This is a genomic window from Oceanicaulis sp., from assembly GCF_965249665.1.
Taxonomy (GTDB): Bacteria; Pseudomonadota; Alphaproteobacteria; order Caulobacterales; family Maricaulaceae; genus Oceanicaulis.
Genome location: NZ_OZ252247.1, coordinates 862,784 through 920,454, shown reverse-complemented (window position 1 = coordinate 920,454; position 57,671 = coordinate 862,784). Strand labels below are relative to the sequence as shown.

Annotated in this window: 47 protein-coding genes (2 of these 47 running past the window's edge); 27 read left to right on the top strand and 20 right to left on the bottom strand. The window is 61.4% G+C overall.

What is annotated here, in order from left to right; translation table 11 throughout:
* The 7 genes from ACP154_RS04290 to ACP154_RS04260 form a co-directional block, all read right to left on the bottom strand.
* On the bottom strand, positions 1-823 hold the 5' portion of the coding sequence (locus ACP154_RS04290; protein ID WP_107713604.1) for a 3-keto-5-aminohexanoate cleavage protein. 98 nt of this gene lie to the left of the window's left edge; 823 of the gene's 921 nt are visible here — the first part of the coding sequence; it begins with the start codon at positions 821-823; its stop codon lies beyond the left edge, outside the window.
* 25 nt (positions 824-848) lie between these two features.
* Entirely contained in the window at positions 849-2,402 is a 1,554-nt protein-coding gene (locus ACP154_RS04285; protein ID WP_421856341.1) for a BCCT family transporter, read from the bottom strand.
* A complete protein-coding gene (locus tag ACP154_RS04280) occupies positions 2,399-3,874 on the bottom strand; it encodes a carboxylesterase/lipase family protein (RefSeq protein WP_421856344.1) in 1,476 nt (491 codons plus the stop codon). The genes ACP154_RS04285 and ACP154_RS04280 overlap by 4 nt, the downstream gene beginning before the upstream one ends.
* Before the next feature lie 64 nt (positions 3,875-3,938).
* Positions 3,939-4,937 (bottom strand): NADPH:quinone reductase, encoded by a 999-nt coding sequence (locus ACP154_RS04275; RefSeq protein ID WP_421856347.1) that lies wholly within the window; start codon positions 4,935-4,937, stop codon positions 3,939-3,941.
* A 7-nt stretch (positions 4,938-4,944) separates the two neighbouring features.
* The gene (locus ACP154_RS04270; protein WP_421856350.1) at positions 4,945-5,754 is read right to left on the bottom strand and encodes an SDR family oxidoreductase; all 810 of its coding nucleotides are present in this window, start codon (positions 5,752-5,754) and stop codon (positions 4,945-4,947) included.
* Positions 5,755-5,789: 35 nt separating this feature from the next.
* Entirely contained in the window at positions 5,790-8,102 is a 2,313-nt protein-coding gene (locus ACP154_RS04265; protein ID WP_421856353.1) for a TonB-dependent receptor, read from the bottom strand.
* A gap of 115 nt (positions 8,103-8,217) precedes the next feature.
* A complete protein-coding gene (locus ACP154_RS04260; protein WP_421856356.1) occupies positions 8,218-10,236 on the bottom strand; it encodes a tetratricopeptide repeat-containing sulfotransferase family protein in 2,019 nt (672 codons plus the stop codon).
* An 85-nt stretch (positions 10,237-10,321) separates the two neighbouring features.
* Between ACP154_RS04260 and ACP154_RS04255 the strand changes: the two genes are divergently transcribed.
* Entirely contained in the window at positions 10,322-11,245 is a 924-nt protein-coding gene (locus tag ACP154_RS04255; protein ID WP_421856359.1) for a LysR substrate-binding domain-containing protein, read from the top strand.
* A gap of 116 nt (positions 11,246-11,361) precedes the next feature.
* Here the strand turns inward: ACP154_RS04255 and ACP154_RS04250 are convergent, their stop codons facing one another.
* Positions 11,362-11,586: a hypothetical protein gene (locus ACP154_RS04250; protein ID WP_421856362.1), complete on the bottom strand. Its 225-nt coding sequence runs from the start codon at positions 11,584-11,586 to the stop codon at positions 11,362-11,364.
* Positions 11,587-11,968: 382 nt separating this feature from the next.
* On the opposite strand from ACP154_RS04250, the gene ACP154_RS04245 reads away from it, so the two are divergent.
* The 3 genes from ACP154_RS04245 (at position 11,969) to ACP154_RS04235 (ending at position 18,670) form a co-directional block, all read left to right on the top strand.
* Positions 11,969-14,587, top strand: a complete 2,619-nt coding sequence (locus ACP154_RS04245; protein ID WP_424993767.1) for a TonB-dependent receptor — start codon at positions 11,969-11,971, stop codon at positions 14,585-14,587.
* A 94-nt stretch (positions 14,588-14,681) separates the two neighbouring features.
* On the top strand, positions 14,682-16,706 hold the full coding sequence (locus tag ACP154_RS04240) for a tetratricopeptide repeat-containing sulfotransferase family protein (protein ID WP_421856368.1): 2,025 nt from the start codon (positions 14,682-14,684) through the stop codon (positions 16,704-16,706).
* A gap of 17 nt (positions 16,707-16,723) precedes the next feature.
* Positions 16,724-18,670, top strand: coding sequence for a BCCT family transporter (locus ACP154_RS04235; RefSeq protein WP_421856371.1), 1,947 nt, complete (start codon positions 16,724-16,726; stop codon positions 18,668-18,670).
* A gap of 10 nt (positions 18,671-18,680) precedes the next feature.
* Here the strand turns inward: ACP154_RS04235 and ACP154_RS04230 are convergent, their stop codons facing one another.
* Positions 18,681-19,373, bottom strand: coding sequence for a GntR family transcriptional regulator (locus tag ACP154_RS04230; protein WP_421856374.1), 693 nt, complete (start codon positions 19,371-19,373; stop codon positions 18,681-18,683).
* Between the two features lie 95 nt (positions 19,374-19,468).
* On the opposite strand from ACP154_RS04230, the gene hutI reads away from it, so the two are divergent.
* Genes hutI through hutG form a run of 4 tightly spaced genes read left to right on the top strand, consistent with a single transcriptional unit; the run spans position 19,469 to position 24,785 of the window.
* Positions 19,469-20,662: an imidazolonepropionase gene (hutI, locus tag ACP154_RS04225; protein WP_421856378.1), complete on the top strand. Its 1,194-nt coding sequence runs from the start codon at positions 19,469-19,471 to the stop codon at positions 20,660-20,662.
* Positions 20,656-22,185, top strand: a complete 1,530-nt coding sequence (hutH, locus tag ACP154_RS04220; protein WP_421856381.1) for a histidine ammonia-lyase — start codon at positions 20,656-20,658, stop codon at positions 22,183-22,185. The genes hutI and hutH overlap by 7 nt, the downstream gene beginning before the upstream one ends.
* Positions 22,185-23,852, top strand: a complete 1,668-nt coding sequence (hutU, locus tag ACP154_RS04215) for a urocanate hydratase (RefSeq protein WP_421856384.1) — start codon at positions 22,185-22,187, stop codon at positions 23,850-23,852. The genes hutH and hutU overlap by 1 nt, the downstream gene beginning before the upstream one ends.
* A 9-nt stretch (positions 23,853-23,861) precedes the next feature.
* Positions 23,862-24,785, top strand: coding sequence for a formimidoylglutamase (hutG, locus tag ACP154_RS04210; RefSeq protein ID WP_421856387.1), 924 nt, complete (start codon positions 23,862-23,864; stop codon positions 24,783-24,785).
* Here hutG and ACP154_RS04205 read toward each other — a convergent pair.
* Positions 24,771-26,813, bottom strand: coding sequence for an ATP-binding protein (locus ACP154_RS04205; protein ID WP_421856390.1), 2,043 nt, complete (start codon positions 26,811-26,813; stop codon positions 24,771-24,773). The genes hutG and ACP154_RS04205 overlap by 15 nt on opposite strands.
* 90 nt (positions 26,814-26,903) lie before the next feature.
* On the opposite strand from ACP154_RS04205, the gene ACP154_RS04200 reads away from it, so the two are divergent.
* Positions 26,904-28,268, top strand: a complete 1,365-nt coding sequence (locus ACP154_RS04200; RefSeq protein ID WP_421856393.1) for a dicarboxylate/amino acid:cation symporter — start codon at positions 26,904-26,906, stop codon at positions 28,266-28,268.
* On the opposite strand, the gene ACP154_RS04195 is transcribed toward ACP154_RS04200, so the two are convergent.
* Both ACP154_RS04195 and ACP154_RS04190 read right to left on the bottom strand, forming a co-directional pair.
* The gene (locus tag ACP154_RS04195; protein ID WP_424993766.1) at positions 28,263-28,748 is read right to left on the bottom strand and encodes an N-acetyltransferase family protein; all 486 of its coding nucleotides are present in this window, start codon (positions 28,746-28,748) and stop codon (positions 28,263-28,265) included. The two genes, ACP154_RS04200 and ACP154_RS04195, sit on opposite strands and share 6 nt — an antisense overlap.
* Positions 28,724-29,320: a TetR/AcrR family transcriptional regulator gene (locus ACP154_RS04190; protein WP_421856399.1), complete on the bottom strand. Its 597-nt coding sequence runs from the start codon at positions 29,318-29,320 to the stop codon at positions 28,724-28,726. The genes ACP154_RS04195 and ACP154_RS04190 overlap by 25 nt, the downstream gene beginning before the upstream one ends.
* A gap of 122 nt (positions 29,321-29,442) precedes the next feature.
* Here ACP154_RS04190 and ACP154_RS04185 point away from each other — a divergent pair, with 122 nt between their 5' ends.
* The 7 genes from ACP154_RS04185 (at position 29,443) to ACP154_RS04155 (ending at position 36,126) form a co-directional block, all read left to right on the top strand.
* Complete coding sequence (locus tag ACP154_RS04185; RefSeq protein ID WP_421856402.1) at positions 29,443-30,312, top strand: NmrA family NAD(P)-binding protein; 870 nt, start codon at positions 29,443-29,445, stop codon at positions 30,310-30,312.
* A 19-nt stretch (positions 30,313-30,331) separates the two neighbouring features.
* A complete protein-coding gene (locus tag ACP154_RS04180) occupies positions 30,332-30,802 on the top strand; it encodes a DUF1772 domain-containing protein (protein ID WP_421856405.1) in 471 nt (156 codons plus the stop codon).
* Between the two features lie 66 nt (positions 30,803-30,868).
* Entirely contained in the window at positions 30,869-31,768 is a 900-nt protein-coding gene (locus ACP154_RS04175) for a LysR family transcriptional regulator (RefSeq protein ID WP_421856408.1), read from the top strand.
* A 97-nt stretch (positions 31,769-31,865) separates the two neighbouring features.
* Complete coding sequence (locus ACP154_RS04170; protein ID WP_421856411.1) at positions 31,866-32,465, top strand: flavodoxin family protein; 600 nt, start codon at positions 31,866-31,868, stop codon at positions 32,463-32,465.
* 150 nt (positions 32,466-32,615) lie between these two features.
* Positions 32,616-33,482, top strand: coding sequence for an EamA family transporter (locus tag ACP154_RS04165; protein WP_421856414.1), 867 nt, complete (start codon positions 32,616-32,618; stop codon positions 33,480-33,482).
* Between the two features lie 103 nt (positions 33,483-33,585).
* Positions 33,586-35,028 (top strand): amidohydrolase family protein, encoded by a 1,443-nt coding sequence (locus ACP154_RS04160; protein WP_421856417.1) that lies wholly within the window; start codon positions 33,586-33,588, stop codon positions 35,026-35,028.
* A 69-nt stretch (positions 35,029-35,097) separates the two neighbouring features.
* Positions 35,098-36,126 (top strand): GlxA family transcriptional regulator, encoded by a 1,029-nt coding sequence (locus ACP154_RS04155; protein WP_421856420.1) that lies wholly within the window; start codon positions 35,098-35,100, stop codon positions 36,124-36,126.
* Between the two features lie 7 nt (positions 36,127-36,133).
* Here the strand turns inward: ACP154_RS04155 and ACP154_RS04150 are convergent, their stop codons facing one another.
* A complete protein-coding gene (locus ACP154_RS04150; protein WP_421856423.1) occupies positions 36,134-36,454 on the bottom strand; it encodes a winged helix-turn-helix transcriptional regulator in 321 nt (106 codons plus the stop codon).
* Positions 36,455-36,642: 188 nt separating this feature from the next.
* On the opposite strand from ACP154_RS04150, the gene ACP154_RS04145 reads away from it, so the two are divergent.
* The 8 genes from ACP154_RS04145 to ACP154_RS04110 all read left to right on the top strand — a co-directional run bounded on the left by ACP154_RS04145 (position 36,643) and on the right by ACP154_RS04110 (position 46,527).
* Positions 36,643-37,086 carry a hypothetical protein gene (locus tag ACP154_RS04145; RefSeq protein WP_133724198.1) on the top strand — a complete coding sequence of 148 codons (444 nt, stop codon included), beginning with the start codon at positions 36,643-36,645 and terminating at the stop codon, positions 37,084-37,086.
* A gap of 40 nt (positions 37,087-37,126) precedes the next feature.
* Positions 37,127-37,549, top strand: coding sequence for a glycine zipper family protein (locus tag ACP154_RS04140; RefSeq protein ID WP_421856426.1), 423 nt, complete (start codon positions 37,127-37,129; stop codon positions 37,547-37,549).
* Between the two features lie 137 nt (positions 37,550-37,686).
* Positions 37,687-38,349, top strand: coding sequence for a ribulose-phosphate 3-epimerase (gene rpe / locus ACP154_RS04135; protein WP_421856429.1), 663 nt, complete (start codon positions 37,687-37,689; stop codon positions 38,347-38,349).
* Positions 38,350-38,356: 7 nt separating this feature from the next.
* A complete protein-coding gene (locus ACP154_RS04130; RefSeq protein WP_421856432.1) occupies positions 38,357-40,105 on the top strand; it encodes a heparinase II/III family protein in 1,749 nt (582 codons plus the stop codon).
* Between the two features lie 54 nt (positions 40,106-40,159).
* Complete coding sequence (locus ACP154_RS04125; RefSeq protein WP_421856435.1) at positions 40,160-42,109, top strand: SDR family NAD(P)-dependent oxidoreductase; 1,950 nt, start codon at positions 40,160-40,162, stop codon at positions 42,107-42,109.
* 60 nt (positions 42,110-42,169) lie between these two features.
* On the top strand, positions 42,170-43,765 hold the full coding sequence (purH, locus tag ACP154_RS04120) for a bifunctional phosphoribosylaminoimidazolecarboxamide formyltransferase/IMP cyclohydrolase (protein ID WP_421856438.1): 1,596 nt from the start codon (positions 42,170-42,172) through the stop codon (positions 43,763-43,765).
* A gap of 79 nt (positions 43,766-43,844) precedes the next feature.
* Entirely contained in the window at positions 43,845-44,738 is an 894-nt protein-coding gene (locus ACP154_RS04115) for a dienelactone hydrolase family protein (RefSeq protein ID WP_421856441.1), read from the top strand.
* Between the two features lie 118 nt (positions 44,739-44,856).
* Positions 44,857-46,527: an alanine/glycine:cation symporter family protein gene (locus ACP154_RS04110; RefSeq protein WP_421856443.1), complete on the top strand. Its 1,671-nt coding sequence runs from the start codon at positions 44,857-44,859 to the stop codon at positions 46,525-46,527.
* Positions 46,528-46,612: 85 nt separating this feature from the next.
* Here ACP154_RS04110 and ACP154_RS04105 read toward each other — a convergent pair whose 3' ends face one another.
* Entirely contained in the window at positions 46,613-47,041 is a 429-nt protein-coding gene (locus tag ACP154_RS04105; protein ID WP_421856446.1) for a VanZ family protein, read from the bottom strand.
* Between ACP154_RS04105 and bioB the strand changes: the two genes are divergently transcribed.
* On the top strand, positions 47,040-48,047 hold the full coding sequence (gene bioB, locus ACP154_RS04100) for a biotin synthase BioB (RefSeq protein WP_421856449.1): 1,008 nt from the start codon (positions 47,040-47,042) through the stop codon (positions 48,045-48,047). The two genes, ACP154_RS04105 and bioB, sit on opposite strands and share 2 nt — an antisense overlap.
* Positions 48,048-48,060: 13 nt before the next feature.
* Here bioB and ACP154_RS04095 read toward each other — a convergent pair whose 3' ends face one another.
* Entirely contained in the window at positions 48,061-50,523 is a 2,463-nt protein-coding gene (locus ACP154_RS04095) for an ATP-binding protein (RefSeq protein ID WP_421856452.1), read from the bottom strand.
* A gap of 361 nt (positions 50,524-50,884) precedes the next feature.
* Here ACP154_RS04095 and ACP154_RS04090 point away from each other — a divergent pair, with 361 nt between their 5' ends.
* A complete protein-coding gene (locus ACP154_RS04090) occupies positions 50,885-51,343 on the top strand; it encodes a hypothetical protein (protein ID WP_421856455.1) in 459 nt (152 codons plus the stop codon).
* 11 nt (positions 51,344-51,354) lie between these two features.
* On the opposite strand, the gene ACP154_RS04085 is transcribed toward ACP154_RS04090, so the two are convergent.
* Both ACP154_RS04085 and ahcY read right to left on the bottom strand, forming a co-directional pair.
* Entirely contained in the window at positions 51,355-51,807 is a 453-nt protein-coding gene (locus tag ACP154_RS04085) for an energy transducer TonB (RefSeq protein WP_421856458.1), read from the bottom strand.
* Between the two features lie 102 nt (positions 51,808-51,909).
* Positions 51,910-53,328, bottom strand: coding sequence for an adenosylhomocysteinase (gene ahcY, locus ACP154_RS04080; protein WP_107711756.1), 1,419 nt, complete (start codon positions 53,326-53,328; stop codon positions 51,910-51,912).
* 278 nt (positions 53,329-53,606) lie between these two features.
* On the opposite strand from ahcY, the gene ACP154_RS04075 reads away from it, so the two are divergent.
* Positions 53,607-55,511, top strand: a complete 1,905-nt coding sequence (locus ACP154_RS04075; protein ID WP_421856461.1) for a hypothetical protein — start codon at positions 53,607-53,609, stop codon at positions 55,509-55,511.
* A 76-nt stretch (positions 55,512-55,587) separates the two neighbouring features.
* Here ACP154_RS04075 and ACP154_RS04070 read toward each other — a convergent pair whose 3' ends face one another.
* The 3 genes from ACP154_RS04070 to ACP154_RS04060 form a co-directional block, all read right to left on the bottom strand.
* The gene (locus tag ACP154_RS04070; RefSeq protein WP_107711754.1) at positions 55,588-55,860 is read right to left on the bottom strand and encodes an HPr family phosphocarrier protein; all 273 of its coding nucleotides are present in this window, start codon (positions 55,858-55,860) and stop codon (positions 55,588-55,590) included.
* Positions 55,857-56,261 carry a PTS sugar transporter subunit IIA gene (locus ACP154_RS04065; protein ID WP_107711753.1) on the bottom strand — a complete coding sequence of 135 codons (405 nt, stop codon included), beginning with the start codon at positions 56,259-56,261 and terminating at the stop codon, positions 55,857-55,859. Before ACP154_RS04065 ends, ACP154_RS04070 begins: the two co-directional genes overlap by 4 nt.
* A 138-nt stretch (positions 56,262-56,399) precedes the next feature.
* A protein-coding gene (locus ACP154_RS04060; protein WP_421856464.1) for a stimulus-sensing domain-containing protein crosses the window boundary here: on the bottom strand, positions 56,400-57,671 show its 3' portion. 381 nt of this gene lie beyond the right edge of the window; only the last 1,272 of its 1,653 coding nucleotides appear in the window; its start codon lies beyond the right edge, outside the window; the stop codon is at positions 56,400-56,402.

Here is a 57,671-nt window from a genome sequence, read left to right as displayed (position 1 = left end):
CCACGATGGAGCGGGCGCGGTCGACCAGCTGCGCGTTAGTCGCGGGCTTGCCTTTGGCCAGATAGAGATTGTCTTCGAGGCCCACGCGCACATGACCGCCCATCAAGGCCGCCTGCGCCGCCATCGGCATTTCATTGGCGCCCAGACCAAAGGCCGCCCAGTTGGCGCCTTCCGGCAGGTTATCGACCATGGTCTGCATGTTTCGGGTGAGGCCCTCTGCGCCCCATTTCACGCCCATGCAAAGCTGGAAGAGCGGAGGTTGCTCGAGGAGGCCTTCCGCCATCATCTGCTTGGCGAACCAGATATGGCCCAGATCGAAGACTTCCAGCTCGGGTTTGACGCCGATCTTCTGGAGCCGCTCGGCTCCAATGCGCAACATGCCGGTGGAGGAGACATAGACATAGTTGGGGATGTCGTAATTGAACGAGCCGCAATCAAGCGAGCAGATCTCCGGCAGGAGCATCTCCACATGCTCCATGCGCTCGACCTGGCCGACGCAATCGGTGTCCTTGAGGTCAAAATTGGTAGGGTCCTCATCAGGCCCCAGGAACAAATCCCCGCCCATGCCAGTGGTCAGATTGATGATGACATCGGTGTCGTGTTCGCGGATGCGGTCGACGACTTCCTTGAACAGTTCCGGATCACGGCTGGGCGCGCCGGTTTGCGGATCACGTACATGAATATGGGCGATGGCGGCGCCGGCTTTTGCGGCCTCGATGGAAGCCTTGGCGATCTCTTCGGGCGTCACGGGCACATGCGGGGTTTTGCCGGCCGTCTCGCCTGAGCCGGTCACAGCGCACGTCAGGATCACATTGCGGTTCAGCTTCTGATCTTGAACGGTCAATACATCACTCCAGTGGTTGCGGGTGGGGATCACCAGACGGGTCTTTCCCCTGGGGAGGCTGGTCTTCAATCAGTTGGGTCATCAGCGATCGCGCCATCACCAGACCGATCAGGACGACCGGGGCGGAGGCGATCAGTGCGGCGGTCTGAACGACGCGCAGCCCACCTACGAACAACAGCGTGATCGGCAAGGCGCCCAGCATGGCGGCCCAGAACAGGCGTTGCCAGAGCGCGGGGTCCTGGCCTGATTTTAAGGACCGGGTCGCGCTCGAGGCGAGAATGTAGGAGGCGCTGTCATAGGTGGTTGCGGAAAACACCACGGCGGCGATGGCGAACAAACCCATTGCCCACACATCCAGCGGCAAGGTGTCCATGATGGCCACGATCGCCTGGGCGCCGCCATCCGCATTCAGACGCTCGACCACGTCCACCGTACCGGTCAGCTGCAGGTTCAGCCCGTAATTGCCAAGGGTCACGAAAAACAAGCCGGCGCCCAGACTGCCATAGCCGATCATACCGAAAATGACCTGACGGATAGTCCGGCCGCGCGAAATGCGCGCCACAAACAGGCCGACTACTGGTCCGTAAGCGATCCACCAGGCCCAATAGAAGATGGTCCAGTCGATCACAAAACCGGTGTCGCCAAAGGGTTCGGCCCAGCTGTTCAGGCGCAGGAAATTCTGTGCGACCAGCCCATAGCCGGTCACGCCGGCCTCGATGAACAGGCCTGTTGGTCCGGCGATGAAAACAAGCGCCAGAAAGACGAAGATCAGTCCCACATTCAGATCGCTTAGACGCTGGATGCCTTTGCGCAGGCCTGCGGCGGCGCTGAGCGCGAACAGCACCATGGTGACTACAAGCGTGGCGACCTCAAGCCCGAAACTCGCCTCAACGCCCATGATCCGGGCGGCGAGGGCGGCGATCATCGGAGTTGAAAAACCCAGCGAAGTGCCGGCGCCGCCAAGCAGGCTGACCATGAAAATGGTGTCCACCAATCGTCCCAGCGGTTGGTGCGCGCCAAAGCCGGGCGTTCCCGCGCACCCCGTACTCAGCCTTAGAAAAGGAATGCCGCGATTATGATAGGCGTATCCGATGGCGAGGGTGGGCAGACAATAGAACGCCCAGGCGGACGGCCCCCAGTGAAACAGCCCGTACGCGGACGCCCATTCAATCGCTTCAGGCGTACCGGGCGGCAGCCCAAAGGGCGGCGTCTGGAAATAATACGCCCATTCAATGCCGGCCCAGTACATCAATCCCGCGCCGATCCCGGCGCAAAACAACATGGACGCCCAGCCCAGCGTATTGAATTCCTCGGTCGCGTCAGGGCCTCCCAGACGCACCACGCCGAACCGGCTCAGCGCCAGCCAGACCAGAAACGCGATCAGGATGATGCCCAGGATCAGATAGAGCGGTCCGATCGTCTCTGCGACGAAGCCGTAAATCTGCGGCAGCAATACGGCGCCGGCGTCCGGATCCAGAACCAGACCCAGACAGACCAGTCCGACAATGCCGGCGCTGACGCTGAAAGCGACCCAGTCCGTGCGTATGCGTTGTGTCATTGTGCATTCTCCCAGCCGAGACGTGCGCATAAAGCCCCGTCCAGCGGTGCACCTTCGGTTCGTGTTTCATCCCAGATCAGGAGTGCGCCTGTTGCTGAATACTCAGGCCAGGTCGTCGTTTCAGAAACGGGGTTCGGATCGCCTGTGCGCGCAAAGCGCGCCCAGCTTTCATTCATTAACGCGCTGAGCGCGCGGTCAGTTGTGTTGGTGGGCAGCCAATCGTCATGCGTATTGAACACATAAGGGAGTTCGGCGCCGTGATAGGCGCGCAAGGCTTCCTCCGCCCCGTCTCGCACGCGCTCGAACCGGTAAAGATAGACCGGCGCGTCCTGAGCGGAGACCCCACGGGCGAGCGCCTGACCCGGACACCGCATCCATTGCGCGGTCTCCAGCCGGTCAATGGCCCCCAGGGGTGAGCCTTCTTCGGTGAGCAGCGCCTGAACAGCGGCGTCGCCCACCTGTTCTCGCCAGCCGTCGAGCGCCTCATCGAGCCGGTCCGTATCCACATACATGCGCCATTCGTCCCGGTTCGTCCCGATGATCAGAGGAACCGCGTTTAGCGCGCCTTGTCTAAGCGCGTCTCCGGGCGAGTGGGGCAGCTCAGAAGGGCCGTAGACTGGCCCGTAATCATAGTCAGGCAACACCTCGCCTGCGGTTTTCAGGATGCTTTCGGCGGAGGCATCCAGCGGATTACCGTCAAGCGCCTCGGCTAGACGCGCATAAGCTGAGTGGGCGGTCCCCGTAGGGCGGTCGGCGGCATACTCAAATCCGCCGCTCTGGCTGATGGCGCGATGGAACAGGCCGTCTGCAGCGGGTGAGGCGATCAATGCGCCGACCGCAGCCGCTCCCGCGCTTTCGCCGAAAATCGTCACCGTGTCGGGGTCGCCGCCAAACGCGCTGATATTGGCCTTCACCCATTCAAGCGCCACGATCTGGTCAAGCAATCCGGCGTTCGGCGTAGCGCCCGGGGTATCGGGCGCAAGATAACCGAAGGCGCCAAGACGATAGGCGATGGACACGAGAACGACGCCTTGATCAGCGAAGGCGTCACCGTGGTAATTGGGCTCGTAGGACCAGCCGCCGGTATAACTGCCGCCATGGATGTACACCATGACCGGCGCGAGCGTGTCCGGGGCGAGGTCCGGCGTCCAGATGTTGAGGTAGAGGCAGTCCTCGCTGACACTGTGCGGCTCGGGTGCGCGGTCTCTCGATTGGCCGAAGCTTTCGGCGATATCGGCGTACCACTCGACATTGGACCGGGTCTGCATGCAGGCCGGCGCGAAGGATTGGGCCGGGCGCTCCTCGCTCCACGCCTCGACGGGGTGTGGCGCTTTCCAGCGCAGAGCGCCTACGGGCGGGGCGGCGAACGGCACGCCTTTGAACACCCCGCCATCGTGGTGTCGATCCAAGGCCAGGCCAATCAGCGGGCCTGCTTCAGTCTCTGCACGGGGGAGCCCAGACGTTTGCGTCATGCAGGCGCTCAGGGCCAGCAGGGCGCACGCCGCTCCGGTGATGAGACTTCGAACCTTCAACCGATCAGACCTCCTGCACGTTGATGATGACGGCGCCGCGACGGTCGCCAGCCTCCACCGCTGCATGGGCGGCGGCGCATTCGGCCAGCGGATAGGTTTCTGCGATCCGATGGATCAGTCCGCCCTCAGGGCCGGTTTCCATTCGCGCGATATCTTGAATGGCCTGAGCCTTCGCGTCTTCCGGCATGGCGTAGACAATCACCATGCGTACGGTGAGGTCCATGAACATCATACGGTAAAACGGCAGAGTGGGGTTCATATCCTGGGCGGAGGAATAGGTGCAGATCGCACCGCCGATGCGGATGCAATCAAGCACTTCCTCCAGATTAGCCCCGAATTCGACCTCGACGACCTGATCCACCTTACGTCCGCCGGTCGCTTTCAGGAGTTCAGCGCTCCAGCCCTTTTGACGATGGTTGACCACATGGGCGGCGCCCGCTTCCCGGCAGGCTTCCTCGTCTTCGCGATTGCTGGCGGTGGCGACCACGGTCGCCCCTGCGCGGCTGGCCCATTGAATAGCGTAATGGCCGACCCGGCCAGCGCCGCCCGTCACTAAAATGAGTTTGCCGTTTGGATCGCCTTCGGCGAACACGCAGCGATGGGCCGTCATCACCGGAATGCCGTAAATGGCTCCGACCTCGAAACTGATGCCGTTCGGCAGAGCCGGCGCTCGCGTTTCCTCGATCACCACATACTCAGCGGCAGTGCCAAAGCGACGCCCGTACTGGGCTTGATAAAGCCATACTTTTTCGCCGAGGCGCGACGGGTCGACGCCGTCGCCCACAGCATCGATGACGCCCGCGCCGTCGCTGTGCGGGATGATATAGCCGTCATCCAGCAGGTTCGGAAATGACCCGCGCCGTTTCTTCACGTCGGACGGGTTCACGCCGCTGGTGGCGACCTTGACGCGAACTTCGCCAGCTCCAGGTTCGGCAATCGGCTTGTCGCCCAGCATGAGCGTGTCTTCAGGCTCTCCGAACGCTTCGAAATAGATGGCTTTCATGGCCGCCTCATTTGACCGGGAAGGACAGGGATTCGGTGTGCCCATCGACTGCGATGGATTGACCCGAAATGCGTTCGCCGCCTTTGGAGCTCAGGAATGTGCACATATTGGCGACGTCTTCGGCGCGAATGAATGTCTGCATCGAGGATTGGCCTTCATAGGTGCGACGCACCTCGTCGGGGCTGACCCCGAGGCTGGCGGCTTCACGCACGATGACGCCTTCGATGCGAGGCCCCTCGACAGAGCCCGGACAGATGGCGTTCACGCGTATGCCATACGGTCCCAGCTCCATGGCCAAGGTTTTCGTCAACCCGATCAGCGCCCATTTGGACGCGGCATAAGGCGTACGATAGGGAAAGCCGAACAAGGCGGCGTTGGAGGCGATGTTGATGATGGAGCCTGAGCCCGCTTCTTTCATCGCACGCGCGGCATGTTTGATGAAGTTGAAAGCGCCCACGAGATTGACGTCCAGACACTGACGAAAGCTGTCTGCATCGAGGTCTTCGACAGGGCCTGTAGGACCTGCGATCCCCGCATTGTTCACCAGAGTGTCCAGGCGACCATAGGAAGCCAGGATTTCCTTGACGACGCGCTCGGCTGCTGCAGGGTCTGAGACATCCGCGCACCGGGCGCCGCTGCCGGGATAGGCTTCCAGAAAGTCTGTAAGCGCTCGCTCGTCCACATCGCACACATGAACCGCCCAGCCGGCATCATAATAGGCCTTGGCGATGGCGCGGCCGACGCCAGAGGCGCCTGCGGTGACAAGTGCGACCGGTGCAGCGGCGCCCTGGGGCGCCGCTGATGCGTCTTGGGTCATGGTCGATCCTTCTTTTGGCTCGTGAGAGCCAAGCACTAGAACCGCTGGGACAGGCTGAGCCCGAAGGTGCGCGGCTGGTTGGTCGTGATGCGGCTGTCAAAGTCTGTCGCGTTGCGATAGAGCTCGGCGCGTTCATCAGTGGCGTTGCGCACATAGGCGGTGACGGTCCAGTTCGACCGACTCAGGCCCGCCGACAGGTTCAGCAAGGCGTAAGCGTCCTGCTCTGACCGCGAGGCGATGAACAGGTCATTGTAGGATTTTCCGACATAGGATCCGCGCACGTTCCAGAACGCGTCAAAGTCGCGCCAGGCGAATTCGTAGCGCGCGTTCAGATAGCCCTTCACGGATGGAATATATGGAAGCTCCGTACCGTCCGGCGCATCGGGCGTCGTTGCGTTGATGTTCTGGCTGAAGTCCTCACTCAGCTCCGCCTGAAGCACCGTCACCGCACCTGTCAGGGTCAGAGCGTCTGTGGCGAGCCAGCTGATATCCGCTTCAAGGCCGAGCACCTGCGCCTGACCCGCATTCTGGGTCAGCCCGAGAGGGGATTCAGACGGATCAAAGCGGGTGAATTGGACATCTTCCCAATCCATCAAGAAAGCCGAGCCGTTAAAACGCAGGATTCCATCCGCCAGCGTCGTCTTCCACCCGAACTCGTAATTGGTGATCAGATCGGAGTCATACGTGCCGGGGATGTTGGACGTCGAGGCGCGGTTGACCCCGCCTGGCCGGAAGCCTTCAGAGACAGTTGCGTAGAACAGGCGGTCGGAGCTGGGCTGCCAGGTCAGATTGAATTTGTACAGACTGCCCGATTCAGACTGCTCAACATCCACTTCAGGATTGGCGGTGAAAACGGTGCCGACAAAGCCCTGGATAGAGCTTTCGGTGTCAAACACACGTGCGCCCAATATGGCGGTGAGCGTGTCGGTCAGATCATAAGAAAGCTCGCCAAAAAGAGCGGCTTCAGTGTCTTCACGTACCTGATTGGTGGTGAAATAGGCCGTGTCGCCGTCCACCGCCATGCCCGGCTTGATGGTCGGGATGTTCCAGTCGAAGTCGAAATCATGTTCGGCGCGCTGGTAGAAGACGCCCGCGATCAGGCGCAAGCGGTTTTGCTGGGGCGTCGCGAGGCGGAATTCATGGCTGTCGCGGGTGTACTGGCTACGGTCCTGATACTGGATGCGTGGATCCTCGCAGGCGTAGAAATCATACGCGCCCGCCGCTGAATCATAAGCGTAATAACAGGTGTAATAGTCGATGAAGGACGAATATTCCGCATAGGCGGAATAATCATTGTCATACTCGACTTCGCGATCGAGATAGGAGCCCGAATATGTCAGGTCCACGCCGCCGATATTCCCTTCGATGGTCGCGCCAACCTGGGTGAAGGTGTCTTCTGAGCGGTCATTGAAGAACCGCGCGACTTCCAGATCACCCACATCTTCAGGGTCATGATCCCAAACCCCTTCGGTTTCCTGCGTCTGGTGCAGGGCGCGGGCCGTCAGGGTCCAGTTGTCGTCGAGATCAATCTGCAGCGCGGCGCGTGCGCCGGACGTGGTTTCTTCATTGAAGTCCTCCTCCACATAGGCCGCGTTGTCCACGGTGATGCCGGATCGCGAGAACGTCTGCGTGGCTGGGACATTGTCGATATAGCCCGCGGACTGGTCATGCCAGCCGACCAGTCGTAGCGCTGCGCGGTCGCCGAGCGGCAGGTTGACGAAGCCCTCGGCGGAATAGCCCACACCGCCCTCGCTGACGCTTTCGGCGGACAGATCATAGCCCGCTTCAAAACCGCTGCGGTCTGGCGCATTGGTGATGATCCGCAGGGTGCCGGCCTGTGAATTGGCGCCGTACAGCGTGCCTTGCGGGCCGCCGAGCACTTCGATGCGCGACACGTCGTAGATGTGAACATCGAGATTGCGACCGATGGCGGTGACGGGCTGGTCGTCGAGATAAAGCCCTACGCTGGGCTGGGAGCCCGAGGCGTTGCCGTCGCCGCCGTCTGACACGCCGCGGATGTAGATCTGGGCCGAGCCCGGTCCGACGGCGTTGAAGGAGACGCTGGGCAGGAGCTGGGCGTATTCCTCAAAGTCGGTGATCTGTTGCTGATCGAGGAATGTGTTGTCGAGCACCTGAACGCTCAAGGCGACGTCCTGAAGGCTTTCCTCGCGCTTTTGAGCGGTCACCGTGATCACTTCGATCCGGCGTGGCGCAGCGTCAGATTCCGCGGTTGCCTGGGCCAACGCAGCCCCGGGGAGACCTAGCGCAGCCGCGCAAGTGGTGGTCATCAACCATTTAGCGCGCGCGCCCTTGGCGCGCGGATTCAGGGCCGTTTCAGAACCTGCCATTGTGCGTCCTCCCTCAATCTAACGATGCGTCATTTCATGCGCATTTCAGCCAGACCTTAAGGGAGGGAGGGTTAGGCCGACGACTGGAAAAATCTCGCGTATAGGTGAATAAAATTCATCTATCCCAGTGTCTTTGGGGAGTCAGCTCGGTTTTCAGCACGGTCTTCAAGGGGGCCAGCTGCTCCTCAAAATTCAGCCATTGTGTTGTTCCGCTTTGGTAAATAGGTTGCCGCACCTGCTCGGAACTCGCGGTGCGCACAGCACGATCTGTTGAGTGAAAGTTCACGCAATCTGGATGAAACGCGACGCCGACATAGGCGAGCAGGCGGCGCACATGGGGTTCGAAATCCGCGACCAGATCTTCATAGATCACCCGTAAGGCCGCACCGGGCTGCGCCGCATCGAAGGCTCGCATTACCCGTAGATAGTCAGAGTAATAATGGCCTATGTCCTCTAGGTCATAACTGAAATTTTGCCCGCGGGCGAAGAGTTGCTTGAAGTTCGAAAAGCCGCAGGCGAGGGGATTCCGGCGCGCATCGATAATCTTCGCGTTTGGCAGGATCAGCCGGATCAGGCCCACATGCATGCAGTTATTGGGCATTTTATCGATAAAATACGGGGCGCCCTGCCGATGCGTCGCCGTGCGTTGAAGATACTCAGCCCCAAGCGCTCGCACCTCGTCCTGGCCAAGGGTTTCAAGCACGCCAGGATACAGGGATTCATCGGTCCGGTGTTTCTTGCCCGACAGGCGGCGTGCGATTGAAATGATGTCGGGCAGCTCGAATGTGCCGTCAATCTCGGGATGACTGGCGAGTATCTGTTCAAGCAAGGTCGAGCCGGAGCGCGGCAGGCCCAGAATGAAAATCGGGTCAGGCGACGGATCGCCCCAATCCTTGCGCGCCTCGAAAAATTGCGCCGTGAAGAATTGGGTTACGCGGTCCGTTTCAGCCCGTGTGCGGTCAGCGTCATACAGCACGGTTTTACGTCGCAGGGCGTTGCCGGTTTCGTAGGCTCTGAAGGCGTCAGTGAACTCGGTGTTGTCTTCGAGCGCCTTGCCGAGCGCGAATTGCAGATGATAGCGATCTTGGACGCTGATCTCAGTATGTGAGAGCGCCTCGCGCATACCGGTGATATCTGTGTCATTGAAGGTGACGGTTTTCAGATTGGCGAGGCTCCAATACGCCTCGCCCAGTGTCGGCTCCGCCTTGATCGCCGCACGGTAGGCCCTGATGGCGTCTTCGCGTCGGCCAATGGTTTTCAGCGCATGGCCATAACTCATTTGAATACGGGCCTGATGCGGATTGTCAGTCAGGATTTGCGCATAGATCTCGCAGGCGTCTTCATGGCGGCCGGTTCTGACACGAAGCAGCGCCAGAAGGACCTTATGACCGGGGTGATCAGGTTCCGCTTGCGCGAGCACGCTCAGCTCATGCTCGGCTTGATCAAACTTCTGAAGTTTGATCAGGCAATTGGCGTAATCATGCCGCGCCATGTGAAAGTCCGGCGCTAGCTCCAGCACGCGTTCCAGCAATCGTCTGGCGTCTTCCAGCACGCCCAGCCGCAAGGCGACATCAGCAAGCAGGCGAATGCCGGACACATCGGTCGGATGCGCCTTAACGAAGCTGCGCAGGATATGCTCGGCGCGTCCCAGCTTGCCGGCCTGGATCAGCTCGGCGGCTTCGATCAATTCAGGCGGGCGTGCGCTTGCCTCCGCCTGGCGCCGAGCGGCCTCCAATGCCCCGGCGGCGTCGCCGGCCTTTTCGCGCAGCTCAGCCAGCGTGCGCCATCCCGGCGCAAAATCCGGAACGACCTGTGTCAGTGCTTCGACGCGGGCAATGGCGTCTGCAAGGCGGCCCAGATCCGCCAGGGCCCGCGACGCCTCCAGCGTCAGCGCAGGATGGCCCACATGACGACCCAGTGCCGTGTCCGCCAGTTCCAGCGCCCGCTTCGCATCGCCCAAGCGACGGGTCGCCTCTGCTTCCACATGCATCGCTAGCAGATTGTCTGGCGCCGTTTGGCGCTCTGCTTGCGCCGCCGCGAGCGCTGCCTGCGGTTCACGTTCCACCCAGGAGGCCAAGGTGCGGCCGCTTCGTCCGGCCAGGGTCGGCTGCGGGCGTGAGCGGGCTGCAGTCATGAAAGGCTCCGATGTTTGTGTTTGACGCGAGGGGACATCAAGCACGACTATCTATTCGTTTTTCAAGCCAGTCAGACGTTTATTCATGCAGCGACGCTTGCCGCCCCTCGCTTCCCTTCGCGCCTTTGAGGCCGTGGTGCGCCTGCGCAGCTTCAAGGCGGCCGCTGCAGAGCTGAACGTGTCGCCCTCCGCCATAAGCCACCAGATTCGCCGCCTCGAGAACGAGCTCAATTGCCGGCTCATGCAGCGCGACCGCAATGGCGTGGTCCTGACCGCTCAGGGCGAACGCTACGCGTTTGGCGTGATGCGCGGAATCGAACGCATACAGGAAGCGACCGAAGAGTTGTTGTCTGATACTGGCAATTGTCTGACCTTGCAGACATATTCCACTTTCGCCATTCGCTGGCTTGTGCCCCGTCTGTCGAAATACAGCCGGGCGACCGGACAGAAACCCATCCGCCTTGTGACCTCGCAGAGCGATGTGGATTTCAGTGTGGATGCGGTGGACGCCTGCATCATGATCGGGCACCCGCAAGACCCACAAGTCTCCTATCGGCCCATGTTCAATTCCCGGGTGTTTCCGGTGGCGAGCCCTGACTACGTCAAACGGTTCGGTCCTATCACGGAACCGTCAGATCTGCGTGACCATCCCCTGTTGCAGGTTTATCCGTCTGCTGATGATTGGTCGACCTGGCTGACGGCTGCGGGTCTGTCAGGGATTAGCCCGGCCGGAGAGGGGCTGTTTGACAGTTATGATCTGGCTTTGAACGCGGCGGTCGGCGGAATGGGTGTCGCCCTGGCGATCGAGCCCTTCGCAGAAGCCGAACTTGAAAGCGGCGCGTTGACGGAGCTATTCCCGGATCGGCGCCACGCCTTGCCGGGGAACTGGTATTTCGCGACGCCTCACGCCAAGCGCGGGCTGGAGAAAGTCGCCTCATTTGAACGCTGGCTGATTGATGAGCTGGGCAAGGATCCAACCTTGCATCCACTCGTGCTTTCAAGCGATTGAGTGGCGCCCATAAGGCCCAGCTTGGGCTCAGGCCGCACGGCGTCTGCGCCGGGCGTTGCGGGCGTCCGGTAATGAGCCGCACCGGCGTTTTGCTACGGATGGCTTGAAGCGTGAACTCAGGGTTTCGTGGGGATTGAGACCAGCCACACGCCGTCAACTCGTCCCACGATCCGGCCTCCCAAAGCCTCAGCGTCAGATCGGGACAGGCATCCCGCCAGCGTTTGTGTGTGATCGAGATATGCGGACGTGGCGGAAGACTCGCCCAGTCGGCGACAGGGCGCGCCCGCGTCAGGAAAACCGTCGCCGAAAGCGTTCACGCTGTCGGGAAAAGGTTCGCCCATAGCCATGGTCCTCTGTGCATCGGGCGTAGAAGCGCATCCCGCTAGCATGATGGCGGTTATGAAAAGCGCTGAGGAGTAAACATAGGGCATGCGGCAATCCTTTAGGATCGAGCTCATGGATGGTGCATCCAGAAGCTTTCAATTGGAAGCGATCGCCAAGGCCATGACTTCGGATTTGTACGCGACGGGAACTTTGGAATTGTGTTGTTATTTAGCAACTCTCGATCCAAGCAATTGATATATCTGAGTTATAAATCAAAAACCGTTGTCATGCAGGCAGCTCTGCAACACGCCGAAAGCTTACGGTTGAAAGTAATTCTGGTCAGCGCCTCACGGTTTGTCTAGATCGGCATCATCATAATCAATTGGAGAGCGCTAAAAGATGAGTCTCAAGAAACGAGTTCTCGCGAGCACCATGTTGTCCGCAGCCATGGGCGTCGCCATGGGCGGCGTGGCCAGCGCGCAGGTGGATCGCATTGTCGTCACCGCCACCAAGACCGAACAGGATTCCCAGAGCATCCCTGTCGCCGTCTCCGCGATCGGCGCTGATGATCTGGCAGAACTCGATGTGGACGTCTTCGCCGATTATCTGGTTCAGCTGCCCGGCGTGACCGCTGGCGGCAGCGGTCCGGGTCAGAACACGATTTATATCCGCGGCGTTGCATCGACCACGCCAAACCTGACGACGGCGGGCGTCGCGGGCCTCGCGCCGAACGTGGCGTTCTATCTTGATGAGCAGCCGCTGGCGCAACCGGGTCGGAATCTTGACGTTTACGCTGTGGACCTTGAGCGCGTTGAGGTGCTGCCCGGTCCGCAAGGCACATTGTTCGGCGCGTCCTCTCAGGCCGGCACTGTGCGCATGATCACCAACAAGCCTTTGCTGGGTGTTTATGAGGCGGCCGCCAATTTTGGTCTGTCTTTCACCGAAGGCGGTGAAGAGAGCTATTCCACCGACGTCATGGTCAACCTGCCTGTGGGCGACAATTTCGCGCTCCGCATGGTGGGCTTCTGGGACCAGCAGGGCGGTTATATCGACAATGTCGCCGGCACGGTGAACACGTCAGAGTCCGCACGCTTCCGCCCATCCGGCACCGTGCGCTCCAACGGCGTCCCCGTGAACGCCAATCGCGGCGGCTTCCAGGCTGGCGCTGATCTGTCGGCTGTGACCTTCATCAACGCGGACAATTCTGCGCTCGTCGAAGATGATTTCAACGACACGACCTATTCAGGTTTCCGGATTTCGGGCCGCTACGAGTTCAATCCTGACTGGCGTCTGACCGTGTCGGCGATGAGCCAGCAGCTCGACACTGATGGCGTCTTTTTCCAGGATCCCGAACTCGAGGACTATGACGTTCAGCGTTATAATGACGAATACCTTGAAGACGATTTCGTCAACGCGTCCTGGACCCTTGAAGGCCGTCTGGCCATGCTGGACGTGGTCTATACCGGCGCGTTCACCGATCGTGATTCCGAGCAAATCATCGACTACACCGAGTATATGTTCGTGGGTCAGTACTTTCCGTACTACACCTGCGAAGGCTCTGTGACTTATCCGGGCGCGGCTGCGCCGTCAGGCACGTGCTACAGCCCGGAGTCGGTGGTGGCCTCCACCACGAACACCCAGGTTGAAAGCCATGAGCTGCGCTTCAACACGCCGCAGGATCAGCGCTGGCGTGTGACAGCGGGCGGGTTCTACTCCAGCACCGAGGTGCAAGAGCGCAACGACTTCACTTATTTCGGCAGCGTGGACGCGGATCCGTTCGGCCCGTTCGCCCCGAACTTCCCGTTCCAGACCGGTTTCACCTCTGATCCGGGACCGTTCCCGGAGCCCGTGATCTTCCGCAACGACGTCAAGCGCACCGATGAGCAGATGGGACTGTTTGGCGAGGTCAGTTATGACCTGGTTCCGGGCGTCTTTGCGGTGACGGCGGGTGCACGGTATTACGATATCGAAGTGGACCTGGCCGGTAGCGCGAATGCGTCGTTCTGTAACTCCGGCGGGACGGACGCCAATGCGTTTGGCACCGACATTTCCGATCTTTATAATGGCGACGGTCAGTACACCTTCCGCGGCACCTGCGACACCAGCCGTCACATCACCTATAACGACACCCAGTCTATCGCCGACATTCTAGCGATCGACCCGGCGCTCAGCCAGGCCCAGGCCCAGCAAATCTTCAATGCGGCGCGTGCGCCTGACGTTGCGGCGACGGACGGCTCGATCTTCAAGCTGACCGGCACCTGGACGCCGGCGCCGGGCATGCTGTTCTATGCGACCTATTCGGAAGGTTTCCGTCCGGGTCTGCTGAACCGTCCGGGCGGCGCGCCCGGACCGAACGGCTATATCGTGCCCTTCGCCATCGATTCTGACGAGCTGACCAATTACGAGCTGGGTTGGAAACTTGACCTGTTCGAAGACCAGGTTCGCTTCAACGGCAGCGCCTTCTTCGTCGAGATCGAGGATCTGCAGACGACCATTTTCGATCCGTCCATTGTCAATTTGTTCTTCTCGGACAATGCCGCGGACGCTGAGATCATGGGCCTGGAGGGCGATGTGACCTGGGCGCCGGCGGATGTTCCGGGCCTGACGGTCTCCAGCGCCTTCTCGATCCTCGACAGCGAGATCACCGAAGTCCTCGTCCCGACCAATGATGTGGTCGTGGGTGAAGAGCTGGCTTACGCGCCGAACCTGCAGTTCAATGCTCGCGCGCGGTACGAGTGGCAACTTGAAAACAGCTGGACCGCCCACGTCCAAGGTCAGGTGATCTATTCGAGCGACAGCCGTTCGGACATCATCGAGATCAATGCAGCGGATGTTGAGGGTTATGCGACGCTTGGCCTGCGTACAGGCCTGACGTCAGAAAACTGGAGCGCCGAGCTATTCGTGGACAATGTGACCAACGAAAATGCTGAGCTCGCCAATAACTACATCAATGACCGTGAACGCGTCACTGTGATGCGTCCGCGGACCTACGGGATCCGCTTCGGCATTTCCTACTAGGCTCTGACGCCCGGCCTGTTTTGCAGGCCGGGCGTTCTCACGTGTGCGGCGTCCCATTTGGCATGGGGCGCCCATCGTGTTTTATGGAGACGTGATGTCCACTGACGATCCGCACTCACCAGCCTTGCGCGCCGCTGAATCGCAGATGCGGACCGGCGCGTTCGATACGGCGCTCTCAGCGTTGCAGCCGGTGTTGCAATCAGATCCTGACATGGTGGACGCCTTGTACATGGCGGCGGTCTGTCAGCGCTATCTCAAGCAGATCGATGCTGCGCGCGCCACGCTGGACCATTTATTGCGGGTCGCGCCTGATTTCGGGCGTGGATTGCAGGAAGAGGGGCATCTGCATCGCGATGAGGGCGAAGCAGATCGTGCGCTGGCCTGTTACCGCGCGGCGGTGCGCGCCAACCCGGCTCTGCATGCCGCCTGGACCGCGCAAGCCGATATTCTGGACGCCAGCGGCCACGGCGATGAAGCCCGTATGGCGCGGGTCCAGGCCGAGCAGATCAAGACCTTGCCGCCCGCGCTTCAGGCGGCCATGCATCATTTGCATGAAAACCGGCTGCTGAAAGCGGAAAGCTTGTGCCGGTCCTGGCTCACAAAGCATCCCAAGGACGTGGCCGGCATGCGGCTTCTGGCCGAGATCGGCTCGCGCCTCGGAGTTCTGGAAGATGCGGAATTCCTGCTTGAGAGCGCAGTTTCGTTCGACCCTGACAACGCCGATCTGCGGGTGGACTACATTCGTATCCTGCGCAAACGGCAGAAGTTCGAAAAGGCGCTGAGCGAGGCGCAAGCGCTGTATGAACGCGACCCGGCGAACCCGGTCTTCGCCTCCCAGCTCGCCATCGAGCGCATGCAGACCGGTGATTACGAACAGGCTGTCGCCTTGTTTGATGAGGTGCTGGAGCGTGCGCCGGGGGATCCCTCGACCCTGACCTCGCGCGGGCATGCCTTGAAAACCTGGGGCCGGTCTGAACCGGCGATTCAATCCTATCAGGCGGCTTGCATGTCTGACCCGGCCCATGGCGACGCCTGGTATGGTCTGGCCAATCTGAAAACTTATCGATTTTCCGCCGATGAGCGCGCTGTCATGAAGCGCGAAGAGGCGCGCGCAGGACAAACGTTGCAGACCCGGATCAATCTCAACTTCGCGCTGGGCAAAGCGTTCGAGGATGAGAGTGCTTATGAGACTGCGTTCGAGCATTACCAGCGCGGCAATGCGCTGAAGACCCGCCAGACGCGCTACACCACCGAACAGATCAGGGCGGAGTTCGACGCGCAAAAACAGTTTTGCACGCCCGCGCTCTTTGGCGCTGACGCGCCCAGGGGCGATCCGGCGCCCGACCCGATCTTCATCGTGGGTTTGCCGCGCGCCGGCTCGACGCTGCTTGAACAGATTCTGGCGTCTCACAGTGAGGTGGACGGCACGCTGGAGCTGCCCAATATCATAGCCATCAGCCATGGATTGCGGGGGCGAGACCGGGCCAGCGACAAGTCGCGGTATCCGCGTATCCTGTCAGAGCTTGACGAAGACCAGCTGGTCAAACTCGGGCGGCGCTATCTCGATGAAACCGCCATTCATCGGAAGGGCGCGGCGTTCTTCACCGATAAAATGCCTAACAATTTCCGCCATGTGGGTCTGATCAAGAAGATCCTGCCACAGGCGAAGATCATCGATGCGCGCCGCCACCCCATGGCGTGTTGCGTGTCAGGCTTCAAGCAGTTGTTCGCCGAAGGCCAGGAATTCACCTACGGACTCGAGGAAATCGGTGCGTATTATCGCGGTTATGTGGACCTGATGGACCATTGGGACGCGGTGATGCCCGGTCAGGTCCTGCGGGTGATCCATGAGGATGTGGTCAGCGATCTGGAAAGCCAGGTGCGCCGTATCCTCGACTATTGCGATCTGCCGTTTGAGCCGGCCTGCGTGGACTTTCACAAAACCAAACGCGAAGTGCGCACTGCAAGTTCAGAGCAGGTACGACAACCCATCAACACCAAAGGCCTTGAGCAGTGGAAGGCGTATGACGCCTGGCTAGATCCGCTGCGTGAGGCGCTCGGCCCTGTCTGTGACGATTGGCGCAGGGATTCCTCGATCGAAAACGCCGTTCGCTCCTAACGAGAGACCGTTTGCCCATGAAAAAGTTTGAACCCGCCGTCTTCATTCCGGCCGCCGTTTTGATCTTCGCCGGTGTCGCCTACGCCGTGCTCGCGGGGGATCAGGCGGAAGCGCTTTTCGGGGATCTGCGCTCGCTCATCACGGTGAATGCGGGGTGGGTGTATTCGGTCGGGGTCGGCATTTTCCTGGTCGCCGCCGTCATCGTGGCGCTGTCTGATTGGGGACGGATCAAGCTGGGCCCGGACGATTCAGAGCCCGAATACGGGTTTCTGGGCTGGTTCGCGATGCTGTTTTCGGCGGGCATGGGCATTGGCCTGATGTTTTTCGCGGTCGCTGAGCCGTTAACCCATTTCGTCACACCGCCCAATGGCGATCCTGAAACGGTCGCGGCGGCTGAGCAGGCGATGGTCCTGACCTTCTTTCACTGGGGCGTTCATGCCTGGGCGGTTTATGCGATCGTGGGGCTGAGCCTGGCCTATTTCGCCTTTCGCCATAACCTGCCGCTGACCATTCGCTCCGCGCTCTACCCGCTGATCGGGGAGCGGATTTACGGCCCGATCGGGCATGCCGTAGATGTGGTGGCGATCCTGGGCACGTTGTTCGGCGTCGCAACATCGCTGGGCTACGGCGTCAGCCAGATCAACGCCGGGCTCAATACGCTCTTTGGTTTGCCGATTTCGCCGCCAGTTCAGGTCGGCCTGATCGTGCTGATCACGGCGCTGGCCACCACATCCGTCCTGGCGGGGCTGGATGCGGGCATCAAACGCTTGAGCGAGTTGAACCTGTTTCTCGCCATTGGCTTGATGATCTTCGTGTTTATCGCGGGCCCGACCCTGTTCCTGATCGGCGCTTATGTTCAGAACATCGGTGATTATGTCGACCAGCTGGCGCTTCTGACCTTCAATGTCGACGCTTATGGCGACGGCGTGTGGGTGAATGACTGGACGCTGTTTTACTGGGGGTGGTGGATTTCCTGGTCGCCATTTGTGGGCATGTTCATTGCGCGTATCTCACGCGGGCGGACCATCCGGGAATTCATTCTGGGCGTTCTCTTCGGACCGACCCTGTTCACCTTCCTTTGGATGACAATTTACGGCAATACAGCCCTGCTGCAGGCGGTGGGCGGCACGGCCGAACCTTTGCTGCAGCTGGTGCGGGACGGAGATACGCCCCTGGTCTTGTTCACTTTCCTGGAGAGTTTGCCCTTCAGCGCCATCACCTCAGTGCTGGCGATCATTCTGGTCACAACCTTTTTTGTGACGTCTTCGGATTCAGGTTCGCTGGTGAAAGCCACCCTGGCGTCAGGCGGCGACCTGACGCCCCCGCTCTGGCAAAGGTTCTTCTGGGCGGTGCTGGAAGGCGTCGTTGCGGCGGTTCTGCTGGTGACGGGCGGATTGGCGGCCCTGCAATCGGCGACGATCGCAGCGGCTCTTCCCTTCACCTTTGTGATTTTCCTGGCTTTCATTGGGTTGATGCGGGCTTGGTCGATGGAGACGGCGCGACGGGCTGGTGCGAAAACCGCGCCGCAATTACCCGTGGAAGGGGCCTCTGTACCGTGGCGGACCCGTCTGCAACTGATGTTCTCAACGCCCAAACCTGAAGATGTCCGCGCCTGGATGAAGGAGTCTGTGGAGCCCGCTTTTCAGGACGTGATCCCCGAAATGGAGCATCAGGGACTTAACGCCCGGATGGAGTGGAGTGAGGATCAGGACCGTGTCTGGTTGACGATCCAGCATGGCGAGCAGCCTGATTTCATCTTTGGCGTTGAGCTGAAAAGCTATGACGAGGCGCCGGCGCCAGGCTCCAGCCTCAGCCAGCAGAACTCACGCGGCGAGGTTTTTCTCACCGAGGGCGGCCAGCACTATTGCATCTATGGCTATTCCAAAATGCAGGTCATTCGCGACGTGATCCGCCATTATGAGCGGCATCGCCAATGGATTCACCATCTGGTGAATGTGAACTAGGGCTGCGGGGTCAGACGAGGTCGCCGGACTCGGTGACAATCTGAAACGCAGAGGACGCATGCGATAGCCTGACAGAGGTCAAGGGCGCATCCCTGAACCGTGTTTGTCGCTCGATCACAAAGACCGGCTCGGTGGCGGGCAAGCCCAGATGGGCTTGGTCGATGGGGTGGGCCAGCTCGGCGCGCAGCGCGGTCCGGATGAAGGAATAAGGCGCGCGCTGAACCAGCCATTCATTGGGGCTGACCGTTTCAAAAGGCGCTTGCGCCGCTTCAGGCACCGTATCGAGATTGATCAAACGGTCCTCAAGCTGGAACGGCTTGCCATCGCTGAGATGCAAGCACCGAATATGGCGCAGCGTCGCGCCCATGAACAAGGCTTGGTCCAGCGGCGATGACGCGCCGTCATCCACACAAATGCGCTGATAGCCGTAAACTGCGCCGCGCGCTTCAATTTCGTGACGCACAATGGGGATGGTCAGGGTGGAGCTGTGTCCGCGCCGGTCCACAACGCGCGTGCCGGCCCGACGCTTGCGCTCGATCAGACCGGCCTCGGCCAAGCTCGACAAGGCCCGCCGGATCGTGCCGCGGGCGACGCTGAATTCCTCGGCCAGATCGTCCTCGCGAGGCAGGACGTGACCGGCGGGCCAAGTCTGGTCGTTGATCCGGCGCAACATTTCTGTGCGGATGATTTCATACGGGTGCATGACGCTGTTGTAAGCACGCTCGCCAGAAGAGCAAAGCCCAGCTTGATCCGCAGTTTTTATATGTATAGACATATCGAAAATTTGATGGGCGCTTCATGAAACTTCTCACCGATCTTGTGCTGGCCGGCTTTGATGCTCCGACGCCCTATGGGCGCATAGATGCGGGCGTTCTGGTGCTGGAAGGCGACACGATTGCATTCAGCGGCGCGCGCTCGGACCTGCCAGAGCAGTATGCTGACCTGACTGAGATTTCTCTGGGCGGTCGCCTGGTGACGCCGGGCCTGATCGATTGCCATACGCATTTGGTGTATGGCGGCAGCCGGGCGCATGAGTTTGAGATGCGCCAGTCCGGCGCCAGCTATGCCGACATCGCCCAAGCGGGCGGAGGCATCGTCTCCACCGTCTCGGCCACCCGCAAGGCGAGTGAAGAGGCGCTGATCGAACAGGCTCTGCCCCGGCTGGATCGCTTGCTCTCAGACGGCGTCACCACCGTGGAGATCAAGTCCGGCTATGGTCTGGACCGCGACACTGAGCTCAAACAACTACGCGTGGCGCGCCATCTGGGGCAATTGCGCGCTGTGCGGGTGGTGACAAGCTTTTTGGGCGCTCACGCCATTCCCAAGGACATGGAGCCGGACGCGTATATCGATACGGTGTGCATCCCCACGCTCAAGGAAGCCGCCGCTGAAGGCCTCGTCGACATGGTGGACGGGTTTGTTGAGTCCATCGCCTTCACACCCGCCCAGATCGAGCGGGTGTTTGATGTGGCGGTCGAACTGGGCCTGCCGGTCAAGCTGCATGCCGAGCAATTGTCTGATCAGGGCGGCGCCGCTTTGGCGGCGCGCTATGGCGCGAAATCCGTCGAGCATCTTGAATTTGTTCGTGATGAGGATGTGCGGGCGCTGGCTCAGGCAGGCAGCGTCGCCGTCATGCTGCCCGGCGCGTTCTACTTTCTCAAGGAAATCCAGAAACCACCGATTGACTCGTTCCGACGGGCGGGCGTGCCGCTGGCGGTTTCTACAGATTCAAATCCCGGCTCGTCTCCCATGACATCCCTACTGCTGGCGATGAACATGGCGGCGACGCTCTTTGGTCTTACACCGGAAGAAGCCTTGCGGGGGGTGACGGTGAACGCCGCCCAGGCGCTGAACCAAGGCCGATTGGGCCGACTGGCCGCGGGCTGTCTCGCTGACATTGCGGTCTGGGACGTCACCGACCCGGCCGAACTCACTTACCGCATGGGCGACGCCCCGCTTCATGCGCGTTATCTGGGGGGGGATCTGTGCTGACGCCCGGTTCCGTAACGCTGAATGCGCTGGAGCATATCTGGCGCGAGGGCGGAGAGATCCGCCTGGACCCCGCCGCACGTGATGGCGTGCGCCGCTCGGCCCGGCAAGTTGAGGCCGCCGCAAATGGGCAAGAGGCCGTCTATGGCGTTAACACAGGCTTTGGCAAGCTCGCCTCGATCCGCATTGCGCCTGAAGACACCGCCGCGCTGCAGCGCAATCTGATCCTGTCTCATTGCTGCGGGGTGGGTGAAGAGACGTCCGGCCCTGTCGTGCGTCTGATGATGAGCCTGAAGCTCATTTCGCTGGGCCGGGGCGCGTCTGGCGTGCGTGAAGACATTGTTGACCTGATCGAAGCCATGCTGGACAGGGGCGTCTTGCCTGTTGTGCCGGCGCAGGGGTCGGTGGGGGCGTCGGGCGATCTCGCTCCGCTGGCTCATATGGCTGCGGTGATGATCGGTGAGGGCCAGGCGCGCTATCGCGGTGAGGTTCTTTCTGGCGTGCAAGCGCTGAAGAAGGCAGGGCTCAGCCCGGTGGTGCTGGGTCCCAAGGAAGGGCTGGCGCTGATCAACGGCACCCAGTTCTCCACCGCTTATGCGCTTGCGGGCCTGTTTGAAGCGCGCCATGCGGCAAGAACGGCGCTGGTGACCTGCGCGCTGAGCATGGATGCAGCCATGGCCTCCACCGCGCCCTTGCTGGAAGAGATTCACGCCCTGCGCGGTCATCCTGGCCAGATCGCAGCCGCGCGCGTGATGCGCCAGCTGCTCGAAGACAGCGAGATCCGCCAGTCCCATCGCATCGATGATCCACGGGTTCAGGACCCGTACTGCATGCGCTGCCAGCCCCAGGTGGTGGGCGCGGCGCTGGACATGCTTGAGAACGCGGCGCGCATGCTGGAGCGTGAAGCGAACGCCGCCACCGACAACCCGTTGGTGCTCGTCGATGAGGGCGTGATCGTCTCGGGCGGTAATTTCCACGCTGAGCCGGTCGCCTTCGCCGCGGACATGATTGCGCTCGCCGTATCGGAAATCGGCGCCATCGCCCAGCGGCGCATCGCGCTGTTGGTGGATCCCACGCTCAGTTTTGACCTGCCGCCTTTCCTGGCTGCGGACCCGGGGCTCAATTCGGGGCTGATGATCGCGGAAGTGACCAGCGCGGCGCTCATGAGCGAGAACAAGCATCTGGCCAATCCATGCTCGACGGATTCAACGCCCACCTCCGCCAATCAGGAAGATCATGTGAGCATGGCTGCCCATGGTGCGCGACGCCTGATGCGAATGACGGCGAACCTTTTCCATATCCTGGGCATTGAGCTGTTCTGCGCGGCTGAAGGCGTGCGTTTTCGCGCGCCGTTAAACACCAGCGCGCCGCTCTGCGCCGTGCTTGATGTGTTTAACGGCGACATTCGTCCCCTGTTGCAGGACCGCTATCTCGCCCCGGATCTTGAAGCCTCGGCGCGCCTGGTGCGCGGCAGGGCGATCCTCGACGCCGCCGGGGTGACGCCCTCAGACCTGGAGAGTGTGTGATGACCGATCGTCGCCAGAACGCCCGTGAAATCCGGCCCCCGATCGGGACCAAGCTCAACGCCAAGTCCTGGCTGACCGAAGCTCCGCTCCGTATGCTGATGAACAATCTGCATCCGGACGTGGCCGAGAATCCGGACGAGCTCGTCGTCTATGGCGGCATTGGCCGCGCCGCACGCGACTGGAACAGCTTTGACAAAATCGTCGAGAGCCTCAAAGCGCTTGAGGATAACGAGACCTTGCTGGTCCAATCGGGCAAGCCGGTCGGCGTCTTCCGCACGCATGAGAACGCGCCGCGCGTGCTGATCGCGAACTCTAATCTTGTGCCGCACTGGGCGAATTGGGACCATTTCAACGAACTCGATAAGAAGGGGCTGGCCATGTACGGCCAGATGACTGCGGGTTCGTGGATCTATATCGGCACCCAGGGCATTGTTCAGGGTACATACGAAACCTTCGTGGAAGCCGGGCGCCAGCACTATGGCGGCGACCTCACCGGGCGCTGGATTTTGACCGCAGGTCTTGGCGGGATGGGCGGCGCTCAACCCCTGGCGGCGGTGATGGCGGGGGCGTGTTGTCTGGCGATCGAGTGCGATGAGACTCGCATCGATTTCCGTCTGCGTACGGGCTATGTGGACGAAAAGGCGAGCTCTGTGGACGAGGCGCTGGAGATGATCGAGCGCTGGACCAAGACGGGTGACGCCAAGTCAGTAGGCCTTCTGGGCAATGCCGCCGAGATCATCCCCGAGCTTTATGCGCGCGGCGTGCGCCCCGACATGCTGACCGATCAGACCAGCGCCCATGATCCGATCAATGGCTATCTGCCGGCGGGCTGGAGCGTGGCGGAGTGGCGCGAGGCGCGCGAACGCGATCCCAAACGCGTCGAGGCTGCGGCCCGCGCCAGCATGAAGACCCATGTGGAAGCCATGCTGGCCTTTCATGCCGATGGCGTGCCGACGCTCGATTACGGCAATAATATCCGTCAGGTGGCGCTGGAAGAGGGTGTGGCGGACGCTTTTGATTTCCCAGGTTTTGTGCCCGCCTATATCCGTCCGCTCTTCTGCCGCGGCGTCGGGCCTTTCCGATGGGCGGCGCTGTCTGGCGATCCTGAAGACATCTACAAGACCGACGCCAAGGTGAAGGAGCTGATCCCGGACGATCCGCACTTGCACCAATGGCTCGACATGGCGCGCGAACGCATCAGCTTCCAAGGCCTGCCCGCCCGCATCTGCTGGGTGGGGCTGGGACAACGTCATCGCCTGGGTCTCGCCTTCAACGACATGGTCCGTACTGGCGAGCTGAAAGCGCCCGTGGTGATTGGGCGCGACCATCTCGATTCCGGATCCGTCGCTTCACCGAACCGTGAAACCGAAGCGATGAAAGACGGTTCTGACGCGGTGTCGGACTGGCCGCTTCTCAACGCGCTTTTAAACACCGCCAGCGGCGCCACCTGGGTCAGCCTGCATCATGGCGGCGGCGTTGGCATGGGCTTCTCCCAGCATTCCGGCATGGTAATCTGTTGTGACGGATCTGAAGCTGCAGACGCACGCCTGGCCAACGTATTGTGGAATGATCCAGCCACCGGCGTGATGCGCCATGCGGATGCCGGATATGAGATCGCCCTCGACTGCGCGCGTGAGACCGGGCTCAATTTGCCCGGCATCCTCTAGGAGCGCCGTATGAACGTCACCCGCACCCAAGCGCCAGAGTGGACCGGGCGCGTGGATCCTGAAGACGGGCCTGACGCGATCCGTCTGCATCAGCTCGTGAAACCGGACGCCAAACGCGCGGTTATCGGGTTTGCCTGCGATGCCGGGGTGAAGCGGAACAAAGGGCGAGTCGGCGCCAAGGACGGCCCCGCCGCCCTGCGGCAGGCGCTTGCAAACCTCGCAGCGCCTCAGAACGCGGTGGCGTTCTCAGACCTCGGCGATGTGACTGTGACGGGTGATGCGCTGGAAGCGGGGCAAGAGGTGCTGGCGATCACGATCGCTGACGCGCTGAGCCAGCATGACCGGCTGGTGGTGCTGGGCGGAGGACATGAAACTGCTTTCGCTTCCTTTCAGGGCTTGCGCAAACGCTATCCAGACGCCCGGATCGGCATTCTCAATCTGGATGCTCATCTGGATCTGCGTCTGCCTGGCGAGGCGGGCGGCTCGTCCGGCACGCCCTTCGCCCAGATCCGGGCGCTCGATCCTGACCGGTTTGATTATCTGTGTATCGGCTATGCCGAAGAGGCGAACACCGGGGCATTGCTCAAGCGTGCGCAAGACTGGGGTGTCGGACGGGTCTGCGATCATGACTTGATCGCAGACCCGCTGGCGGCGAACAGAGCCATATCTGATCTGATCGCGCGCAATGATCTGATCTATCTGACGATCGATATTGATGTGTTGAGCCATTTTCAGGCGCCGGGCGTCAGCGCGCCAGCGGCGCGGGGCGTGCCGCTGTCAACGATTGAGCAGATTGTGGGCTTTGCCCTCACCACGGCCGGCGCCCGTCTGGCCCTTGCCGATCTGGTGGAGCTTTGCCCCGCGCATGATCAGGACGGGGTGACGGCGAAGACCGCCGCTTTATTGGCGCGCCGTTTGTTAATGAACGTTTGAGCGCTGGGCGTGAAGCACGAGCCTTGCAGCATGCGTGATTTCTTGAATGTCGTAGGGCTTCAAAAAAACATGAGACACGCCCAAATCCTGAACGCGCTTGCATGTGCGCGCAGTAGCGTCGGCTGTGACAGCAAAGATCACGGGGCTGTCACGCCCGGATTCTCGCCGGATTGTCTCGATGGCTTCATCCCCCGACATTAGCGGCATATGAATGTCCATCATGATCAAGTCGGGTTGCCAATGCTTTGTTTTTTCTATTGCCTCCAGGCCGGACTGCGCTCTTTCAATACAGTAGCCATCCTGTTCCAGCGCCGCTTTGAGGACTTCGTAATTGCTCAGCTTATCCTCGGCGATCAGGATTTTGAGGGCCGGACCCGAAGATATCGTAGCGTGTGTCAAAGCGCGGGGCGTGCGCATTTTGGCTCTGCGATTGGATTGGCTCGCCCGGGGTAGCGGCCATTCGAACCAGAACATTGCACCTGCGCCGGGTTGGGACGTGACGCCGATGACCCCCCCGGCCATCTCCACAAGCTCTTTACTGATCGCAAGACCAAGTCCCGCCCCATCATGACGTCGGCGCTCAGACGCATCCACCTGACTGAATCTGCGGAAAATGTGCTCCTGATCCTCAGCCGCCAGACCGGGTCCTGTGTCGCAGACTTCAAACCTCATTCGATCGCCAGGCCCGTTTCTCACATTCAGTGACACCTCACCTGAGGTAGTAAACTTGATGGCGTTTCCGAGAAGGTTGATTAGAACCTGCTGCAGCCTTTTGGCGTCACCCAGGCGCATGACTGAGGGCTCTTCAGTCCAGTCCAGACTGAGCGCGAGCCCCTTTTGGGCGGCCGATGGTTCAGTGATCGAGGCTGTGGTCAGAATGAGTTCATCAAGCTGGAAGCAAGCGTGCTCCAATCTCAATTCGCCCGCTTCAATCCTCGAAATATCCAGAATGTCGTCGATCAATCCTTTCAGGACCTGACCAGACTGCTGCAAGATTTCGACATGCTTGCGCTGCTGGCCTTGAATATCAGGGCTGCGATTGAGCAGTTGGGCCATACCCAGCATGCCGTTCAGCGGCGTGCGGATTTCATGGCTCATATTGGCCAGGAACAGGGATTTGGCCTGATTGGCGGCGTCAGCGGCCTTACTGGCGCTCTCTGCCTCAGCTTGCAAATCCTCTGCACGCTTCAGCGCTTCTTCAAGCATCAGGGCGTGTTTCTTGGTGTCGGTAATATCCTGAAAGACGCCGGCCAGTTTGACCGTCTCGCCATCCTCTTTGTAGGCGATGCCGCTGGCGCGCACCCAGATGCGCCGCCCCTTTGCAGTGATCAAGGGTGCTTCGAAATCCCAGCCTGTCCCTTCTTCAATGCCTTTTTGAACCACCTCGGCGACCATGTCGCGGGCTTCCGGCGCATAAAAATTGATGGCCCCTTCGAGCGCGGGTGTGAAGCCGGGTTCTACGTCGTGGATTTTGCACGTCTGATCGTCCCAATGCACACACATTGCTTGCAAGTCGACTTCCCAGCCGCCAATTCTGGCGATTTCGGCAACATGCGCCAGGCGATCCCGGGAATTTTGAAGCTCTTCCTGAATTTCAACGCGCTCGGTGACTTCAAACGCAAAAAAGTAGATCAGCGCATCATCACCCACTGACGAATGCCACTCGATCGAGGTGTACTCGCCATCCAGGCGGCGGTAACGGTTGATGAAATGACAAACGGCTTGCCCGTTGGCCAGCGCCTGAACCGCCTTCACGGTGTCAGCTACGTCATCAGGATGAACAAGGTCGAGAAAGCTCCGGCCTTCAAGGTCAGTGTGGACATAGCCCAGAACTTCTGACCAACGCGCGTTGAGAGAGACAAAATGGCCATCAAGCGAGGCTGTGCCTATCAAACCTGGCGCATGTTTGATCAGTCTGTTCAGGTCCATCAACGTCATCCTGCGCGGGTAGACCACAGCTTGAGATGGAACAAGTAAAAACGCTACTAAGCATTCGTATGAGACGGCGTGATTGCGAGCGGTGAGCATGCGATAAGCCATATCCGGATAGCGAAACCAGACTCGCTAGGCGCACGTAACGGAACCCGCTAATGAAGAAAGGGAGTTAGAGGGTCGCTTATGAACGTTCGGCGCAATTTGCGAGTGCGCGATATCCGTGGTCTGATCGAATCTCGCCTGTGGGCGCAGATCCTCGTGGCCATGGTCGCGGGTGTCGGCATCGGATTGCTGCTCTCGCCGCAGACTGAAGGGCCGCTATCGCTCGACCCTGCGGCGGCGGAGCACCTGGCGGAATGGTTGCGCTTGCCAGGCCAGATCTTCCTCAACGTTATCCAGATGGTGGTGATCCCGCTGATCATCAGCTCGATCATTCTAGGACTGACCTCGGCGGGAGATCCGGCGTTCCTGCGCAAGGTGGGATTGCGGATTGCGCCATATTTCATCGGCACGACCACATTGGCGGTTCTGTTGGGCTCGGCGGTGGCGACCTTGATCAAGCCCGGCCGGTATATTGACGGTGAGCGGTTTTCAGACGCCGCGATGACAGAGGCCAGCGAGGCCGGGGAGGCGCTTCTGCAGGGGCCCTCCGAAATGTTGTCGGCGCCTGCCCAGATCGCCAATCTCGTGCCGGCTAATATCGATAACGCCATGCTGACCGGCAACATGCTGCAAATTGTTGTCTACGCCTTGTTCATTGGCGTGGCGATGGCGATCATCGGCCCGGACCGGTCCGAACCGCTCAGCCGATTGCTGCAGACCGTGCAGGAAGTGGCGATGAAGATCATTGGCTGGGCCATGCGTCTGGCGCCCATCGCCGTGCTGGGTTTGATTTCTGATTTCGTCATCCGCGCCGGCGTCGACGCCCTGGTGGGATTGTCAGCTTATATCGTCTCGGTTCTGATCGGGCTCGCCGCTTTACTCGCCAGCTATCTTGTCATCGTTTTGGTGTTAGGGCGTCGTAATCCATTTGCCTTTGCGGGCAAGATCATTGATGCGCAGCTTTTGGCGTTCTCGACGTCCAGCTCGGCGGCGACCATGCCGCTATCATTGCGGGTCGCCGAAGACCGACTCAAGGTTTCGCCGCCGATCGCGCGCTTCGTCATTCCGCTGGGCGCAACCGTGAACATGGACGGCACGGCGTTGTATCAGGTGGTCGCGGCGCTCTTCATCGCCCAGCTGTTTGGCGTTGAACTCTCAATCGCCCAGTTTGCCTTGCTGGTGATCACTGTTGTGGGCGCCAGCATCGGAAGCCCCTCCACGCCCGGGGTGGGCATCATCATCCTCGCCACGATCTTGCAGGGCATGGGCATCCCGGCGGCGGGCGTGGCGATTTTGCTGGGCGTGGACCGTATTCTCGACATGTGCCGCACAGCGGTGAACGTGACAGGCGATCTGACCGCCTGCGTGGTGATGAACCGCTGGCTTGAGGATGTGAAAGAGGATCCGCTGACAGCGCCTGCGCCAACGGAACAGACGGTGTCATAGAGCGAGTTTCAGCCCTTCATGGCTGGCGGTGAATCCGAGGGATGCGTAAAATCTCAAGGCGTCCTTGCGCGCCTTGTCAGAGGTCAGCTGCACCAGTCCGCACTGTTTGAGACGGCATTGCTCGATCGCCCATTCGATCATCGTGCGGCCCAGCCCGTCGCCGCGACAGCGCCTCGCGATGCGAACGCTTTCAATCTGGCCGCGCCACATGCCCAGACGCGACAGGCCGGGGATGAAGCTGATCTGCAGACATCCCGCCACGCCTGTGTCGTCTTCCAGTATGGCGAGAAGCTGATTGGAGTCGGACTGGATGGCGGCAAACGCGGACAGATAGGCTTGATCAACCGGGGTGCTGACACATTCCCGGCTCTGCCCGAGATCGTCATCGGCGAGCAGCGCAATGATTGCCTCGAGATCGTTGCGCGTGGCGCGGCGGAAGGTGAAGGGTTCAGTCGTCAAGCGGCGGTCTCCTGTGAACATAAATAGCTTCGGGTCAGCGCTTTCATGTGATGCAGATACTGCATTTGCGACCAGGCGCAGCTCTGGGTCAGCGCTTCCCAGTTGCGCACCGACAACAAGGCCCAAAGCAGGTCCGCTGCGGTTTTGGCATCGAGTTCGGGGTGCAGATCGCCGTCTCTGTCGAGGGCGTTGATCGCTGCGTCGCAGCCCTGGCGCATGGCGGTCATGCGATCACTCCAGGCCAGATCCGCCGCCTCATCGCTGGGCGCCATCGCCATCAATGCGCGTGCGACAGGATAGATGATCGGGATATAGCCGCCCCACGCCTCGATATAGGCGTCCAGCCTTTCAAGACCGGACGTGGCGGCGCGGCTGGGCGCAAGCCGGCTCGCCACATCCTCCACCTCGTCAATATGACGCGTTAGGGCGATCAGAAGCTCCGCCCGTGTCTTGAAGTGCAGATACACGGCCTGTCGGCTGAGTCCGGAGGCTTTGGCGATGTCGCTCATCCGGGTCGAAGCGCCCGTGTCGCTGATCAGCAGGGTGTGGCAGGCGTTCAAAATCTTGGTGCGGGTGTCCGCTGTGGCGGCCATTGCGAGGTCTCCGGGCGCTGAAATTTGACCACAGCTTCGATTGTGCTTGACACGGTGTCAATGGCCGCGTACTTGACATGCTGTAAACTTTACACAGCGTCAAGTGACGCAAGGAGCATGACATGACTATTATCAACGCAGTCCGCCGTGCGTTCACGCGCACTTCTCCCATCCTGATCACAGGCGCGACCGGCAAGACCGGCGCCCGTGTGGCGCAATTGCTGGCCGAACAGGGCCACCCCATCCGTTTGGGCTCACGGCGGGCGGAGATTGCGTTTGACTGGAACCAGCCGGACACCTGGACGGAGGCGCTGGACGGGGTGAAGGCGGTCTACATCGCTTATTCGCCGGATTTGGCGGTTCCGGGTGCGGTCTCGACGATCACGCGCTTTGTTGACACCGCCGCCAAGAAAGGCGTGCAACGCCTGGTGCTTTTGTCTGGCCGCGGCGAAGCTGAAGCGCAAGCGTGTGAGCGGATTGTGCTCAATAGCGGGTTGGAAGCGAGTGTGGTGCGCGCCAGCTGGTTCAATCAGAACTTCTCAGAAGGTGCGTTCGTCGACATGGTGCGCGCGGGTCAGCTCACACTGCCTGCGGGCGACACGCCTGAGCCGTTTGTGGACGCGGACGACATTGCCGAAGTGGTGGCGGCTGCGTTGACCCAACCCGGCCATGACGGCGAGATCTATGAGGTCACAGGCCCGCGCTTGATGACGTTCAAGGATGTGGCTGCCGCCCTGTCTGAAGCCACGGGCCGGACCATCGACTTCATTGAGATCCTGCACGCCGCCTTTTTGGACGGCGTAAAAGCCTCAGGAGCGCCATCCGACGTGGTGTGGTTGATGGATTATCTGTTCACCACGGTCTTTGACGGCCGCAACGCCCATGTCTGCGATGGCGTTCAGCGCGCGCTGGGACGCCCGGCTACAGAGTTCGAAGCCTATGCCCGCAAGACCGCCGCTCGTGGCGTCTGGCTGGCGGCTGAGCGGGTCTAGAGCAATGCTGGAGGTGGAGATGACTGTGTATGTATTGGCGCTCTCGGGGTTGGTTATGGCGACGGGGCTGACGGCGGGCGTGTTCCTGGCGTTTTCAGATTTCATCATGCGCGGCCTGTTTCAGGCCGCGCCCGGCGCCGGCGCGGCTGGGATGATCGGTCTGAACCGGACGGTGTTGCGATCAGTCTTTCTGACCAGCTTTTTCCTGATCATCCCGGTTGCGGTCGGACTGGTCTGGTGGGCGCCGGATACAGCGCCGAACCCTGCTCGCGGGTTGATCGGCCTGGGCGCCGGCATTTACGCCATACTGGTCTTCGGCGTCACGCTTGTAGCAAATGTGCCGATGAACAAGGCGCTTGAAGCCAGTGGCGGCGCGGAGGACGTCTGGCAGCGTTATCAGCGGGTCTGGACAGCCTGGAACCATGTCCGCACCCTGGGAACGATCGTGAGTTTTGCAGTCTTCCTGACGGCTTTGACGGTGCTGACTTGAGTGCGTCATTAAGTGTGGGTGATCATCCAGGCGACAGATTGAGTTGCATCGAGCAAGGGCGAAACCATGGACCGATTATTGACGCTGGAGGTTTTTCGGCGGGTTGTCGAATGTAACGGCTTCAGCGCGGCTGCACGGGATATGGGCGTCTCCAACGCCGCGGTCAGCAAGGCCGTCAAGGATCTCGAATCCCGGCTGGGTGTTCAGCTGATCGTCCGCACGACCCGATCTTTGAATCTGACCGATGGGGGTTCAGCCTATTACCAGCAGACTTGTGCGGTGCTGGATGCGTTGGCGGAAGCTGACGAGCAGGTGCGCGCCGAAGCCACGAGCCCGCGTGGTCGACTGAAAGTGTCGGCGCCCATGTCGATGGGATTGACGACCCTGTCTGAGGCCCTGCCGGACTTCTGTCGTCAGTACCCGGACATATTGCTCGATCTTCAAATGAGCGACGAAGTTGTTGACCTGGTCAGCGGAGGATTCGATCTGGCGATCCGGGGAGGCTTGCTGCAGGATTCCAGCCTGAAGGCGCGAAAATTGCTCGATCTGGACAGGATTGTCTGTGCTGCGCCGAGCTATCTGGAGGCCCGGGGGCGTCCCGCATCCCCGCAGGACCTGTGTACGCATGACGCTCTGGTTTTCGCCGGTGCAGACACGCCAGAATCCTGGCCGCTGTTCAGCGCTGACGGCATGCAGACTGTCACGGTCAAGCCGAGATTGAGGATCAACAACTCGATCGCCCTCAAGGCCGCTGCGAAAAAAGGTCTGGGTCTGGCGCTTCTGCCAAACGTTTATGTGCATGAGGAAATGGCCTCTGGCGCGCTGGTCGACGCTGTGCCGGGTTGGCGAGGGGAGGCGCAGGCGCTGTATGCTGTCTATCCCGAACAGCGCGCAGTCTCTCGCAAGGTGAGGGTTTTCCTCGACTTTCTGGTCGAGCATTTCAGGACACTGCAGAGCCACGATTAATATTTCACAATATGTGAAATATTAATCAACAAAAGCCCTGATTATTTTCAATTTGCCGCGCAGTATCGTTCGGCCCGTTATCACACGGGAGAGCGCCATGCGCACGCAAATCGCTATCGTTTATCATACCGGCTACGGCCATACCCGCGTTCTTGCGGAGGCTGTCGCTCAAGGAGTCGAGCGTCAGTCCGGCGCGCAGGCCGAACTGATCGACGTGACGGACATGAATGCTGAGAGCTGGGATGTGCTCGCAGCTTCAGACGCGATCATTTTTGGCTCACCGACTTATATGGGCGCGGTTTCCGGGCCGTTCAAAACCTTCATGGATCAAACCTCAGCCATTTGGCTGGCGCGGGGCTGGGCGGACAAGCTGGCGGCGGGCTTCACCGTGTCCAGTTCCCAGGCCGGCGACAAGTTCGCCACGCTCAGCCAGCTCGCCACGCTGGCGGCCCAGCACGGCATGCTGTGGGTGAGCCTCAATCAGTTGCCCGGCAATAACAGTTCGACCTCCAGCGTGGACGATCTCAACCGTATCGGCGGATCGCTGGGGGCCATGGCCCAGGCCAATAATGATCAAGGGCCCGATCTCGCCCCGCCCGCCGCCGACCGCGAAAGCGCGGCGCGTCTCGGCGCTCGGGTCGCAGAGCTGACCCAGTATATGCGCGTGGGCCGCACACAGGTCGCAGCGCCCGCCTGAGACGCTCTCGGTTCAATAATCAGCTTACGGAGGAATCTATGACACGCGTGTCACCTCCGCTGCTTTATCCGCATCGTTGTGCGCTCTTGCATCAGCGCAATCTGACCTTCCTGCGGTGTGTCTTATGATCTGTAAGGGGGAGAGGCTGTCATGCCGCGCCTGTTCGACCTGATCCTGACCGGGCTCGCGCCCATGGTCTGGGGGACGACCTATATCGTCACCACCGAGATGCTGCCCGCAGGGTATCCTCTGACCCTGGCCGTCTTGCGCGCTTTGCCCGCCGGTCTGTTGTTGCTGGTCGCCCTGCGACGACTGCCGGTCGGACGGCAATGGGGCGAGGCGGCGGTGCTGGGAGCGGTCAATTTCGCCATATTCTGGGCCTGCCTGTTCGTCGCCGCCTATCGGTTGCCGGGCGGTGTTGCGGCGACGGTGGGGTCGCTGCAGGCGCTGATCGTCATTGCCCTGGCGCGCGTGGTGCTTGAGCAGCCGGTGCGGCGTCTGGCGGTTGCGGGCGGCGTTGCAGGCGTGCTGGGCGTGGCGTGCCTGGTCCTGGGGCCCGCCGCAGGTCTTGATCCTCTCGGCGTAGCCGCGGGGCTGGGCGGTGCGGTGTCGATGGCGACAGGCACGGTGTTGAGCCGGAAATGGCGGCGCGACACCCCGCTCCTGACCTTTACCGCCTGGCAGCTGGCCGCTGGCGGGATGCTGCTGTTACCGTTCGCCTTGCTTCTAGAGCCGCCCTTGCCGCCCCTTGATCGCGAGGCGGTTGCGGGATTGCTCTGGCTTGGCCTCATCGGAGCCGCGCTGACATACGGGCTATGGTTTCGTGGCGTGCAGCGTCTTGATCCCGCTGCGGTGTCAACGCTCGGTTTTCTCAGCCCTCTCACGGCGGTGCTGATCGGCTGGTTGCTCTTGGGCCAAAGCCTCAGCCCGGTGCAGATGGCGGGCGTGGCTTTGGTGTTGGGCGGGGTTTGGGCCGGAGGGCGGTCTGCTCCCTTACGCGCGCGATTGAGCGACTAGAGCTGGTGCGTCTGGCAGAACTTTCACCAAGTGCGTCGGAATCTGAACTTTCGTTTCACGCGCCAGCGCTCCAGACTGATTGGGTATCAGACAGGAGGGCGAGATGCGGGTTGTCTTCGGGGTGCTGATCGGTCTGGGCGTTCTCGCCGGACTGATCTGGGCGGTTGCATTCCGATGGCCGGCTGAGATGTCGGGCCGTGAGCCGGCGCCCGCCATCATTATCGAAAATGCCCGTCTGGTCTCCATGGTCGCAGGCGAACCTGACGCGCTTGAAGCTCAGGATATTCTGGTGATCGGCGGGGTTATCGCTGACCGCGCGACTCATGGCGCGTTGGCGGGCGATCCGCGTCTTGAGGGCGCGATGCGTATCGATGCCGCGGGCCGCACGGTGTTGCCCGGACTGATAGACGCCCATGTGCATGTCTGGGACGTGCCGGAGCTGGCCGGGTATCTCGCCCACGGCGTCACCAGTATCCGCAATGTCGCCGGCCTGCCTGTGCATTTGCGCTGGGCGGACAGGATTGAGCGTGGCGCGCTTCTGGGACCGACGCTTCTGACGACCGGGCCGATCCTCAACTCGCCCGGCCCGAACGCCCAGCAGAACCATGTTCTGGTGATGACCGGTGAGGAAGCGCGCGCCGCTGTCCGTCGTCAGCATCAGCAGGGCTACCGGCATTTGAAAGTGTATTCGAACCTGACCGAGCAAGCGTATCAGGCTGTGCTTGAAGAGGCGCGCGGTCTGGAGCTGACCGTCTCCGGCCATACACCGGAAGGGGTGCGCGAGCCGGGTATTCCGCTGGAGCGGGAGTTCCGGATCCCCTTCATGAGCGTGCTCGATGACGGGTTTCTGACCATTGAGCATACCGAATCCATCGTCTGGCACGGCCTGCGAGGCCGTCTGAATGCTGACCGCATGCAGGCGCTGGCGGACGAGATGGCTCGAGCGGGCGTCGTGGTGACGCCCACCTTGATCGCCCATGACAATCTGGTGCGGGTGGCGGACAGCGATGGCGCTTATCTGGAACGAGACGGGGTTGAGACCCTCAATCAGCTTTATGTGCGCATTGATGCAGATGTTTACGCGTATTGGGCGCGTCAGGACCCGGCCGTTCGGGAAGAGGCGCGTCGCCAGTTCTATCGCCAGGCCACGGGCATGATGCATGAGGCGGGCGTGACGCTGATCGCGGGATCGGATGCCGGCATTTTCACCAATCTTCCAGGTCGATCGATGACGCGCGAGCTTGAATTGCTGGTGTTGTCAGGGTTGAGCCCACACGCAGCGCTGCAAACCGCGACCGCCAACGGCGCTCGTGTTCTGGGCCTGTCAGATCGCGGTCGGATCGCGCCGGGATTGCGCGCCGACCTCGTGCTGATTTCAGGTGACCCGCTGAGTGATGTGTCTGTGGTCGAGTTTCCCGATGCTGTGATGGTGAACGGGGTCTGGCTTGACCGGGCCGCGCTGGATGAGCTTGAGCACACAGCGAGCAAGGGCTCGCTCTTGCGCAGCGCCGCGAACGTCCTGCCGATCCTGCTGGGACGGCAATAGGAGCAGTTTGGCGGAATCTGCGTGTTTGCTGACTTTTCAGATTCCGCAGGCTGGGCGCAATATCAACTCATGACACGCACGGTTTCTTCTCCGCTCGCCGAGCCGCCGCTCATTCATGTGGTGATGGTCGCTTATCCCGACGCCCATGTTCTGGACATCACCGGCCCCATGGAGGTGCTCTCCGGGGTCAAGCTGTTTCGCGATGGCGGAGTGGGCGGGTATGAGCTGACCCTGGTCGCGGCTGAGACAACCCCGATCCGCACCACATCCGGCCTGTCTCTGGTCCCGGACATGAGCTTTGAGCAGGCGCGCGCCAGTGGTTTGCCTATTGATGTACTGATGATCGCCGGCGGTCATGGGACACAAGCTGCGCTCAAGGACCACCGCTTGATGGCGTTTGTGGTCTGGGCGGAACAACAGGCCAAACGCGTGATATCGATTTGCACCGGGGCTTTTATCCTCGCGGAGCTGGGGCTTCTGGACGGCAAGCGCGTCGCAACCCATTGGTGGTGGTGCCCCGTGATGGCGAAACGCTATCCCGAGGTCGAACTGGACGCTGATGCGATCTACATCCGCGACGGCAAATACTGGACCTCGGCCGGGGTGACCTCAGGCATGGATTTGGCTCTGGCGCTGGTGGAGGCGGACTGGGGACACGACATGGCGCTCAAGGTGGCGCGCTATAACGTCATGTACATGATGCGTCCGGGCGGTCAGGCTCAGTTCAGCGCCCAGCTGGTCGCCCAGCAGGTGGAAGACGGCCCGATCAACCGTACGCTTGAGTACATCCTTTCAAATCTCACTGATGAGTTGAGCGTGACACAGCTCGCCACATTGGCTTGCATGTCCGAGCGCAGCTTTGCACGCAAGTTCAAGCGAGAGACGGGGGAGACTCCCGCCGCTTATGTGGAGCAGGCCCGGCTTCAGGATGCGCGGGTGCGGCTCGAGCAATCAGATGACACGATAGATATCATCGCGCTCAAATCAGGCTTCGGAGCCGCGGAGCGTATGCGCCGGGCGTTTCATAAACATCTCGGGGTGACCGTGCGATCTTATCGCGATCGCTTCCGCTCGAGCCGTGTGGGCGATGATGCGTAAGACGAGGTCATATCTCATGGCCATGGGCGACACGGATTTCCGCCCAGGTGTTGGACCAGTCGCGCAGGGCGTACAAGACAGGTCCCAGCTCTTCAAGCAGGGCCGTGGGTTTGTAGCCCTGATCTGTGCTTTCCAGCAAAAGCGTGTCTTTCAAAAGCGCCAGACGCTGATTGAGTACGGTGGGCGAAATCTCGTCGCACTGGGCGCGCAGTTCGCGAAAGGTCAGCGGGCCGTTGCGCAGCTCCCAAACGATGCGCAGCACCCATTTCTGACCCAACACATCGAACAGGGCCAGGACGGGACGCGAGGTTTCGGTCAGTTTCGCCACAATTTCACCTCGAAATGGTCATTTGCGCTACGGAATGCGTAGCGATATGGTGTGCTACACAATACGTAGCAGCGGGCGCCCGAATCTGTAGGGCGACATTTTCAGGGGCCACGCCCCGCACTGGTTGGTCAACCCTTCCGCTCGAACACCGGAAGACCGGGAGAGCGGAAACTTCAGGAGACGCCAAGATGGCGCACACCATCCTCAGGACGATTGTCCCATCCTTGCCCCGAGGCGAAGCCGCCTTGCGGGCCGCAGGATTCGCCTTGCTGTTTTTGACCCTGACCCTGGCGCTGATGATCCCGGGAGGACCTCTGGTTCTACGAGATTATTCCTATCTCGAGGGCGTCTGGGCGGCAGGCTTTGTGCCTTTCCTATTGGCTGCGACCCTTCTTGCCGGTGTGTCCGGTGCGGGATTGATTTGCAAACAGGACTGGGCGGTCATGCTGAGCCTGTGTGTCGCCGCCGCCTATCTTCTGCTGATGGCGGTCCATGTGCACCATGGCTGGGCGCTGGCGGAGAGCCCGCTGTACCAGGTGATCAGCCTAATCGAAACTTTTGACGCTCTACCCGCCTTCGCGGTGGTGGTGCTTGTCATCAGAGGGCGCGTGTCCGGCGCGGACGCCGCTTAACAACCCGGCCCGACAGGGGGCCATTTTCAGGAGAAACATCATGAAACGCAGTTTGACTGCGCGCACGGCTCTGTGCGCGTTGCGGGGCGGTTGCGCCCTATTGGCGGGGGGCGTTGTGGCGCTGGCCTTGGGGGCCTGTGCGGGCGGAGGGGCTGATTATGCCCCGGTTGTGGATGGCCCCCGTTCGGTGGCTTACCAGGCAGATCTGCAGGCCTGTCAGGCGCTGGCCCGTGAACGCGCCCTGATAAACGCCGACACGCGAACCGACATGGCCCTTGGCGCTGGGATCGGTGCGCTTGCCGGATTGGCCGATGATGATGTCAACGATACCGAGGGCGCTTTGGCGGGCGCGCTTGTAGGGGCGGCGGTCGGTGGGATGAGCGGGGCGCTCGAAACGCGCGATGAACGCCGTCAGATGGTTGTGGAGTGCTTGCGTCTGCGCGGGCATCGCGCCATCGGTTGACGCCTGCAGCGGCTCTGGAGGGCGGACGTGATCTCGTCTTCCAGAGCTGTCTTCTTTGAGATGACAGACTGCCGTGAACGCGGGGAAAACGGACGGCGCATCTTGCTCATCCAGCGGGCCGCTGATACGCAATCGGCATGGCCCATTCTGCGATTATTTCCCCTTCGATTCTCTCGGCTGATTTCGCCCGCCTTGGGGAGGAAGTCAAAACTGTTGACGCTGCCGGCGCCGACTGGATCCATATTGATGTGATGGATGGGCATTTCGTGCCGAATCTGACCATCGGCCCGTCTGTTGTAAAAGCCCTGCGCTCCTGGTCAGAAAAGCCTTTTGACGTGCATTTGATGATCTCTCCGGTGGACGCCTACATCGCCGATTTCGTTGAGGCTGGCGCGGACATGATCACAGCTCACCCCGAAGCGGGGCCGCATTTTCACCGCACCGTCCAGTCCATCAAGAATCAGGGCGTGAAAGCAGGGGCTGCGCTCAATCCCGGAACGTCGCTGGATTGCATCGATTATGTGCTGGACGAGCTCGATCTGGTCTTGATCATGAGCGTCAATCCCGGCTTTGGCGGACAGAGCTTTCTCGGCTCCCAGCTGCGCAAGATCGACACGCTTCGCAAGACCATTGACCGTCGCGGCCTGGACACGTTGATTGAGGTGGATGGCGGGGTGAACCCGCAAACGGCCCAGCAATGCCTGGCCGCTGGTGCAGACGCGCTGGTTGCCGGATCGGCTGTTTTTAAAGGCGGTCCGGACGCCTACGCCAAGAACATCGCCGCCTTGCGGGGCGCATGAGGCTTTGATGAAACGCCAGGCCAAGACCCGCGAACTCGCCGCCGCACTGGCGTTGCGCGGTCGCCGGGAGCTGTCAGACCTTCTCAACGCCGCGCCGCCCTACCGCTTGCTGACGCAGAACCAGCGGGCGCCTGAGAGTCTGAGCAAACCCCCTCGAACATTCGTCAAAGGCGACAAGGCCTATGGCGCAGCTTTGCTGGGCGGCCGGTTCGCCCTGGCCGGCGAGATCGTCGAAATCCCTGACGAGGACTCTGTCTGGGATCGCACGGCTCCTTCCAAGCGCTTCGCGGAAAGCCTGCACCGTTTTGACTGGCTCATCGACCTTTTGGCGGTTGAGGACCCTGAAGCGCCGCTGATGGCGCGTCGGCTGGCGGATGATTGGCTGACGCGATTTGGCAAGTGGAACTGGTTCAGCTGGGAGCCGCATATTCTGGAAGGACGTTTGTGGGCCTGGATGATGGCGAGCGAAACGCTCTTCTCCACGGACGATGCGCATGCGCCCAAACGGCTCAAATCTGCGGTGCGGCAGACATTGCGGCTGTCGCGCTGTTTGTCCCTGATGCCGCAGGACAAGGCGCGGCTGTTTGCAGCGATCACCTTGCGGCTGGCCGTACTGACGCTGGACATGCCGGCAGGTCTGCAAGCGCGGGCGCAGGCTGCTCTGGATCATGAGCTGGCCGCGCAACTCTTGCCGGATGGCGGACACGCCAGTCGCAATCCGCGCGTCACTGCGGATGTTTTGATCGCCCTTGTGGTGCTGGATCAGGCGGCTGACGCGCGAGGCGTCGCCTTGTCCGATGAAGTCAACCGCGCCATGGACCGGGCGGCGGCCTTCATCCGGTTTTGCCGTTTGCCGGGCGGTGGACTGTGCGTGTTTCATGGCGGCGATGAAGGCGATTCCCGCGCTATTGAAACAGCGCTCAAGCATGTAGGCGGCGGCGAGGGGCGCGGTTTCAATGTTGCGCCGCATAGCGGGTTTAACCGCGTGCAAGCAGGCGGCGCCGTGCTGATCATGGATTCTGCGGGTCCGCCCAAAGGGCCGCACTCCGCTGATGTCCACGCGAGTGCGCTGGCGTTTGAATTCGCCGCACCGGGCGGTCGGCTTGTGGTCAATTGCGGCTGGTCTGAGGATCAGCCGCGCACCTGGCGTGAGGCCGTGCGCGCAACGGCGGCGCATTCAGTCCTGACGCTAGAAGAGACCTCTTCGACGCGGCTTCTGTCACAAGGCTGGCGGCGATCACTTCTGGGGCCACGCGTCGCGTCAGGGCCGGAGCCGGTGAAGGCCCGGCGTAACGAAGAGGATCTGGGCGTCTGGCTGGAAGCCAGCCATGAAGGCTATCGGCGTGAGTTCGGATTGTCATTGCGTCGACGCCTGTTTCTGGCGTCCGACGGCGGAGATCTGCGCGGTGAGGACAGCCTGTTCAGACCTGTAGAGGACGGAGCGCCGGACAATCCTGAACTGCGCTACCGCTTCTCTATCCGCTTTCATCTTCATCCCAGTGTTCGCGCGTCGCTTTCAAGGGATTCCTTGAGCGCACTTCTGGTTGCGGGTAATGGTGATGGTTGGCGCTTCCGGACCGATGGCGGTCCGGTGCGTCTGGAACGGTCTGTCTACCTGGCGGCCGGGGGGAAGCCTGAGCGTTCGACCCAGCTCGTCGTCTCGGGCGAGGCCGAGCCCTATGGCGGCGGCGAACGCCCTCCCAACCGGGTCAGATGGGCGTTTCAGCGTTTGGGTCGCGTGGGGGCGGCGGGTTAAACATGACGGGCGGATCACAGATCGAATTCGCTGTCGCAGGGGGGAGCCGGCGATATGAGCGATAAACCTGAAGAGGCGGTTCAGTCGCCGTCCGCGATGAGGGGCGTAGCGCTGACCACCAGCCTGGTGCTGCTCTATGATACGCTGGCGGCGGCGTGCGCCATGTTCGCCAGCCTCGTTATCCGGTATCACTTTACTGAGTACAGTGAGCCGCCCGGCGCGCTGGAATACCTGGCGACGGCTGTGTTCGCTCCGATCAGCGCGGCTGTCTTTCTGGGGCTCGGCGTACACAGGGGGTTGTGGCGCCATATGTCGATGCCGGACCTGTTGCCGATCATTCAGGCGGTCCTGCTGTCACACCTGATTTTCTTGCCGGTCTTCTTCGTGATGAACCGGCTGGAGGATTTTCCGCGCTCAACCTTCGCATTGTCCGCGCCCTTGCTGGTCTTCTTGCTGGTCGCGCCGCGGGTGGCGGCGGCGGCCTGGCGTTCGGGCGATTTGCGGTCTCTGGTCCAGCGCGGAGATGAAAGCGCTCCCATGGCGGTGCTTATCGGCGCCCGCGAGCATTTGGCGGATGTTCTCAAAGCGCATTTGCGCCGCGCATCCGGTCCGAGCTTCCGGTTTCGGGCGCTTGTGGAGACCGAAGGCAAGGCGGGCGGCCGGGCGCTTTACGGCATTCCCATCGAAGGCGGGCCTGACAAGCTGACGCGCGCGGTTCTGCGGGTGAAACGACTGGCGGGCGATGGTGCGGTGCGCATCGTGCTGGCCGATCCCATGCCCGATGCGACCTTGGTCAATGAAGTGGCGCGTGTCGCTGGACGCACAGGGGTTCAGCTGAGCCGCGCCCGGGGCGGCAATGGCGCGCGAGGGTTCACTTCGGTTGAGGCGTCAGACCTTCTGGCTCGCCCGCCGCGCGCACTGTCGCGCGATGGCGCGCGACGGCTGATTGCCGGCAAACGGGTCCTGGTCACGGGCGCAGGCGGCACGATTGGCTCCGAGCTGGTGCGTCAGGCGGCGGCTTTGGGGCCGGAGCGTCTGGTTTTGCTCGATTCCGCCGAACCCAATCTCTACGAAATCGACATGGTGTTGCAGACCATGACGGACGCGCCCAGCTGGCGGTCGGTTCTGGGCGACATCAAGGACCGCAAGGGCCTTGATGTATTGATGGCCGAGGAGCGCCCCGAAGTGGTGCTGCACGCCGCCGCGCTCAAGCATGTGCCGCTTATGGAGGACAATGTCTCTGAGACCGTCCGCACCAATCTGATGGGCACCCGCAATGTGGTGGAAGCCGCGGCGGAGGCAGGGGTGGAGGCCGTGGTCTCGATCTCGACCGACAAGGCGGTGGACCCCAGCTCGATCATGGGCGCCAGCAAGCGGGCGGTGGAGCTGTATCTGGCCGCCGCCGCCGACAAGGTCGAGCCCATGAAGCTCGCCTCCGTGCGTTTTGGCAATGTGCTGGGCTCTGCGGGCTCGGTGGTGCCGTTGTTTGAGCGTCAGATCGCCGAAGGGGGGCCGGTGACGGTCACCGACAGCGACACCACGCGGTATTTCATGACGGTGGAAGAAGCCGCAGGCCTGGTTCTGGAAGCGGGCGCCCAGGCAGGCGCGGTGGGATTGACAGGCGGCGACATCTTCTTGCTCGATATGGGTGAGCCGGTGCTGATTTCACGATTGGCGCGGCAATTGATCCGGTTGCGCGGGCTTGAGCCTGAGCGCGATGTGAAGATCGTCTTCACCGGATTGCGCCCTGGTGAAAAGTTGCACGAAGCGTTGACCCACGCTTTTGAAAGCGTCTCTCCGGCGGGCCCGCCGGGCGTGATGCGCATTGAAACGCCGGATCTCGATCTGACGCGGGTGGACTCTGCGCTTGAACAATTAATCGCCGCGGCGCAACGCCGCGATGACGATCAGGTCCGAAACCGGCTCAATCTGGTGATTGAAGCTGGCTGGCCCGAGGGTGTCGCGGCGATCAGTCAGACGCTTCCCGCCGCGCGTGACGCGTGATAATGGGGCCGTCTTCGTTCCTGGCGTAGATTGGTGAGCGCCGAATGGGAGGACGTTTCCATGGATGCTTCTGGCCTCGCCCCGCTCAAGCGGGCTCTGATTTCTGTTTCCGACAAGACCGGTCTCGCCGAGCGCGCCGCCAAGCTGGCTGACGCCGGGGTCGAGCTCTTGTCCACGGGCGGCACCTTGCAGGCGCTCCGTGATGCGGGCCTTGAGGCGCGCGACGTTTCCAGCGTCACCGAATATCCTGAAATGATGGATGGCCGGGTGAAAACCCTGCACCCGCGCATTCATGGCGGCCTTCTGGCGCGCCGGGATAATGAGGATGACCTCGCGGCGATGGCCGAGCATGGCATCCCTCAGATCGACCTGCTGGTGGTCAATCTTTATCCGTTTGAAGAAACTGCACGCTCCGGCGCCGATATCGATGCCTGTATCCAGAAAATCGATGTGGGCGGCCCGGCGATGATCCGCGCAGCGGCCAAGAACCATGACCATGTGGCGGTCTGCACCGATATGCGAGACCTCGACAAGGTGCTTGAGGTGATGGCCGAACATCATGGCCAGACCACGCTGGCCATGCGTCGGCATCTGGCCGGCAAGGCGTTCGCCCGCACCGCCGCTTACGACAGCGCGATCGCCGCGCGCTTTGAACCAGAAGTGGAAAAACCCGCCCAGAGTTGGTTCACCATTGGCGGACCGCGGCTTGAAAAGCTGCGCTACGGCGAGAACCCGCACCAGGATGCGGCGCTCTATCAGGCGCCTGAGCAGCGTCCAGGCGTGGTCTCTGCACGCCAAATTCAGGGCAAGGCGCTGTCTTACAACAATCTCGCAGACGCCGATGCGGCGTTCGAGCTGGTCAGCGAGTTTGATCCTGAAGAGCGCGCCGCTGCGGTGATCATCAAGCACGCCAATCCGTGCGGAGCAGCGGCGGCGGATGATCTTGCAACGGCTTATGAGCGCGCCTTCGCAGGCGATCCCATTTCAGCTTTCGGCGGCATCGCCGCCTTTAACCGCACACTGGACGCCAAGACGGCGGATGCGATCACCAAGATCTTCACCGAGGTCGTAATCGCGCCTGATGCCGACGAAGCGGCGCTGGACATCCTGTCCTCCAAGAAAAACGTGCGTGTGCTTCTGACGGGCGCACTGGCGGATCCCACCCAGCCGGGCTGGACCACCAAAGCGGTTGCCGGCGGCCTGTTGGTGCAAGAGCGTGACACCGGCCATGTGCTGGCTCAAGACCTGAAAGTGGTCACCAAACGCGCGCCTTCCGAAGGCGAGCTGGCGGACATGCTGTTCGCCTGGCGCGTGGTCAAACACGTGAAATCCAATGCAATCGTCTTCGCAAAAGGCGGCACGACCGCAGGCGTCGGCATGGGCCAGACATCTCGCGTGGAAGCGGTGCGCCTGGCGGCCCGCAAGGCTGAGGACGCCGCCAAGGAAAACGGCTGGGACGCACCGCGCACAACAGATTCCGCCTGCGCCTCAGACGCCTTCTTCCCCTTCCCCGACGGTTTGCTGGAAGCGGCCAAAGCCGGTGCGCGCTGCATTATCCAGCCGGGCGGATCGGTGCGGGATGAAGAAGTGATCGCCGCCGCGGATGAAGCCGGTCTGGCGATGGTCTTCACCGGCATGCGTCATTTCCGTCACTAAATGCGATTGACGCTGTGATCTTGGCGTTCGCCTCTGATGGTCTTAGGTCTTGTATCATGATCATCAGGGGCGAGCCTTCATGGACAAGCTGATCTGGGTTCTGGCCGTTGTAGGCGCGGGCGTTTTGGCATTTGCGCTGCACATCGCCTGGTCTTTGTATCGGCGCTTGCGCGGCCAGCATCTGGCGCGCAAGCCCTTCGCTGATCATGTCGCTTTTCTAGAGCCTTATGTGCGGGTGTCCTATCCGCCCGGCGATGGACCGTTTCCAGCCGTCTTGTTGTTTCATGGCTGTGGCGGCGTACGCCAGGTGACTGAAAATTACGCCGCGCTGGCGGTGAAGTCCGGCGTGGCGGCTGTGATTGTGGACAGCCTTCGGGCCCGAAATATCTCGTATGAAGAAGCGCTGGCCCAAGTGTGCACGGGGCACAGGCTCTGGGGCCGTGAACGGGCGGCTGATGTTTACGCCGCGCTGGACATTGTGCGCCGCGATCAAAAGATTGACCCCGAGCATCTGGCGCTGGCGGGGTGGAGCCATGGCGGTTGGACGCTTCTGGACGCGCTGACCCTGGCGCAGATGAAACGCCCGCCTGATGGGCTGGCGGACGGGCCGGGACACCCGTTTTCCGGCGTCACAGGCGTCTTCCTCGTCTATCCTTATGTCAGCGGTCCGTCATTGGCGGTCCGTAATGACTGGTTGCCCTCTATTCCGATCGAAGCGGTTCTGGTGGAACGCGATTCCATGGCCAGCGAGGCGGACGCGTCGGTCGTGTTCATGCGCGCGCGGCAGCATGGCGCGCCGGTCAGCTGGTCGGTTCTGGGCGGGGTGACACACGCATTTGATGAGCCCGACCATCATCCGGACTCAACGCTGCGGTATGACGCGCAGGCGACCACGGAGACACAAGGCCGGTTCGTGGATTTTCTCGACCGGCGGCTCGAAAAGGGGCTTACGCGCCCAAAAACCGCGTCCTGAAATCCACAATTCATCAGTATATGACGGTCATGTAACCCTTCAGTGCTGAAGGAACGCTTTGATTTTGCGCTCATCCCGTTAAGGTCTGCGGCGACTTTGTGTTCGGGGAGCGACACCAATGGAAGTATTCTACGACATCGTTGATCAGGTCAGCGGATTCATCTGGGGCGGCCCGATGATCCTGCTCCTGCTCGGCACCGGCCTTTATTTCATGATCGGGATGCGGTTCCGGCCCATCCGTCGCCTGTTCCCGGCCTTTGGAGAATTGTGGGCCGGCCGCAAAGGCAAAGGCCAGGGCGACATTACGCCGTGGCAGGCGCTGTCGACCGCGCTGTCGGGGCAGGTGGGCACCGGCAACCTGGCCGGCGTGGCCACTGCGATCACGTTGGGTGGCCCCGGCGCTGTCTTCTGGATGTGGATTACCGCCATGATCGGCATGGCCGCTGCCTACTCTGAATCGAGCCTGGCCGTACGCTATCGTGAAACCCACAAGGATGGCCGGGTCCATGGCGGTCCGATGTACTACATCAAGAACGGCCTTGGGAAATGGTGGATCTGGCTGGCGGTCGTGTTTGCGATTGGCACTCTCTTCTCTGCGCTTGTGACCGGCAATATGACCCAAGCCAACTCGATTGCCGTGTCTGTGACCTCTGCGTCGGGTGGGCTGATCCCGACTTGGGTCGCCGGCCTTTTGATCGCCGGTTTCGCCTTCATTGTGATCATCGGCGGCATCAAATCGATCGGTTCAGTGGCCGGTAAGGTCGTGCCATTTATGGCCGTCATCTATCTCATCATCGCCATGATTACCTTGATCATTAATGTCAACGCTCTGCCGAGCGCCATAATGATCATCTTTGAAAGCGCCTTTACTGGACACGCGGCAGTCGGCGGCTTTATCGGCGGGGCCTTTATCGCTGCCACCCGATATGGCGTGGAGCGCGGTCTGTTCTCCAATGAAGCCGGTCAGGGCTCGACAGCTATCGCCCACGCAGCGTCTCAGACCGACAGTCCTGTGCGTCAGGGCGAAATCGCCATGGTCGGGACTTTTATCGACACCATGGTCATATGCACCATGACTGCGCTGGTGATCCTGAGCGTACAGGGCAATTTCTACCATAACCCGGCTCTGACAACGCTGAAGATTTGCGAAGCGCAGGGCGTAGACAGCATTGATCGCACGCTGATCGGTGAGATGCCGCGCGCCATGGGCACTTCGGCCGATGACCGCGCCGCCGCGCGTGCGGCCACCGCTGAGCGGGCTCAGGCTGCGATCAGTGCCTGTGAAGTTGCGGTTGCTGAGGAGACAGTCGTGATTGACGCTGAGGTGCTGAACGCCGCTCGCACCGCTACAGTAGAGGATGTTCGTATGCCGGTTGAGCGGGCCTGGATGTCTGATGCTGAAGCCTCGGCCGTGACCACGGCGGTTTACGAAGAAAGCCGGATCCCGTTTGGCGGCATTCTGATCGCTGTTTGCCTGGCGCTCTTTGCCTTCACCACGATCCTGGGCTGGGCCTACTACGCTGAACAGGCGCTCACCTTCCTCGTCGGGGACTGGGCGACGGTGCCGTTCCGCTTTCTCTGGGTTGGCGCGACATTCATCGGAGCAATCCAGCAAGTCGACTTCATATGGCGACTAGGCGGGATTGCGAATGCGGCCATGGCGGCGCCCAACCTGATCGCCATCTTGCTGCTGTCAGGGGTGGTCTTCGCCTACACTAAAAAGGCGGACAAAGAGGGGCAGGGGTCCAACCCGTCGATGGTTCAACCTGGCGACAAGCCGGGCGAGTAACCGGCTCGACCTGTCCGAGATCAACCCCTGGCGCCTGGCGTCGGGGGTTTTTCTTTGGTGGTATTCAGGAGGATGGCGAAGAAGGTTAGGCGTGGTGTTTTGCGCGCCATTTCACCAGGCCCCAGAGCAGTGCGAGGCCGAGGCCGATTCCGATCAGGTCAGCCAGAAAATCTGCAAGCGACGCTGTGCGCCCTAAACGGCTCAGCCCCTGCGCCAGCTCGATGGCGGCGCCAAACCCCGCTAGTCCGAGCGCTGTTTGCCAGCGCATCAGGGAGGGCCAACTCGCTCGGGCCAGAAGCGTCAGCACGACGAAAGCGGCCAAATGATTGAGCTTGTCCAGACCGAACACAGTCGGATCTTCGATCTGTGAAGGCAGAAGCGCCACCCCGAAAATGACGAGACTGGCGCCCAGAAAGACAAACCGCGCCTGCACAGCGCTGACTTCCATGGCTTGCAGCTTGAAGGCAGGCTTCTTACCGTCGCGATCGTTTTGTACAGGTTCAGAGGCGCTCATGTCCCAACTTCTCAATGATCTCGACCAATTGGCTGTCCCGCGTCATGACTGGACGCGCGCCGAGGTCGCGGCCATCCATGACGCGCCGTTCAATGACCTGATCTTCACCGCGCAAAGCCTTCACCGTCTCGGGCATCGCGCCAACACCGTTCAGAAGTCACGCTTGCTGTCGATCAAGACCGGCGGCTGCGCGGAAGATTGCGGCTATTGCAATCAGTCCGCCCATTTTGACACCGGTCTTAAGGCGTCCAAGTTGATGGATCCCGAAGAGGTCGAGAAAAAGGCGCAAGAGGCCAAAGATCAGGGCGCCACCCGGTTTTGCATGGGCGCGGCCTGGCGCGAGCTGAAAGAGCGCGACGAGCCGAAAATCCATGACATGATCCGCCGCGTGAAAGCCATGGGGCTTGAGACCTGCATGACGCTCGGCATGCTGGGCGATGGACAGGCGGAGCGTCTCGCGGCGGCAGGGCTCGATTACTACAACCACAATCTCGACACCTCGCCGGAATACTACAAGCAGATCATCACCACCCGAACCTGGGATGACCGGATCGACACCCTGTCCAAAGTGCGCGCTGCAGGCATGAAAACCTGCTGCGGCGGCATTATCGGCATGGGCGAGAGCAAGGATGACCGGATCGGGCTATTGGCGGAGCTGGCGAGCCTGCCGGTTCACCCTGAAAGCGTGCCGGTCAATCATCTGGTGGATGTGGACGGGACGCCGCTATCGGGATCCCAACCGCTCGACGGGCTCGATTTTGTCCGCGCCATCGCCACAGCCCGGATCACTATGCCCAAAAGCGTGGTGCGCCTGTCAGCGGGCCGTGAAACCATGTCACGCGAGCTTCAGGCGCTATGTTTCCTGGCGGGGGCCGGCTCGATTTTCGTCGGCGATGAACTGCTGACCACGCCGAACCCGGACGAGAATACGGATGCGTCCCTGTTTGCGGATCTGGGCCTGAAAGGCGACCAGGCGGAGCCGGCGCCCGCGGCGGCGGGCGGCTGACGCCTGCCCCTGCTTATTCCGCGCTCAGCGAATGACTGCCAGGCAGGTCGAGCTCGGGGGCTGATTCAGAGCTGGTGATCCGGGGCAAGTGACAGGTCACGCGTGTGCCTTCGCCCGGCTCGCTTTCCAGCTCCACCCAGCCGCCATGCAGGCGAATAATGTCGTTGACCAGCGCCAGACCCAGTCCGGCGCCGCCGCCATCCCCGCGTTCAAAGCGCTCAAAGATTTTCGCCTGACGGTCGGGTGCAATGCCGACGCCGTCATCGGCCACCCAGATGGAGACATCCTCGCCGGTGACGTCTGCGCCCACTTCCACCGCCCCGCCGGGATTGACGTGGTCCATGGCGTTGGTGAGCAGGTTGTAGAAGACTTGTTTGAGGCGTTTGGCGTCCGCGCGGACCAAAGATGCGTCCTGGTCGGCGTTCAGTGTCAGCTTGATGCCTGAATGCTCGGCGCGCGAGGCGATGAGCTCAGAAGATTCTTCGGCCAGGGCGTGCAGGTTCACATCCCCCAGCTCCAGCTCCAGCTGGCCCGCGTCAATCGCGGCGATGTCCAGAATATCGTCGATCAGCTTGCCGAGCTGGCCAGACGCCGTCTGGATTGCGCCCATATGCTCTTTCTGGCGCTCTGACAGATCTCCGGCAAAGCCACCCGCCAGAAGATCGGCATATCCATGGATCGTGGTGAGCGGGGTGCGCAGTTGATAGCTCACATGTTCGACGAACTCGGTCTTGATGCGTTCTGACGCTTCCAGCGCCTCGGCGCGGTCGCGCAGGGCGGATTCAATCCGGCGGCTGTCTGTGATGTCGTCCCAGGCGATGACGGTCGCGCCATCGGGCAGCGGACGGGTCAGCCAGGTCAGCACGGAATTGTCGGCGCGGCGGATTTCGCCTGTCATGGCTTTGCGTGATTCCGGGCTGGGATCGGTGATGCGCGCTTTCAGCTGGCCCCAGGCTTCGCCATTGTCGTAAAGCGGCTGGCAGGCGGTGACCACATCATCAAAATGCACGCCGTCCAGCGTATCCGGGTCGAGCTTCCACAGGGTTTCAAACGCGGCGTTCCGAAGTTTCAGGCGCCCGTCAGAGCCGAACACCGCCACTGCTTCGTGCAGCTTGTCCAGCGTCGCGCGTTGCACCTTGATCTGGGTGTTGTAGCGCGCTTGCAGCGACAGCTGATCGGTCATGTCTTCAAAGATCACCAACAGACCGCCCATCGGGTGACGCTGGCGCGCCACGCGCAAGGTGCGACCGTCCGGCAAAGCCCATAGCTCGTCCGGCTCAGCTTCCGAGCCCGGCGCGGCTTCATAGCGCGCCAGCTCGGCCGTGCGCCATTGGCTGTAATCGGCTTGCTCGGGCAGGCGACGTTTCTCACGCAAGCGGTCCAGCAACACGCCGTGGGCCGGGCGATCATTGAGGAAAGCTTCTTCCACATTGAACATCTGGCTGAAGGCCTGATTGTAAAAGACGAGCTTCTTGGCGCGGTCAAAGATCGCGACGGCCTCAGTCATATGGTTCAGCGTCAGGTCATGCGCTTCACGGAACCGGTTCAGCGCCGCTTTCGCTTCTTCGCCATCGGTGACATCCACGGCGAAGCCGGCGACGCCGCCCTGCACAGGATAGCTGGTCACCGACATCACCCGGCGCTGCCCCGCCAACACCACGCCGCGGGCGCTGGTGCGGGTTTCGACGGCGTTGAGCACATCACGCGCCTGATCGGCCAGGCTGGGCTCAAGAAGCACCTGACGTTCGATCACTTCAGCCACATCCCTGGCCTCAACCGCTTTGACATAGGCGGCGTTCACCCAGGTCAGCCGGCCTTTTTCATCCAGACGCCAGGCGGGAACAGGATTGCGGCCCATCATGTCCATGAAGCCGATGGGGTCGTCATGGCCGATGGTGTCTGAGCTCTGGGCGGCGTTTTCGGCCTGGCGCAAGGCGGTGTCGGTCAGCCAGATCACCAGCTGCCGCCCGGCCGGACGACCGTCGACCTGGATCTGCCGTCCTGACGGCCCGAAAATGGTCAATGAAAATGGTGCGCCGTCGCTCATCAGGGCCCGGGCGCGATCGCGGAAGCTCGTGGTGTCGCCGTTCGCCGTGCGGGCGGTGAAGTCAGAAATGCTGTCGAGGATATCAGTTGCGATCTGACCATTCGAACCGCCAGACTGGCTCAGTTCTGCAAATTGCAAAAGCGAGGCGAGGGCGGCGGGAGAGCCGTAAAGCCGGGGCGCGGACCAGTGCTCGGCGTTAGCGTGCGGGGCGCCGTCCCAGACCACCACGACGCCGGGATGAGCGGCGAACAGGCTGTCATTGCGTTCGGCGCGGTCTTCCGCAGCCAGGATGCGGTCGCGCCAGAGCTTGCGCGCCTTGCGGGCGCCGGCGGTCAGCCTGTAGGCCCAGACCGAGGACGCCAGGGCAAAGGCGACAGAGCCGCCTGTGACGATGAGAGTGGCCAGTTGTACCGGTTCGGCTGCGGTCATGTCGCGCCATATCCCCAATTGCCTGGTGCGCCATCCCGCTGAAAACGCGCACATGTGCGAATCACATCTTACCGGAAGGTGAATTGAGACGCGATGGGGTCAGGTGGGCCTGGCGTATTCCGCGGTTAACTCGTTGTGGACAAGGTTGATATGGGCTTAAGGTTCAAGGGGGTTGAATATAAACGGATTCACCGAATGGTCTCTAGACTGTGCGTTGGGATCGCGATGCACCTGCCCGGTCGCGGATCATTCCCACATTCCAGAAAAAATAATCCCAAAAGGGGAAAACTTGATAATTTTTCCCTATGTGAGATGCTCGCGAGCGCTGATCTTTAGTTGCTTGGCCAATCAGGACCCAATTATGAGAAAGCTGATCATAGCAGCATCATCGCTCTCACTAATGGCATGTGCCTCAGATCGAGTTGATTATGGGGGAACGTTACACCCTGTCCCCATGACCAATACTGCCAAGGCCTGTGACAGTAGCGCGCGTGAGCGCGTCGCCTATCGGGCGCCTGACTATCCCGATGCATTACTTTCTTTTCTGTGGCTTGTGCATGATGATCTCGATTCGCGCAGCCTCCTCTTTCAATACGATATCGCGGCGGATGGAAGGCCAGTGAATATCCGGTATGTCGGAGAGGAACGGTACATCAATCATGACTCTTACCGCACAGCGGTCAGGGCTGGCGCGGAAGCCATAGCCGACTGGCGATACCGACCTGAGCAGACGGCCACACATGATTGTACAATCAGTATGATGTTTGTGCGGCCCGGTCGCGGCATGTCGCAGGATGAGGCTTTGGATGCGAGTCGCTAAGTCATACAGATTTAGCGAATTCGCACTTCGCCTTGGGTGAATTCAAACAGGACCACGCATCCATAAAGATGCGCGCCCTCGCTGAGCGGAGCAAAGCGCCAGGTCTCCACAGCGCGCCGGGCCTCGCGGTCAAAGCTGCCGCCGGGCACGCCGCGCGCGACGGTGACGTTTTCGGTCTCGCCCGCTTGCATCACGTCAAACTGCACAATGGACCAGCCTTGCAGCCCGCGTGACCAGCCCCGCGCCGGATAGTCGGGCAGGCTGGCGTCGATGGCGCGCAAGGGCTCGCCTGAACACTGATCCGAACTTGCCGCGCGCTCCACATTGGGCGGGATGGGCATGTCGGACGTGGCGATGAAGGGCTGGGATCGCGGATCGGCGATCGGGTTCAGCGTCTCTGGCGAGACGCAGGCGCTCAGCACAAGCGGCAGGGTGAGAAGGATCGGTATCAGGAATTGACGCATGGCGCGCACAGTGTGCCGGGAGCTCGGGAAGGGCAAGCCGGTCCCATGAAAAACCCCGCCGGATCGCTCCGGCGGGGTTTCTCGTTTCGCGATCCCTGAGGATTAGTAGCGATAGTGCTCGGCCTTGAACGGGCCTTTCTGCTCGACGCCGATATAGTCGGCCTGTTCGGGCGACAGCTCGCTCAGTTTGGCGCCCAGCTTGTCCAGGTGCAGGGCGGCGACTTTTTCGTCGAGATGCTTGGGCAGGATGTAGACTTGGTTCTCGTACTGATCGCCACGGGTCCACAGCTCGATCTGGGCCAGCACCTGGTTGGTGAAGCTGGCGGACATCACGAAGCTGGGGTGCCCGTTGGCGTTGCCCAGATTCACCAGGCGGCCTTCGGACAACAGGATGATCTTGTTGCCGTCGGGGAATTCGACCAGATCGACCTGCGGCTTGACGTTGGTCCACTGGAAGTTCTTCAGCGCCTCGACCTGAATCTCGTTGTCGAAGTGCCCGATATTACACACGATCGCCATGTGCTTCATGGTGCGCATATGGTCGACGGTGACGACGTCCTTGTTGCCGGTGGCGGTGACGACGATGTCGATATCCTCGATCACGTCTTCGAGGCGAACCACGGCGAAGCCGTCCATGGACGCCTGCAGGGCGCAGATCGGGTCAATCTCGGTGACAGAGACGCGCGCGCCGGCGTTACGCAGGGATTCAGCGGAGCCTTTGCCAACATCGCCATAGCCGCAGACCACGGCGGTCTTGCCAGCCATCATCAAATCGGTGCCGCGGCGGATGGCGTCCACCAGGCTTTCACGGCAGCCATAGCGGTTGTCGAATTTCGACTTGGTCACGGAGTCGTTGACGTTGATCGCCGGGAAGGCCAGCTCGCCCTTCTTGGCGAGTTGGTACAGGCGCATCACGCCCGTGGTGGTTTCTTCAGACACGCCCTTGATTGCGGCCTTGGCTTTGGCGAACCAGCCCGGCGACAGCTTGATGCGGTTGCGGATGGCCTGGAACAGGAAGGATTCCTCTTCCGACTTGGGCTCGCCCAGGAAGTTCGGGTCAGCTTCCGCTTTCTCGCCCAGCTGCAGATACATGGTGGCGTCGCCGCCATCATCGAGAATCATGTTGGCGGTTTCGCCGTTCGGCCAATGGAAGATGGCGTCGGCATATTCCCAGTACTCTTCTAGCGTTTCGCCCTTATAGGCGAACACCGGAATGCCGCGATCGGCGATGGCGGCGGCGGCGTGGTCCTGAGTGGAGAAGATGTTGCACGACGCCCAACGCACATCCGCGCCCAGCTCGACCAGGGTTTCAATCAGCACCGCAGTCTGGATCGTCATGTGCAGCGACCCTGCGATGCGTGCGCCCGCCAAAGGCTTTTTGCCTTTGTATTCTTCGCGCAGGGCCATCAGGCCGGGCATTTCAATTTCGGCCATCTCAATTTCCAGTCGGCCCCAGCGAGCCAGCGAAAGGTCTTTGACATAGCGGTCGTCGCCGGTGTTGGCGGCATTGAGCAGGGTCATGGGAAGGCGCCTTGTTTTTGACTTCGATCAGGTCAGAGCCTGATGGTTCCATTTGAGACAGGGCACCTCTTAACACGCGTGCCAAAACGGGCAAACCATCAGGCGTGTTGATCGTAAAAAGGCCGGGAAAAACGCGCCAACTCTTAAAATGGTCCTAAATCTGTATAAACTTTGTGGTAAGGTTTTTGCTCAGGGCCTGTGTTACGGGTCTTGCGGCATGGCCGCAGGAGACGCCGAGGGGCGGCGGACCTGTGCGACAGACTGAGGGGACTGTTGAAATGGCGAACTTGCCTACCGCTTATGCGAGCCAGGATTTTGGACGCAAGACGCTGGATTTCTACGCCGCCGCCGGCGAGGTGAACGGGGCGGATCCGCGCGCGCGAGATGATGAGCACAGCCTGACCGATTATGACGGCGCCAAGCATACCGTGCGCGTGATGGACCGCGATTTCGCGCTCGAAGCCGGTGATCAGGCCTCTGTCCTGCGCATGCAGATGGGCCCCTCCCGCCGGTCGCGTCCTGTCGCCGTGGTTAATCACACCCGTCAGGGCTGGTCGCGCACCCATCCCGGCGCCAGCGCCATGCTGTCTCGCGCCGGCGTCGCCCGTAACGTCAACTGGTTCCTCACCGTCCTGTTGTTCGCGCTCGCCTCCATGGTGATGGTCTGGCCGTATCTGCGCTCCTTCCTGGTCGAAGTGGACCCGTCCGTGTTCGGCGCTGCGCCGGCGTTCAATATTTTCGCTCTTGCGCTGAGCGCCTTGCCCGATCTGGGCAATTGGAGCTTTTCGCAATCTGTGAGCCCGGTCAGCACTTTGATTGCGCAAAGCGTGCCGTCCATGGCGGAACAAGCCGATCAGATCGTGTTTTACGCCCTGTCCGGCCTGGCTGCGCTGGTGGTGTTCGCCACGCGCTCCTGGCGTTTGCTGTGGGCGCCCCTGTTTGTGGGTTTGGTCGCCGCCGCCGCTTTGGGTTTGGGCGGCGTCACCGAGGCGTCGGGCTACGCCGTCATCGCCTATGGGCTTTCCGCTGTGATCTTCGTTGTCGGCGGCGTGATCAATCGCATTCGCGACGCAGCGCGTCTGGAGCGCCGCATCGCCTTGCTCGCCGATCACCTGCAGCGTCATGCGCCTGAGGAGACCATTGCGCGCACGGATGCGTCGGACACCGAAGCTGAGGCGCCTGACGCACTCTCTGAAGAGACGACTGAAGATGACGCGTCGATGGCGGCCGTCACAGCGCCCGCCAGCGCCGCTCTCAGCGACAGCGCTGGCGGGCCCCGGACTGATGAAAGCCAGGCCGACGAAACCCGTATTGAGACGGCTGGCGAACCGGCGTCGGATCTGTCAAATGACGCGGATATCGCCGTCGCCGCAGCGGACGGCCAGGCTGACGCGTCGCCTGTTCTGGAAACGCCGACAGACGCAGAAGCCGCCGTGCTTTCAGAGCCGATTGAGCAAGACGATGACGCCGAGGGCTCTGGCGCCGCACATGAGGAGGACGCTGCTGCAGTCTCCGAAGACGCTGAAGTCGACTCTGAAGTCGCTGCTGAAGCCGAACCCGAAAACCACAGTGCGCAGCAGCATGAGGCCGAACCCGTCCTTGTGGAGGCTGAACCGCCAATTGAAGAAGAGGCGGGGGCGGTCAATGAGGAGATCGCTGTCGACGCCTCTGCCGAGGCTTCCGTCACCGCTGCAGAGCCGAACGCAGAACTGGGCGAGGTTGCGCCAGAAGACGAAGGTGACGTTGAAGCCGAGCTGCAAGCGCCCAGCGACACCGCGGCGGATGCTGAGTCTGACGCCCTGACCTCTGAGGCGGCGGAAGACGTTGAGCCTGAGCTGTCTGTTGCAGCGGAAGAGCCCGCCGCCAATGAAGCCGGTGACGCGCCGGAAGCTGAGCCTGAGCTTGCCGGGCTGGAGGCTGAAGAAGCCGAGCGGATGAAGAATGATCCGCGCTACGCCGCGCGCGCCATTGTGTTGCCCTCGCCGCCTCCCATGCCCACAGCTGAAGATAGCGAAGGTGACGCACTGACGCCCGCGCAGCCTACGACCCGCGAAACGCGCGAGCTGCGCCCGAGCGAGCCCCTGACCAACCGGGTGCTGTCGCTCTTTTCCAATCCCGTCGTGCCGCCTGCGCCGCCAGCCCCGCCCGCGCCCAGCCGGTCGGAAGAGGATGAAGACGCCTGATCGGGTGCAGCTTTGGCTTTATAACGAAAACGCCGCCGGGATCTCCTGGCGGCGTTTATCGTGCGCGTCGGTCAGCCTAGTCGTTTTCGTCAAAGCCGCATTCAACCAGGGCGCTGAGCGCATCCACCGCCTCAGCGGCGTCATCCCCGTCGGCCTTGATGGTGATTTGTACGCCCGGCCCGGCGGCGAGCATCAGCAATTCCATGATGGAGTCCGCGCTCACCTGTTCATGGTCGCGCGAGACGCAGATATCGGCGTCAAAGCGGGCGGCCTCAGCGACAAACTTCGCAGACGCGCGCGCATGAAGGCCACGCTGATTGCAGATTGTGACCGTGCGCTGTGTGGTCACGCTGCGCCATCCAGGATTTGGGAAGCGACGGCGATATAGCGTTTGCCCGCTTCACTGGCGCTTTCCGCCAGAGCGTTCATACCCAGCCGGGAGCGAGCCTCGGCCAGCTTGATCAGCATCGGCAGATTGGCGCCGGCGATGACTTCGACCCGTCCCTTTTCCAGCAGCGAGATGGACAGGTTTGACGGCGTGCCGCCAAACATGTCGGTGAGGATGATCACGCCATCGCCCTGATCCGCTTTCTCCACCGCCTCGCGGATGTCATCGCGGCGGCGCTCCATATCATCATCAGGACCGATGGAAATGGCGCTGCAGGCTTCAAGCGGGCCGACCACATGTTCAGTGGCGGCGACAAGTTCGTCAGCGAGACGGCCGTGAGTGACGACGACAATGCCGATCATGGTGTGAGACTGGTCCTCAGACGTAAATATATTCCGCCCATGTAAACCCGGTTTTGCGTCGGGCGAAAGCCCTGTGCGACGTGCGTGCAACAGTGGGCTGCACGAGGATGACAGGCGCCGTTTTCGCGCCACACATGCTTATCGGATATAGGCGGGCAGGGTCACGGTGAAACAGGCGCCCAGAACTGAGCCCTCATCATCGAGCCGGTTAGACGCTTCGATCTGTCCGCCATGCGCCGTGACGATCTGGCGCGCGATGGCGAGGCCCAGCCCGGAATGCGCGCCGAAGGCCGCGCCTTTGGGGCGTTGGGTGTAGAAGCGATCAAAAATGGCTTCACGATTGTCTTCGGGTATGCCCGGCCCCTCATCTTCGACCCGAACCTGATGGGTTTGGCCGGGACCGCGATCGATGGCGATTTTCACGACGCTTTGAGAGGGTGAAAATGTGACGGCGTTTTCGACCAGATTGATGAAGACCCGGCTGAGCGGATGTTCATGCCCGCGCACCCAATGTCGCTCAGTCACGTGACTGACGCTCACGCGCGGCGCATCGGCGTCGGGATCGTTCTGCAAGCTGGCGATATCATTGAGCAAGACGACGAGATCAATCGTCTCGAGGTCTTCTCGCGCCAGCTCGGCGTCCAGTCGCGACGCGTTTGAGATGTCAGTGATCAGCCGGTCGAGACGCTTTACATCGTGCTGGATCACATCGATCAGCCGGGCGCGTTTGGCGTCGTCCTTGGCGAGCGGCAAGATTTCAGCGGCGGAGCGGATCGAGGTTAGCGGGTTTTTGATCTCGTGCGACACATCCGCTGCGAAGGCTTCAATCGCGTCCAACCGGTCATAGAGCGCATTGGTCATCTGGCTGAATGCGCGTCCCATATCCCCGATTTCATCACGGCGGCCTTTCATGTCCGGCAGTGGCACGCGCCGACCGCCGGCCAGACGCACTTCGCGCGCCGCTTCCGCCAGACGCCGCACCGGCCAGGCGATCTGCACCGTCAACACCAACGCCATCACCAGAGACACAGTCGCCGCCACCAGCACATAGGGCAGAATGGCGGCGCGCTCCTGGGCGATCAGAGCGTCCAGGTCGTAGGATTCATAGGTGACAGTGCCGACGACGGCCTGAATCAGTTGAATGGGTATGGTCACAGACACCACGCGCCCGCCATCAGGATCACGGCGCACGCCTGATTGCGCTTCACCGGTCTGAAAGGCTTCTCGCACCTCATCGGCCAGTGTGCGATCCAAAGCTGCCCGATCCTGTGGCGACAGGATGATCTGGCCGATTTGCTCCATGGCGCCGCGGGTGAACCCTTGAACCCTGGAGAGCGGCGTTTCAGACTGGTCCGTGATCGGCGGCAGTTCTGCCTGGTCCACATCACCCGCAATCAGATCAGAATCCGC

What these genes read in the sequence shown, in the direction of transcription:
- ACP154_RS04285 (WP_421856341.1), bottom strand. Translation starts at nt 2,402, where the DNA reads ATGACACAACGCATACGCACGGACTGGGTCGCTTTCAGCGTCAGCGCC.
- ACP154_RS04280 (WP_421856344.1), bottom strand. Translation starts at nt 3,874, where the DNA reads ATGACGCAAACGTCTGGGCTCCCCCGTGCAGAGACTGAAGCAGGCCCG.
- ACP154_RS04275 (WP_421856347.1), bottom strand. Translation starts at nt 4,937, where the DNA reads ATGAAAGCCATCTATTTCGAAGCGTTCGGAGAGCCTGAAGACACGCTC.
- ACP154_RS04270 (WP_421856350.1), bottom strand. Translation starts at nt 5,754, where the DNA reads ATGACCCAAGACGCATCAGCGGCGCCCCAGGGCGCCGCTGCACCGGTC.
- ACP154_RS04265 (WP_421856353.1), bottom strand. Translation starts at nt 8,102, where the DNA reads ATGGCAGGTTCTGAAACGGCCCTGAATCCGCGCGCCAAGGGCGCGCGC.
- ACP154_RS04260 (WP_421856356.1), bottom strand. Translation starts at nt 10,236, where the DNA reads ATGACTGCAGCCCGCTCACGCCCGCAGCCGACCCTGGCCGGACGAAGC.
- ACP154_RS04255 (WP_421856359.1), top strand. Translation starts at nt 10,322, where the DNA reads ATGCAGCGACGCTTGCCGCCCCTCGCTTCCCTTCGCGCCTTTGAGGCC.
- ACP154_RS04250 (WP_421856362.1), bottom strand. Translation starts at nt 11,586, where the DNA reads ATGGGCGAACCTTTTCCCGACAGCGTGAACGCTTTCGGCGACGGTTTT.
- ACP154_RS04245 (WP_424993767.1), top strand. Translation starts at nt 11,969, where the DNA reads ATGAGTCTCAAGAAACGAGTTCTCGCGAGCACCATGTTGTCCGCAGCC.
- ACP154_RS04240 (WP_421856368.1), top strand. Translation starts at nt 14,682, where the DNA reads ATGTCCACTGACGATCCGCACTCACCAGCCTTGCGCGCCGCTGAATCG.
- ACP154_RS04235 (WP_421856371.1), top strand. Translation starts at nt 16,724, where the DNA reads ATGAAAAAGTTTGAACCCGCCGTCTTCATTCCGGCCGCCGTTTTGATC.
- ACP154_RS04230 (WP_421856374.1), bottom strand. Translation starts at nt 19,373, where the DNA reads ATGCACCCGTATGAAATCATCCGCACAGAAATGTTGCGCCGGATCAAC.
- hutI (WP_421856378.1), top strand. Translation starts at nt 19,469, where the DNA reads ATGAAACTTCTCACCGATCTTGTGCTGGCCGGCTTTGATGCTCCGACG.
- hutU (WP_421856384.1), top strand. Translation starts at nt 22,185, where the DNA reads ATGACCGATCGTCGCCAGAACGCCCGTGAAATCCGGCCCCCGATCGGG.
- hutG (WP_421856387.1), top strand. Translation starts at nt 23,862, where the DNA reads ATGAACGTCACCCGCACCCAAGCGCCAGAGTGGACCGGGCGCGTGGAT.
- ACP154_RS04205 (WP_421856390.1), bottom strand. Translation starts at nt 26,813, where the DNA reads ATGCTCACCGCTCGCAATCACGCCGTCTCATACGAATGCTTAGTAGCG.
- ACP154_RS04200 (WP_421856393.1), top strand. Translation starts at nt 26,904, where the DNA reads ATGAACGTTCGGCGCAATTTGCGAGTGCGCGATATCCGTGGTCTGATC.
- ACP154_RS04195 (WP_424993766.1), bottom strand. Translation starts at nt 28,748, where the DNA reads ATGTTCACAGGAGACCGCCGCTTGACGACTGAACCCTTCACCTTCCGC.
- ACP154_RS04190 (WP_421856399.1), bottom strand. Translation starts at nt 29,320, where the DNA reads ATGGCCGCCACAGCGGACACCCGCACCAAGATTTTGAACGCCTGCCAC.
- ACP154_RS04185 (WP_421856402.1), top strand. Translation starts at nt 29,443, where the DNA reads ATGACTATTATCAACGCAGTCCGCCGTGCGTTCACGCGCACTTCTCCC.
- ACP154_RS04180 (WP_421856405.1), top strand. Translation starts at nt 30,332, where the DNA reads ATGACTGTGTATGTATTGGCGCTCTCGGGGTTGGTTATGGCGACGGGG.
- ACP154_RS04175 (WP_421856408.1), top strand. Translation starts at nt 30,869, where the DNA reads ATGGACCGATTATTGACGCTGGAGGTTTTTCGGCGGGTTGTCGAATGT.
- ACP154_RS04170 (WP_421856411.1), top strand. Translation starts at nt 31,866, where the DNA reads ATGCGCACGCAAATCGCTATCGTTTATCATACCGGCTACGGCCATACC.
- ACP154_RS04165 (WP_421856414.1), top strand. Translation starts at nt 32,616, where the DNA reads ATGCCGCGCCTGTTCGACCTGATCCTGACCGGGCTCGCGCCCATGGTC.
- ACP154_RS04160 (WP_421856417.1), top strand. Translation starts at nt 33,586, where the DNA reads ATGCGGGTTGTCTTCGGGGTGCTGATCGGTCTGGGCGTTCTCGCCGGA.
- ACP154_RS04155 (WP_421856420.1), top strand. Translation starts at nt 35,098, where the DNA reads ATGACACGCACGGTTTCTTCTCCGCTCGCCGAGCCGCCGCTCATTCAT.
- ACP154_RS04145 (WP_133724198.1), top strand. Translation starts at nt 36,643, where the DNA reads ATGGCGCACACCATCCTCAGGACGATTGTCCCATCCTTGCCCCGAGGC.
- ACP154_RS04140 (WP_421856426.1), top strand. Translation starts at nt 37,127, where the DNA reads ATGAAACGCAGTTTGACTGCGCGCACGGCTCTGTGCGCGTTGCGGGGC.
- rpe (WP_421856429.1), top strand. Translation starts at nt 37,687, where the DNA reads ATGGCCCATTCTGCGATTATTTCCCCTTCGATTCTCTCGGCTGATTTC.
- ACP154_RS04130 (WP_421856432.1), top strand. Translation starts at nt 38,357, where the DNA reads ATGAAACGCCAGGCCAAGACCCGCGAACTCGCCGCCGCACTGGCGTTG.
- ACP154_RS04125 (WP_421856435.1), top strand. Translation starts at nt 40,160, where the DNA reads ATGAGCGATAAACCTGAAGAGGCGGTTCAGTCGCCGTCCGCGATGAGG.
- purH (WP_421856438.1), top strand. Translation starts at nt 42,170, where the DNA reads ATGGATGCTTCTGGCCTCGCCCCGCTCAAGCGGGCTCTGATTTCTGTT.
- ACP154_RS04115 (WP_421856441.1), top strand. Translation starts at nt 43,845, where the DNA reads ATGGACAAGCTGATCTGGGTTCTGGCCGTTGTAGGCGCGGGCGTTTTG.
- ACP154_RS04110 (WP_421856443.1), top strand. Translation starts at nt 44,857, where the DNA reads ATGGAAGTATTCTACGACATCGTTGATCAGGTCAGCGGATTCATCTGG.
- bioB (WP_421856449.1), top strand. Translation starts at nt 47,040, where the DNA reads ATGTCCCAACTTCTCAATGATCTCGACCAATTGGCTGTCCCGCGTCAT.
- ACP154_RS04105 (WP_421856446.1), bottom strand. Translation starts at nt 47,041, where the DNA reads ATGAGCGCCTCTGAACCTGTACAAAACGATCGCGACGGTAAGAAGCCT.
- ACP154_RS04095 (WP_421856452.1), bottom strand. Translation starts at nt 50,523, where the DNA reads ATGACCGCAGCCGAACCGGTACAACTGGCCACTCTCATCGTCACAGGC.
- ACP154_RS04090 (WP_421856455.1), top strand. Translation starts at nt 50,885, where the DNA reads ATGAGAAAGCTGATCATAGCAGCATCATCGCTCTCACTAATGGCATGT.
- ACP154_RS04085 (WP_421856458.1), bottom strand. Translation starts at nt 51,807, where the DNA reads ATGCGTCAATTCCTGATACCGATCCTTCTCACCCTGCCGCTTGTGCTG.
- ahcY (WP_107711756.1), bottom strand. Translation starts at nt 53,328, where the DNA reads ATGACCCTGCTCAATGCCGCCAACACCGGCGACGACCGCTATGTCAAA.
- ACP154_RS04075 (WP_421856461.1), top strand. Translation starts at nt 53,607, where the DNA reads ATGGCGAACTTGCCTACCGCTTATGCGAGCCAGGATTTTGGACGCAAG.
- ACP154_RS04065 (WP_107711753.1), bottom strand. Translation starts at nt 56,261, where the DNA reads ATGATCGGCATTGTCGTCGTCACTCACGGCCGTCTCGCTGACGAACTT.